This window comes from Thiorhodococcus fuscus (assembly GCF_042682685.1).
In the GTDB taxonomy this organism is placed as follows: Bacteria; Pseudomonadota; Gammaproteobacteria; order Chromatiales; family Chromatiaceae; genus Imhoffiella; species Imhoffiella fuscus.
Genome location: NZ_JBHUHX010000024.1, coordinates 1 through 56,494 on the forward strand (window position 1 = coordinate 1; position 56,494 = coordinate 56,494).

The 56,494-nt window shown below is 62.1% G+C and carries 54 protein-coding genes (1 of these 54 cut by a window edge); 30 read left to right on the forward strand and 24 right to left on the reverse strand.

Annotation, left to right across the window (positions count from 1 at the left end; genetic code table 11):
• Positions 1-119 precede the first annotated feature (119 nt).
• Entirely contained in the window at positions 120-1,322 is a 1,203-nt protein-coding gene (gene tyrS, locus ACFSJC_RS10590) for a tyrosine--tRNA ligase (protein WP_386026438.1), read from the reverse strand.
• A gap of 208 nt (positions 1,323-1,530) precedes the next feature.
• Here tyrS and ACFSJC_RS10595 point away from each other — a divergent pair, with 208 nt between their 5' ends.
• Positions 1,531-1,791, forward strand: coding sequence for a hypothetical protein (locus tag ACFSJC_RS10595; protein ID WP_386026440.1), 261 nt, complete (start codon positions 1,531-1,533; stop codon positions 1,789-1,791).
• A gap of 93 nt (positions 1,792-1,884) precedes the next feature.
• Here ACFSJC_RS10595 and erpA read toward each other — a convergent pair whose 3' ends face one another.
• From erpA to ACFSJC_RS10625, 6 genes are all read right to left on the reverse strand, one after another.
• Positions 1,885-2,235, reverse strand: a complete 351-nt coding sequence (gene erpA / locus ACFSJC_RS10600) for an iron-sulfur cluster insertion protein ErpA (protein WP_386026442.1) — start codon at positions 2,233-2,235, stop codon at positions 1,885-1,887.
• 80 nt (positions 2,236-2,315) lie between these two features.
• On the reverse strand, positions 2,316-3,032 hold the full coding sequence (locus ACFSJC_RS10605) for a DUF6776 family protein (protein WP_386026444.1): 717 nt from the start codon (positions 3,030-3,032) through the stop codon (positions 2,316-2,318).
• A gap of 9 nt (positions 3,033-3,041) precedes the next feature.
• Positions 3,042-4,070, reverse strand: coding sequence for an N-acetyl-gamma-glutamyl-phosphate reductase (gene argC, locus ACFSJC_RS10610; protein WP_386026445.1), 1,029 nt, complete (start codon positions 4,068-4,070; stop codon positions 3,042-3,044).
• Between the two features lie 249 nt (positions 4,071-4,319).
• A complete protein-coding gene (locus ACFSJC_RS10615; protein WP_386026447.1) occupies positions 4,320-4,691 on the reverse strand; it encodes a HesB/IscA family protein in 372 nt (123 codons plus the stop codon).
• Between the two features lie 89 nt (positions 4,692-4,780).
• Positions 4,781-5,239, reverse strand: coding sequence for a DUF5063 domain-containing protein (locus ACFSJC_RS10620; RefSeq protein ID WP_386026448.1), 459 nt, complete (start codon positions 5,237-5,239; stop codon positions 4,781-4,783).
• Positions 5,240-5,370: 131 nt separating this feature from the next.
• On the reverse strand, positions 5,371-5,535 hold the full coding sequence (locus ACFSJC_RS10625) for a rubredoxin (RefSeq protein ID WP_386026450.1): 165 nt from the start codon (positions 5,533-5,535) through the stop codon (positions 5,371-5,373).
• A gap of 246 nt (positions 5,536-5,781) precedes the next feature.
• On the opposite strand from ACFSJC_RS10625, the gene thiD reads away from it, so the two are divergent.
• The 10 genes from thiD to ACFSJC_RS10675 all read left to right on the forward strand — a co-directional run bounded on the left by thiD (position 5,782) and on the right by ACFSJC_RS10675 (position 19,097).
• Entirely contained in the window at positions 5,782-6,588 is an 807-nt protein-coding gene (gene thiD, locus ACFSJC_RS10630) for a bifunctional hydroxymethylpyrimidine kinase/phosphomethylpyrimidine kinase (RefSeq protein ID WP_386026452.1), read from the forward strand.
• On the forward strand, positions 6,585-7,220 hold the full coding sequence (gene thiE, locus ACFSJC_RS10635; protein ID WP_386026454.1) for a thiamine phosphate synthase: 636 nt from the start codon (positions 6,585-6,587) through the stop codon (positions 7,218-7,220). The genes thiD and thiE overlap by 4 nt, the downstream gene beginning before the upstream one ends.
• Positions 7,220-8,503: a glutamate-1-semialdehyde 2,1-aminomutase gene (hemL, locus tag ACFSJC_RS10640; protein WP_386026456.1), complete on the forward strand. Its 1,284-nt coding sequence runs from the start codon at positions 7,220-7,222 to the stop codon at positions 8,501-8,503. The genes thiE and hemL overlap by 1 nt, the downstream gene beginning before the upstream one ends.
• 253 nt (positions 8,504-8,756) lie before the next feature.
• Positions 8,757-10,652, forward strand: a complete 1,896-nt coding sequence (locus tag ACFSJC_RS10645; protein WP_386026458.1) for a propionyl-CoA synthetase — start codon at positions 8,757-8,759, stop codon at positions 10,650-10,652.
• Between the two features lie 115 nt (positions 10,653-10,767).
• The gene (locus ACFSJC_RS10650) at positions 10,768-11,226 is read left to right on the forward strand and encodes an acyl-CoA thioesterase (protein ID WP_386026460.1); all 459 of its coding nucleotides are present in this window, start codon (positions 10,768-10,770) and stop codon (positions 11,224-11,226) included.
• A 118-nt stretch (positions 11,227-11,344) separates the two neighbouring features.
• Positions 11,345-14,125 carry a type I restriction endonuclease subunit R gene (locus ACFSJC_RS10655; protein WP_386026462.1) on the forward strand — a complete coding sequence of 927 codons (2,781 nt, stop codon included), beginning with the start codon at positions 11,345-11,347 and terminating at the stop codon, positions 14,123-14,125.
• Positions 14,122-15,648: a restriction endonuclease subunit S gene (locus ACFSJC_RS10660; RefSeq protein WP_386026463.1), complete on the forward strand. Its 1,527-nt coding sequence runs from the start codon at positions 14,122-14,124 to the stop codon at positions 15,646-15,648. Before ACFSJC_RS10655 ends, ACFSJC_RS10660 begins: the two co-directional genes overlap by 4 nt.
• A gap of 220 nt (positions 15,649-15,868) precedes the next feature.
• Entirely contained in the window at positions 15,869-17,062 is a 1,194-nt protein-coding gene (locus tag ACFSJC_RS10665; protein ID WP_386026465.1) for an AAA family ATPase, read from the forward strand.
• Positions 17,059-17,640: a DUF4276 family protein gene (locus tag ACFSJC_RS10670; RefSeq protein ID WP_386026467.1), complete on the forward strand. Its 582-nt coding sequence runs from the start codon at positions 17,059-17,061 to the stop codon at positions 17,638-17,640. The genes ACFSJC_RS10665 and ACFSJC_RS10670 overlap by 4 nt, the downstream gene beginning before the upstream one ends.
• A complete protein-coding gene (locus tag ACFSJC_RS10675; RefSeq protein ID WP_386026469.1) occupies positions 17,637-19,097 on the forward strand; it encodes a class I SAM-dependent DNA methyltransferase in 1,461 nt (486 codons plus the stop codon). The genes ACFSJC_RS10670 and ACFSJC_RS10675 overlap by 4 nt, the downstream gene beginning before the upstream one ends.
• 171 nt (positions 19,098-19,268) lie before the next feature.
• Here ACFSJC_RS10675 and ACFSJC_RS10680 read toward each other — a convergent pair whose 3' ends face one another.
• A complete protein-coding gene (locus ACFSJC_RS10680) occupies positions 19,269-19,565 on the reverse strand; it encodes a DUF3096 domain-containing protein (RefSeq protein ID WP_386026471.1) in 297 nt (98 codons plus the stop codon).
• Between the two features lie 230 nt (positions 19,566-19,795).
• Here ACFSJC_RS10680 and ACFSJC_RS10685 point away from each other — a divergent pair, with 230 nt between their 5' ends.
• The 5 genes from ACFSJC_RS10685 to ACFSJC_RS10705 all read left to right on the forward strand — a co-directional run bounded on the left by ACFSJC_RS10685 (position 19,796) and on the right by ACFSJC_RS10705 (position 25,933).
• Positions 19,796-20,482 carry a GntR family transcriptional regulator gene (locus ACFSJC_RS10685; RefSeq protein ID WP_386026473.1) on the forward strand — a complete coding sequence of 229 codons (687 nt, stop codon included), beginning with the start codon at positions 19,796-19,798 and terminating at the stop codon, positions 20,480-20,482.
• 73 nt (positions 20,483-20,555) lie between these two features.
• Positions 20,556-21,446, forward strand: a complete 891-nt coding sequence (gene prpB / locus ACFSJC_RS10690) for a methylisocitrate lyase (protein WP_386026475.1) — start codon at positions 20,556-20,558, stop codon at positions 21,444-21,446.
• Positions 21,447-21,575: 129 nt separating this feature from the next.
• Entirely contained in the window at positions 21,576-22,730 is a 1,155-nt protein-coding gene (prpC, locus tag ACFSJC_RS10695; RefSeq protein ID WP_007038958.1) for a bifunctional 2-methylcitrate synthase/citrate synthase, read from the forward strand.
• 106 nt (positions 22,731-22,836) lie between these two features.
• On the forward strand, positions 22,837-24,285 hold the full coding sequence (locus ACFSJC_RS10700; RefSeq protein ID WP_386026477.1) for a bifunctional 2-methylcitrate dehydratase/aconitate hydratase: 1,449 nt from the start codon (positions 22,837-22,839) through the stop codon (positions 24,283-24,285).
• 178 nt (positions 24,286-24,463) lie between these two features.
• Positions 24,464-25,933 carry a sensor domain-containing diguanylate cyclase gene (locus tag ACFSJC_RS10705; RefSeq protein ID WP_386026479.1) on the forward strand — a complete coding sequence of 490 codons (1,470 nt, stop codon included), beginning with the start codon at positions 24,464-24,466 and terminating at the stop codon, positions 25,931-25,933.
• Between the two features lie 270 nt (positions 25,934-26,203).
• Here the strand turns inward: ACFSJC_RS10705 and ACFSJC_RS10710 are convergent, their stop codons facing one another.
• Positions 26,204-26,974, reverse strand: a complete 771-nt coding sequence (locus ACFSJC_RS10710) for a spermidine synthase (RefSeq protein WP_386026481.1) — start codon at positions 26,972-26,974, stop codon at positions 26,204-26,206.
• A gap of 153 nt (positions 26,975-27,127) precedes the next feature.
• Here ACFSJC_RS10710 and ACFSJC_RS10715 point away from each other — a divergent pair, with 153 nt between their 5' ends.
• Together ACFSJC_RS10715 and ACFSJC_RS10720 are read left to right on the forward strand one after the other, a co-directional pair.
• The gene (locus ACFSJC_RS10715; RefSeq protein ID WP_386026482.1) at positions 27,128-28,045 is read left to right on the forward strand and encodes a hypothetical protein; all 918 of its coding nucleotides are present in this window, start codon (positions 27,128-27,130) and stop codon (positions 28,043-28,045) included.
• Positions 28,046-28,091: 46 nt separating this feature from the next.
• On the forward strand, positions 28,092-28,685 hold the full coding sequence (locus ACFSJC_RS10720) for a YqiA/YcfP family alpha/beta fold hydrolase (protein ID WP_386026484.1): 594 nt from the start codon (positions 28,092-28,094) through the stop codon (positions 28,683-28,685).
• Here the strand turns inward: ACFSJC_RS10720 and ACFSJC_RS10725 are convergent, their stop codons facing one another.
• Positions 28,686-29,888, reverse strand: a complete 1,203-nt coding sequence (locus ACFSJC_RS10725; RefSeq protein WP_386026486.1) for a TraB/GumN family protein — start codon at positions 29,886-29,888, stop codon at positions 28,686-28,688.
• A gap of 225 nt (positions 29,889-30,113) precedes the next feature.
• Between ACFSJC_RS10725 and ACFSJC_RS10730 the strand changes: the two genes are divergently transcribed.
• Positions 30,114-30,584 (forward strand): hypothetical protein, encoded by a 471-nt coding sequence (locus ACFSJC_RS10730; RefSeq protein ID WP_386026488.1) that lies wholly within the window; start codon positions 30,114-30,116, stop codon positions 30,582-30,584.
• Positions 30,585-30,609: 25 nt separating this feature from the next.
• Here the strand turns inward: ACFSJC_RS10730 and ACFSJC_RS10735 are convergent, their stop codons facing one another.
• Entirely contained in the window at positions 30,610-30,933 is a 324-nt protein-coding gene (locus ACFSJC_RS10735; RefSeq protein ID WP_386026489.1) for a hypothetical protein, read from the reverse strand.
• Between the two features lie 23 nt (positions 30,934-30,956).
• Here ACFSJC_RS10735 and ACFSJC_RS10740 point away from each other — a divergent pair, with 23 nt between their 5' ends.
• Positions 30,957-31,271 carry a DUF3301 domain-containing protein gene (locus ACFSJC_RS10740; RefSeq protein ID WP_386026491.1) on the forward strand — a complete coding sequence of 105 codons (315 nt, stop codon included), beginning with the start codon at positions 30,957-30,959 and terminating at the stop codon, positions 31,269-31,271.
• 29 nt (positions 31,272-31,300) lie between these two features.
• Here ACFSJC_RS10740 and ACFSJC_RS10745 read toward each other — a convergent pair whose 3' ends face one another.
• From ACFSJC_RS10745 to ACFSJC_RS10785, 9 genes are all read right to left on the reverse strand, one after another.
• Entirely contained in the window at positions 31,301-31,795 is a 495-nt protein-coding gene (locus ACFSJC_RS10745) for a ClpXP protease specificity-enhancing factor (RefSeq protein ID WP_386026493.1), read from the reverse strand.
• A gap of 11 nt (positions 31,796-31,806) precedes the next feature.
• Positions 31,807-32,430 (reverse strand): glutathione S-transferase N-terminal domain-containing protein, encoded by a 624-nt coding sequence (locus ACFSJC_RS10750; RefSeq protein ID WP_386026495.1) that lies wholly within the window; start codon positions 32,428-32,430, stop codon positions 31,807-31,809.
• Positions 32,431-32,753: 323 nt separating this feature from the next.
• A complete protein-coding gene (locus tag ACFSJC_RS10755) occupies positions 32,754-33,485 on the reverse strand; it encodes a cytochrome c1 (RefSeq protein WP_386026496.1) in 732 nt (243 codons plus the stop codon).
• Positions 33,482-34,726 (reverse strand): cytochrome b, encoded by a 1,245-nt coding sequence (locus ACFSJC_RS10760; protein ID WP_386026498.1) that lies wholly within the window; start codon positions 34,724-34,726, stop codon positions 33,482-33,484. The genes ACFSJC_RS10755 and ACFSJC_RS10760 overlap by 4 nt, the downstream gene beginning before the upstream one ends.
• Positions 34,726-35,319 carry a ubiquinol-cytochrome c reductase iron-sulfur subunit gene (gene petA / locus ACFSJC_RS10765; RefSeq protein ID WP_386026499.1) on the reverse strand — a complete coding sequence of 198 codons (594 nt, stop codon included), beginning with the start codon at positions 35,317-35,319 and terminating at the stop codon, positions 34,726-34,728. The genes ACFSJC_RS10760 and petA overlap by 1 nt, the downstream gene beginning before the upstream one ends.
• Positions 35,320-35,526: 207 nt before the next feature.
• Positions 35,527-36,279 (reverse strand): Nif3-like dinuclear metal center hexameric protein, encoded by a 753-nt coding sequence (locus ACFSJC_RS10770; protein WP_386026501.1) that lies wholly within the window; start codon positions 36,277-36,279, stop codon positions 35,527-35,529.
• A gap of 142 nt (positions 36,280-36,421) precedes the next feature.
• Entirely contained in the window at positions 36,422-37,162 is a 741-nt protein-coding gene (gene phbB, locus ACFSJC_RS10775) for a beta-ketoacyl-ACP reductase (protein ID WP_386026503.1), read from the reverse strand.
• A gap of 163 nt (positions 37,163-37,325) precedes the next feature.
• A complete protein-coding gene (locus ACFSJC_RS10780) occupies positions 37,326-37,694 on the reverse strand; it encodes a phasin family protein (RefSeq protein WP_386026505.1) in 369 nt (122 codons plus the stop codon).
• A 277-nt stretch (positions 37,695-37,971) separates the two neighbouring features.
• Positions 37,972-38,604: a 3'-5' exonuclease gene (locus ACFSJC_RS10785; protein ID WP_386026507.1), complete on the reverse strand. Its 633-nt coding sequence runs from the start codon at positions 38,602-38,604 to the stop codon at positions 37,972-37,974.
• A gap of 336 nt (positions 38,605-38,940) precedes the next feature.
• Between ACFSJC_RS10785 and ACFSJC_RS10790 the strand changes: the two genes are divergently transcribed.
• The 4 genes from ACFSJC_RS10790 to ACFSJC_RS10805 all read left to right on the forward strand — a co-directional run bounded on the left by ACFSJC_RS10790 (position 38,941) and on the right by ACFSJC_RS10805 (position 43,883).
• Positions 38,941-39,210: an STAS domain-containing protein gene (locus tag ACFSJC_RS10790; protein ID WP_386026508.1), complete on the forward strand. Its 270-nt coding sequence runs from the start codon at positions 38,941-38,943 to the stop codon at positions 39,208-39,210.
• On the forward strand, positions 39,207-41,309 hold the full coding sequence (locus ACFSJC_RS10795; protein ID WP_386026510.1) for a chemotaxis protein CheA: 2,103 nt from the start codon (positions 39,207-39,209) through the stop codon (positions 41,307-41,309). The genes ACFSJC_RS10790 and ACFSJC_RS10795 overlap by 4 nt, the downstream gene beginning before the upstream one ends.
• 153 nt (positions 41,310-41,462) lie before the next feature.
• Positions 41,463-43,361: a methyl-accepting chemotaxis protein gene (locus ACFSJC_RS10800; protein WP_386026512.1), complete on the forward strand. Its 1,899-nt coding sequence runs from the start codon at positions 41,463-41,465 to the stop codon at positions 43,359-43,361.
• A 9-nt stretch (positions 43,362-43,370) separates the two neighbouring features.
• Positions 43,371-43,883 carry a chemotaxis protein CheW gene (locus ACFSJC_RS10805; RefSeq protein WP_386026514.1) on the forward strand — a complete coding sequence of 171 codons (513 nt, stop codon included), beginning with the start codon at positions 43,371-43,373 and terminating at the stop codon, positions 43,881-43,883.
• A gap of 111 nt (positions 43,884-43,994) precedes the next feature.
• Here the strand turns inward: ACFSJC_RS10805 and phaR are convergent, their stop codons facing one another.
• Together phaR and ACFSJC_RS10815 are read right to left on the reverse strand one after the other, a co-directional pair.
• Complete coding sequence (gene phaR / locus ACFSJC_RS10810) at positions 43,995-44,471, reverse strand: polyhydroxyalkanoate synthesis repressor PhaR (protein WP_386026631.1); 477 nt, start codon at positions 44,469-44,471, stop codon at positions 43,995-43,997.
• A 104-nt stretch (positions 44,472-44,575) separates the two neighbouring features.
• Entirely contained in the window at positions 44,576-45,760 is a 1,185-nt protein-coding gene (locus ACFSJC_RS10815) for an acetyl-CoA C-acetyltransferase (RefSeq protein WP_386026516.1), read from the reverse strand.
• Positions 45,761-45,903: 143 nt separating this feature from the next.
• Here ACFSJC_RS10815 and phaE point away from each other — a divergent pair, with 143 nt between their 5' ends.
• Positions 45,904-46,989: a class III poly(R)-hydroxyalkanoic acid synthase subunit PhaE gene (gene phaE, locus ACFSJC_RS10820; RefSeq protein WP_386026518.1), complete on the forward strand. Its 1,086-nt coding sequence runs from the start codon at positions 45,904-45,906 to the stop codon at positions 46,987-46,989.
• A gap of 56 nt (positions 46,990-47,045) precedes the next feature.
• The gene (locus ACFSJC_RS10825; protein ID WP_386026520.1) at positions 47,046-48,113 is read left to right on the forward strand and encodes a class III poly(R)-hydroxyalkanoic acid synthase subunit PhaC; all 1,068 of its coding nucleotides are present in this window, start codon (positions 47,046-47,048) and stop codon (positions 48,111-48,113) included.
• 95 nt (positions 48,114-48,208) lie between these two features.
• Here ACFSJC_RS10825 and ACFSJC_RS10830 read toward each other — a convergent pair whose 3' ends face one another.
• Positions 48,209-48,799 carry a hypothetical protein gene (locus tag ACFSJC_RS10830; RefSeq protein ID WP_386026522.1) on the reverse strand — a complete coding sequence of 197 codons (591 nt, stop codon included), beginning with the start codon at positions 48,797-48,799 and terminating at the stop codon, positions 48,209-48,211.
• 23 nt (positions 48,800-48,822) lie between these two features.
• A complete protein-coding gene (locus ACFSJC_RS10835) occupies positions 48,823-50,940 on the reverse strand; it encodes an EAL domain-containing protein (RefSeq protein WP_386026524.1) in 2,118 nt (705 codons plus the stop codon).
• A gap of 472 nt (positions 50,941-51,412) precedes the next feature.
• On the opposite strand from ACFSJC_RS10835, the gene thiC reads away from it, so the two are divergent.
• The 4 genes from thiC to hypE all read left to right on the forward strand — a co-directional run.
• The gene (thiC, locus tag ACFSJC_RS10840) at positions 51,413-53,305 is read left to right on the forward strand and encodes a phosphomethylpyrimidine synthase ThiC (protein ID WP_386026526.1); all 1,893 of its coding nucleotides are present in this window, start codon (positions 51,413-51,415) and stop codon (positions 53,303-53,305) included.
• Positions 53,306-53,670: 365 nt separating this feature from the next.
• Entirely contained in the window at positions 53,671-54,810 is a 1,140-nt protein-coding gene (locus ACFSJC_RS10845; RefSeq protein ID WP_386026528.1) for a cobalamin B12-binding domain-containing protein, read from the forward strand.
• Entirely contained in the window at positions 54,807-55,760 is a 954-nt protein-coding gene (locus ACFSJC_RS10850; protein WP_386026530.1) for a GGDEF domain-containing protein, read from the forward strand. Before ACFSJC_RS10845 ends, ACFSJC_RS10850 begins: the two co-directional genes overlap by 4 nt.
• Before the next feature lie 184 nt (positions 55,761-55,944).
• A protein-coding gene (hypE, locus tag ACFSJC_RS10855; protein ID WP_386026532.1) for a hydrogenase expression/formation protein HypE crosses the window boundary here: on the forward strand, positions 55,945-56,494 show its 5' portion. The gene runs 494 nt beyond the window's last position; the window shows 550 of its 1,044 coding nt (coding positions 1-550); its start codon is at positions 55,945-55,947; the stop codon falls past the right edge of the window.

Below are 56,494 nucleotides of genomic sequence, written 5' to 3' on the forward strand. Positions count from 1 at the left end.
GTCTGCAGCACCTCCTGTACCGCCCGATTCCGTTCCCGCTTTCCCGCCGCTCCCTCAGCAGAGCGGCGCATTCTAGCGATTCTAGATAGACTGTCAAGCCCTATGCGGCACTTTTCGATTCAGTCCAACCGCACGCGGGCGAACCTGCGTTTTCCAACCTGAAAAACATGTGCTGATCCGGCGGGACAGCAAAGATGCGCATCCTCGACGCGCTCGCCGTCGATCCGCACCGCCCCCTGGCCAACCATCCGAATGGCCTCGGACGTACTTTTCACGAGTCCGGCGTCTTTCAATAAATTTGCAATCGGCAACTGACCCGATTCGGGGCACGTTAACCGAACCTCGGGGAGGTCGTCAGGCAGGGCGCCCTTCTGGAAGCGCGCGACGAACGCATCGCGTGCCTTCTTCGCCTGGTCAGCACTGTGAAAGCGGCCGACCAGTTCCATCCCCAGCTCGAACTTGATGTCACGCGGATTCGCCCCTTCCGCGACCGCCGCTCTCCATGCCTCAATCTCCGACATCTCGCGAAAGCTCAGCAACTCGAAATAGCGCCACATGAGCTCGTCCGACACTGACATGATCTTGCCGAACATCTCGTCCGGCGCGTCCGTGATGCCGATGTAATTGCCGAGCGACTTCGACATCTTCTGAACCCCGTCCAGCCCCTCAAGGATCGGTAGGGTGATGACGACTTGAGGATCCTGCCCATAAGCCTCCTGCAACTGACGACCGACCAGCAGGTTGAATTTCTGATCGGTGCCGCCGAGCTCCACGTCGGCCTTCAAGGCGACGGAGTCGTACCCCTGAATCAGAGGATAAAGGAACTCATGGATTGCGATCGGCTGACCCGATTTGTAGCGCTTCGAGAAATCGTCCCGCTCAAGCATGCGCGCAACCGTATGCTGCGCGGCAAGTTGGATCAGACCCGCAGCCCCAAGCTCGTTGAGCCATGATGAGTTGAAGACGACCCGAGTCTTCTCTGGGTCAAGGATGCGGAACACCTGATCCTGATAGGTCAACGCATTCTGCTGCACCTGCTCGGGCGTCAGCGGCTTACGGGTCGCGCTCTTGCCGGTTGGATCGCCGATCATCCCGGTGAAGTCACCGATCAGAAACTGGATCTCGTGCCCCAGTTCTTGGAACTGCCGAAGCTTGTTGATCAGGACGGTGTGCCCCAGGTGCAGGTCGGGGGCTGTGGGATCGAACCCTGCTTTGACGCGAAGAGGGCGCCCCGAGGCAAGTTTCTTGCGCAGAGCGTCTTCCACTAGGATTTCTTGGGTACCACGCTTGATCAGCGTGAGCGCACGTTCAAGTGACTCCATCTTCTAGACTGCCGTAATCGAAAGGTTGGCCTGAGGGCAACACAAAGCGATGCAGACTACGATGCTGCTCGATGAGACACAAGAGCCATGCCGGATTACGCCTAGCGGACCCAGGCAAACGCCTTGGGCGCCTTGTTCCTGTGCGGGGTTTGCGACTACACTAGTTGACGCAAAAAAACCCGTATTTACTTGATATTGCGATTATTTAATGATGCGCGACTATAAAATCAAACAAACCGAATGGCCGATTCACAAGAAACGCAAGGGTGCTCGGAAGATGCTTCTCAGGACCCTACTGGCTCTCATAGTAATCGCCGCAGGCTACACGGCCTATGAATGGATTCCAGCAGCCAGCACGGAACAGCTTGCCGAAGCCCCGACAGACCCGAACATCATCCCGCTCCAGCTCCCACCCACACCGGCAACGGCTGAAGAGATACCCGCAAGCAAGGACGCCTCGAACCCCTAACCGCGTATCGACGCTGTCCCCGGAAGCTCCCGCAGGAATCGACGCGATTCGAACCAAATCTCAATTCGATAGAGCCACGCACATGCCCTCGAATCAGGAGGAAAACGATGACCCACAACCACAGGTTGTCGTGGCGTTCGGATTCCTGATGACGAACTGGGCACCGTGAAGCCCTTCCGTATAGTCGATTTCCGCACCGGTCAGATATTGCATGCTCATGGGATCGACGAGCAGGGTTACGCCGTCGGTCACGACCTCAGTGTCGCCGTCCTGAACCTCTTCGTCGAAGGTGAAGCCGTACTGAAAACCGGAGCAGCCGCCGCCCTGAATATAGACGCGCAGCATCAAGGCAGGATTCCCCTCTTCCTTGATCAAGTCCGCAACCTTGGAGGCTGCGGAAGAGGAGAACTGAATCGGGGCATCGAGAACAGCTTCAGCAGACATGACTAACTCATCCTCATGATTGGGTGGACGCAATGGAGATGCGTCTGATTCGCCCTTAGTTCAAGCTCACCCAGCAATCCTTAAGGCGAATCCACCGACCAGGGAAACACCGCCGAGGTCGAAATCAACTGCTTGGTTGAAGGTTCGACGTCGACGACGATCGAATCAGGCTCGAAGCCCGCCGGCAGTTCGAACTCTCCGGTCAGATTCTGCATATGGTCGAAGTCCATCTTCAGCTCGGCGGGATCAGCGAACGGCAGGTCTTCCAAACTCAACGAAGCGGCCTCTCCTGCCTGTCGTCCGTCCAGGCGTAGCCGGATAGCACCTTGCGAGCGGCCAAACTCAGAAAGAATCTGCGCGGCTGAAAAGGAATAACGAAAGACGCGCTCCTTAGCAGTCGGGACAAGACGAAACCCAGACACCTGAACGGCGCCTTTACCTCCTTTTTGAATCAAGCGCTTGAGGTAAGACAGCTCCCTGGAGAGCGACAGATTGTCACCCAGCGCCCGCCTCAGCTGCTCCTTAAGAACTCGACTCGACTCAACGTCGATCTGCTGGGCGCGCTCCAGAACGAGGCGCTGACGCTCCGAATCCTCCAGTCTCGCCTTGACCTCGTCCAATTCGCGACTCAGATCGCGTCGCTGCAGACTTAGATTCGCAACCTGCATGCCGACTGTTGTGGAGACGCCCCCACCCCGCCCGAGGTCGTATCCGAGCCCAAAGAGAATGGCGAGCAGGAGGCTGACCGTGCCGAAAAGCAGCAATCGCCGCGAGAAACAGCGTGCGGAATTGGGCATTGTCCGCGATCAGGGCAGCAGGGCCACAGACTCCAACCCCATCGACTCAGGCATCCCGAACATGAGGTTCATGTTCTGAACGGCCTGCCCGGCAGCCCCCTTCACCAGATTGTCGATCACCGACTGCACGACGACGACGTCGCCCGCCCCTGGCCGGGCAACCGCGATCCGACAATGATTCGCACCACGCACCGAGCGCGTATCCGGGTGACCACCCGGCATCAGGTCGATGAAATGCTCATGCGCGTACCGCTCGGCATAGAGCTGGTCGAGATCGACGCCCGGATCGGTCAGCCGGGCATAAAGCGTCGCCTCGATACCACGAATCATCGGCAGCAGGTGGGGAACGAACGTCAGATTCACCTCGACCCCAGCGAAATGGGCCAGATTCTGAGTGATCTCGGGCGAATGCCGATGCCCCATCACGGAATAGGCCTTGAAGCTCTCGCCGACCTCGGCCATCAGTAGCCCAGTGCTCGCCTTACGCCCGGCCCCACTAACACCCGATTTGGCATCCGCGATCACCCAGGCCGGGTCCACCACACCCGCCGCGAGCAGAGGCAGCAGGCCGAGGGTCACGGCGGTGGGATAGCAGCCCGGATTGGCGATCAAGCGCGCATCGCGAATGGCCGCGCGATTCAGCTCGGGCAACCCGTAGACCGCCTCGGCCAGGAGTTCGGGGCATTGATGCGGCATGCCATACCAACGTTCCCAAAGGGCGGGATCCTTGAGCCGGAAGTCCGCAGCCAGGTCGATGACCCGCGTTCCCAGATTCAGCAGATCCGGCACCGCCTGCATCGCGGTCCCGTTCGGCGTGGCGAAGAAGACTAGGTCGCAATCGCCGAGCACAGAGGTATCCGGCTCGGTGAAACACAGATCCACCTGTCCCCGCAGATGAGGAAAGAGATCGTCGACACGCTGGCCGGCCTCGCTTCGCGAGGTGATCGCACGCAAGGAAACCTCAGGGTGGCGAACCAGGATGCGCAGCAGTTCCGCCCCAGTGTACCCCGTTCCTCCAACGATCCCGACCCTAAGCATCTCGCCCCCTCACCCACGTTGACGGACTCACCGAGTCCACCGAAAAAGATAGATCGCCGAGACAGAGATTCGCCTCAACGCACATGAAAAACAAAGGCCACGCAAAAAACGAAAGCGGCCTAAGCCGCTTTTGGATGACTCACCGACCGATCCCTGTTTGCGCCTGCCGACAGCCAGCCGCCACTCGGTCGAGAATCGCTGGTCGAACGCCAGGCTCGACCAAGAATCAACGCCATGCCCGACGCCAGATCAGGAGCAGCCGCCACCCGACGAAGAGCTGGAACCGCAGCCGCTGCATCCGCCGCCCATCTGAGGCAGGTTATTGAACACGAAGGTGGCGTTACCGTCCTCGTTGTCGACGAAGTCGATCTCGACACCGCGCAAGTGCTCCAGCGTCGCATCGTCGACGACGACCTTAAAGCCCTCGAAGGGGAGCACGCCATCGTCATCGTTGATCACATCGGTAAAGGTCATACCGAAGCTGATCCCGCTGCATCCGCCTGCCGTCGCGAAAACGCGGACACCCTGAACACTGTCGTCGACCTGCTTGAACAGATCCTGCATTTTCACCTGAGCCGGCGAAGTCAGCGTCAGATCCATCTCATTCAGCACTGCGGACATGTCGAAAACCTCTGAAAAACGTAAAATCTGCCTTCAATCGCAGAAGGCTAGCAGAAACCGATCAAGCCATTCTAGCGCAAAAAACGGGGTTAAGAGCCGAGCTGAAATTGGACGCTCAGAGACGCCAGGTGGCGCTCGGCGTCGATCAGATGCCGCCCCCAATGCCGATCGTAACCGATCGACCAAGCGGCAACGGCGTCCTCAGGATCCTGACCGAACAGGCTAAGCCCTTGCTGCAGCTCGTAATAGATATCCGTCAAATCGTCGGCGAGACTACCGGTCATCGCTTCCGCGCCCTCGCTGAAGCCATCGAACTCGAGCCAATAACTATCGCGATCGGCCAAAAGGCTGCGAAGTCTAACGAAAAGATCGAAGCGGACGTCGAGATCCACGACCTCGGGCCGCTCGAAAGAGCGCCCCGGCGCACTGATGGAGGCGATGGCCGCATGCAAACGCGGCAGGAGTTCGGCGACCTGCATCAACCAGGCATCGCGATCACCGGAACAGGCATCGATCAGGTCACAATAGCGGCGTGCGAGCACTGCCACTTCGCGATGCTCGTGGTGAGCAGCGAAATCGAGGAGCCGAGCGGTCTGAGTGATTGCGTTCATGCATGAGAGTGTAGCCGAGAACGAACGAATTGAGCGACAGCTTGGCGTTCACTGCGTCACAAGATCGACTAGATCTCGACCATGTCGAACTCTTCCTTACCGACACCACACTCCGGGCACTTCCAGTCGGCAGGAACATCGTCCCAGCGCGTTCCAGGGGCGATGCCATCCTCGGGCCAGCCCTTGGCCTCGTCGTAGATCCAACCGCAAACGATGCATTGATAGGTCTTCATACTGCCACTGCTCCAGACCGGGGAACGGGGACGCGCGGACTCGTCGAACGCCATGATCGACAAGCGCAACGACGCCGGGTTTAAATTGGCCTCAAGAATCGGGGATCGGCAACCGGATTTCAACACGGCGGCCAACCGCTGGACCGCCCCCATCGGACCATCGCGTCCACCCAGGAATTGCGCCCCTCAGCTCGCCCAGCAGAAGCTGACCCGCCAAACCCAGGCTCCCACGAGGACTGAAGCAGTATGAAAGACAGCGTCGAGCGCCCAGTGGTGCTCTGCATCGGTGGTCACGACCCAAGCGGCGGGGCCGGCATTCTGGCCGACGCCGAAGCGATCCAGGCCGCCAAGGCCTTCGCGGTTACGGTGATCACCGCATTGACGGACCAGGACACCTGCGGACTGCGGCGTATCTTCCCCCAACGGCCGGAGCAGATCGCCGACCAATGCCGCCACCTCATCGCCGACAGCGCGCCTCGGGCCATCAAGATCGGCCTGATCGGCAACTCGAATATCATTCGAACGCTCAACGAGGTGATCGATAAGAATCCCAAGCTCCCGGTGGTGCTCGACCCCGTGCTGGCCAGCGGCACCGGCCAGACCCTCGTCGACGCGGCCCTGCTCAACCAGCTGCGCTATCACCTCATCCATCGCTGCCGCCTGATCACGCCCAACCTGCCGGAGGCGCGGACACTCACCGACGCCCATACACCGGAAGACTGCGCCAAGCGTCTGCAGACCTATGGGGCGCGCTGGGTGCTGATCACGGGCACGCACGACGAGACTCAAGAGGTCGTCAACCGTCTCTACGGACCCGATGGATTCCAGCAGGAATGGAGCTGGCCCCGGCTGCCGGACACCTATCACGGCTCCGGCTGCACGCTGGCGAGCGCGATCGCCGCACGACTCGCCTGGGGCATGGAGATGGTCGAGGCGGTCGCGTCGGGGCAGTTCTACACCTGGCAGAGCCTCCAGCACGCCTTCCGCTCTGGACGCTGCCAGCTGACACCGAACCGGTTCCACGACTTACATCCATCCGACACGGCCCGATGAACCAGACGCTCGACGGCCTCTATGCCATCACGCCGGACGCCTCAGCCAGCCCCGAGGCCTTGACCACGCTGGTCGCCCAAGCGATCGAGGGCGGGGCCAAAGTCGTCCAGTACCGCGACAAGCACTCAGACCACGCGGGGAGGAAGGCCCGCGCCAGCGCACTCCTGGCGCTGTGCCGAGCATCGGGCGTTGCGCTGATCGTCAACGACGACCTGGAACTGGCGCGGAGCCTGGGCGCGGACGGCGTGCATCTGGGCCGCGACGACCCCGATCCAAGAGAGGCACGCGCCCTGCTCGGCCGCCAAGCCATCATCGGGGTCTCCTGCTACGACGACTTCTCCCGAGCCGAGGCGGCGGCCGAGGCCGGCGCCAGCTATGTCGCCTTCGGCAGCTTTTTCCCCTCGACGACCAAACCGAACGCCGTGGCGGCCGACCCCGGCCTTCTCACCCTGGCCCGAGAGCGCCTGCCGATACCACCAGTTGCGATCGGCGGGATCACGCCACAAAATGGCGGGCTATTGATCTCGGCGGGCGCCCGGATGCTCGCGGTCGTCAGCGGCGTCTTCGCGCAGCCCGACATCGCCTCCGCCGCCCGCGCTTACACCACCCTGTTTCCGAAGGAGACCTCCTGATGAGCCGATCCCACGACCTCTTCGAAGCCGCCCAGCGCCATATCCCTGGCGGCGTCAATTCGCCAGTGCGCGCGTTTCGCGGGGTCGGGGGCGACCCGGTCTTCTTCGAGAGCGCATCCGGCCCCTATGCCTTCGACGCCGACGGCAAGCGCTACATCGACTATGTCGGCTCCTGGGGGCCGATGATCCTGGGCCATGCCCATCCCGAAGTCCTGGCCGCCGTGCGCGAGCGTCTCGACAAGGGCCTCTCGTTCGGCGCCCCGACCGAGCTCGAAACCGTCATCGCCGACAAGGTCTGCGATCTGCTGCCGAGCGTGGACATGGTGCGCATGGTCAGCTCCGGCACCGAGGCGACCATGAGCGCGCTGCGTCTGGCGCGCGGCTACACCGGACGCGACAAGATCGTGAAGTTCGAGGGCTGCTACCACGGCCACGCCGACTCGCTGCTGGTCAAGGCCGGCTCGGGCGCGCTCACCTTCGGCGAGCCCAACTCCCCCGGCGTCCCGGCGGCCCTGGCCGAACTCACCATCACCCTGCGCTACAACGACATCGAGCAGGTGCGCGAGACCTTCGCCCAGATCGGCTCCGAGATCGCCTGCATCATCGTCGAACCGGTCGCCGGCAACATGAACTGCATCCCGCCGGTCCCCGGCTTCCTCGAAGGGCTGCGCGAGGTCTGCGACCAGTACGGCTCGGTCCTCATCTTCGACGAGGTCATGACCGGCTTCCGCGTGGCGCTCGGCTGCGCCCAAGGCAAGTTCGGCATCACGCCCGACCTGACCGCGCTCGGCAAGGTCATCGGCGGCGGCATGCCGGTCGGCGCCTTCGGCGGCAAGAAGGAGATCATGTCGCACCTCTCGCCGATCGGTCCCGTCTACCAGGCCGGCACCCTCTCCGGCAACCCGATCGCCATGGCCGCCGGCCTCAAGACCCTGGAACTGATCTCCGAGCCGGGCTTCTACGACCGTCTCTCGGCCAAGGTCGAAACCCTATTGAAAGGGCTCCAGGAGCGCGCCGATGCGGCGGGCGTGCCCTTCAGCACCAACCAGGCCGGCGGCATGTTCGGGCTCTTCTTCACCGCCGACAAGGTGACGAACTACGAACAGGCAACCCAGTGCAACCAAGAGCACTTCAAGGCCTTCTTCCACGGCATGCTGGAGCGCGGTGTCTACCTGGCCCCCTCGGCGTTCGAGGCCGGCTTCGTCTCCATCATGCACGAGGACGCGCACATCCAGGCGACGCTGGACGCGGCCGCCGAGACCTTCAAAGCGATCGCGGGCTGACGGATCCGACTCCACACGGAAGAGACGGACGACACGGATGGACGACCGTCTCGCTGAACTTGGTTGATTGAAGGCAAGGGTTGATTGAAGACAGGCCGGTCGCCGCCTCGTTTCGGGACGCTCCCGCAGGCGGCGACCGACCTGTTCTTACGTTGTAGAACTCGCACTATCAAACGATCGCCCTCTCAGGGCGACGATCGAGGAACCTTCGGGTATACCGAAGGCTAGGGTCCTATATTCGGAGGAGCAAGCCATGGACTACCAAACCGTTTACGATCGCTCAATGAGCGATCCGGCCACATTCTGGGCCGAGGCGGCGCAGTTGATCGACTGGGAAACACCCTGGGAACAGGTGCTCGATAGCAGCAACCCACCCTTCTACCGCTGGTTCAGCGGAGCCACGCTCAACACCTGCTACAACGCCGTCGATCGGCACGTCGCCGCCGGACGCGGCGCTCAGGCGGCGATCATCCACGACAGTCCGGTCACCGACTCCAAAACGGTCATCACCTACGCCGAACTCCAGGACCAGGTCGCACGCTGCGCCGGTGCGCTGAAAGCGCTCGGCGTCACCAAAGGCGACCGCGTCATCGTCTACATGCCCATGGTGCCCGAAGCGCTCGTGGCCATGCTCGGCTGCGCCCGAATCGGGGCCATCCACTCGGTCGTCTTCGGCGGCTTTTCGGCGCGCGAACTCGCAACCCGTATCGACGACGCCAAGCCAAAGGTCATCATCGGCGGTTCCTGCGGCATCGAGCCCAACCGGGTCGTTCACTACAAGCCGCTGCTGGACTCGGCGATCGAACTGTCCGAGCACAAGCCGACCAACTGCCTCATCCTGCAACGTCCTCAGGAGCCGGGCGAGCTCATCCCGGGTCGCGATCTAAGCTGGACCGAGGCACTGGCGAGTGCCGAACCCGCCGATTGCGTACCCGTCGCCGCCACCGACCCGCTCTACATCCTCTACACCTCGGGCACCACCGGTCAGCCCAAGGGCGTGGTCCGGGACAACGGCGGTCACGCCGTCGCCATGGCCTGGAGCATGAAGAACATCTACAACATCGATCCGGGCGAGGTGTTCTGGGCCGCCTCCGACGTCGGCTGGGTCGTCGGACACTCCTATATCGTCTACGCCCCGCTCCTGATCGGCGGCACGACCATCGTTTACGAAGGCAAACCGGTCGGCACCCCCGATCCCGGCGCCTTCTGGCGCGTCATCGAGGAACACAAGGTCTCGACGCTCTTCACCGCACCGACCGCCTTCCGCGCCATCAAGCGCGAAGACCCCAATGCCGAACACCTCGCACGCTACGATCTGAGCGGACTGCGCGCCCTCTTCCTCGCCGGCGAGCGCTGCGACCCGGACACCCTCAACTGGGCCGAAAAGATCCTCGGCGTCCCCGTGATCGACCATTGGTGGCAGACCGAAACCGGTTGGGCGATCGCGGCCAACTGTCTCGGCATCGAGCAACTCCCGGTTAAGGCCGGCTCCCCGACCTGCGCCGTCCCCGGCTACAACGTCCAGGTGCTGGACGACGAGGGCGACCCGGTCAAGCCCGGGGACATCGGCCGCATCATGATCAAGCTGCCCATGCCGCCCGGATGCCTCACCACGCTCTGGGGCAACGACGCCCGCTTCGTTCAGTCCTACATGTCGACCCAGCCCGGCTACTACCTGACCGGTGACGCCGGCTATATCGACGAAGACGGCTACATCTACGTCATGAGCCGGATCGACGACATCATCAACGTCGCCGGACACCGCCTCTCCACCGGCGGCATGGAAGCGGTCCTGGCCTCTCACCCCGACGTTGCCGAGGGCGCAGTGATCGGCGCCGCCGATCAGCTCAAGGGCGAACTGCCGGTCGGGCTGGTCGTGCTCAAATCCAAGGTCGAACGGGACAAGGCACTCATCATCAAGGAACTGGTGAATCTCGTGCGCGAGCAAATCGGCCCGGTCGCCGCCTTCAAGACCGTGGTCATCGTGGATCGTCTGCCCAAAACCCGCTCTGGAAAGATCCTGCGCGGCACCATGAAGGCGATCGCCGACGGCAAGGACTACCGCCCACCGGCCACCATCGACGATCCGGCCATCCTCGACGAGATCACCTCCGCGCTAAGCGCCATCGGCTACGCCAAGCACGGCTGATCCGCCGCATCGGACCGGCGCGGGCGCGCCTCTGTGGTAGCGCGCGCGCCGGCCCTTCCCGCACTCCGACCTCCGCGTCAAAAGCGGAGGCAGTCCCCGACGAGCCCGCCGCACCATGCACCGCCTCTTCACCCAACCCATCCGCATCACCGACGAGGTCATCGACACCAACGGCCACACCAACAACCTGGCCTATCTCGCCTGGATGCAGGAGATCGCCATGGCGCATGCAGCCGCCTGCGGCTGGACGCTGGAACGCCACGCTCAGGAAGGAACCAGCTGGTTCATCCGCTCGCACTTCATCGAATACCTGCGCCCCGCCATGGCCGGAGACGACCTCGTCCTCGCCACCTGGGTCGCCGGATTCGCCGCGCGCTCCTCCCCGCGACGCTACCTCTTCTGGCGACCGCACGACCAGCGCGTCATCGCCAAGGCCGAAACCCTATGGGTCTACGTGCAAGCCGCCACCGGACGCCCGCTGCGCGTCCCCGCCAGCGTCCAGAACGCCTTCGAGGTGATCGAGGACGAGGAAGAGGTCATGCAAACGCTCGTGGTCGAATTCTCCCAGCCCTGAGGACGGATCCGTCGTCGGTCGGCAACCCGTCAAGCGTCCCGGAAGTCCGATCTGGGATAGACTCCCGACGTATCCACAGCGGACACATGCCAGTCCGCCCGCCAACCAGCCGATACCCATGACACCGGAAGCCAAGGCGCGTCAGCACATCGACCACAAGCTCGAACAGGCGGGCTGGGTCGTTCAGGACATGAAACGGCTCGACCTCTCGGCCAGCATCGGCGTGGCCGTGCGCGAGTTTCCCACCGACTCTGGCCCCGCCGACTACCTGCTGTTCGTCAATCGCATCCCTGTGGGGGTAATCGAGGCAAAGCGGGACAGCGCCGGTGCAAACCTCACCGTCACCGAAAGCCAAACCGAGCGCTACGCCACAGCCAATCTCAAATGGCGCAAGGACGACACCCCGCTGCGCTTCCTGCTCGAGGCCACCGGCCAGATCATCCGCTTCACCGACAGCGCCGACCCGACGCCGCGCTCGCGCGAGATCTTCCACTTCTTCAGACCCGAAACCCTGGCCGCCTGGCTGGCCCAGCCAGACACCCTGCGCCGCCGGCTCGTCGAGCAGATGCCGGAGCTGCCAGAACAGAACCTGCGCGATTGCCAGATCGGCGCCGTCACCGGGCTGGAACGATCGCTGGCGCAGAACAAACCGCGCGCCCTCATCCACATGGCCACCGGCGCGGGCAAGACCTTCACCGCCATCACCTCGGTCTACCGTCTGCTCAAGTTCGGCGGGGCAAAGCGCATCCTGTTCCTGGTCGACACCCGCAACCTGGGCCGACAGGCGCATCAGGAGTTCATGGCCTACTCGCCGCCCGATGACGCGCGCAAGTTCACCGAGCTGTACAACGTCCAGCGCCTGGCCTCACCCAGCATCGACCCGCATGCGCAGGTCTGCATCAGCACCATCCAGCGCATGTACTCGATCCTGTCCGGCGAGCCCATTGATGACTCGGCCGAGGATCTTTCGCTCAGCGAGGTGCGGCAAACCGCCCAGCAGGAAAAGCTGGTCCGCTACAACCCGGCCGTGCCGGTGGAGACCTTCGATTTCATCGTCATCGACGAGTGTCACCGCAGCATCTACAACCTCTGGAAGCAGGTGCTCGACTACTTCGACGCCTTTCTGATCGGACTCACCGCCACCCCCGACAAGCGCACCTTCGGCTTCTTCAACGAGAACATCGTCGCCGAATACAGCTACGAGCAATCGGTCGCCGATGGCGTCAACGTCGGCTACGACGTCTACGCGATCGAAACCGAAATCACCCAGAAAGGCGCCGAGCTCAAGGCCAAGGAGTGGGTCGACCACCGCGACCGCCAGACCCGCAGGAAGCGCTGGGCCGAAACCGAGGACGACGCCCTCTATACCGGCAAGGAGCTGGACCGCTCCGTGGTCAACCCCAGCCAGATCCGGCAGGTGATCCTGGCTATGAAGACCGCCGTCGAGACACGCATCTTCCCGACACGCCAGGAGACGCCCAAAACGCTCATCTTCGCCAAGACCGACAGCCACGCCGACGACATCATCCAGACCGTGCGCGAGGTCTACGGCCAGGGCAACGCCTTCTGCAAGAAGGTCACCTACCGCGCCGAGGAAGACGCCGACAGCCTCCTCGCCAGCTTCCGCAACGACTACAACCCGCGCATCGCCGTCACCGTGGACATGATCGCCACCGGTACCGATGTGAAGCCGCTGGAGGTGCTGCTCTTCATGCGTGACGTGCGCTCGCGCGGCTATTACGAGCAGATGAAGGGCCGGGGCGTGCGCAGCCTGGATGGCGACAGCCTCAAGCGCGTCAGCAACAGCGCCGACGGCGCCAAGACCCGCTTCGTGCTCATCGACGCCGTGGGCGTCGAGCAATCGCTCAAGACCGAGAGCCGCCCGCTGGAGCGCAAGCCCGGCCTGGCGCTGCAAGACCTGCTGCAAGGCGTCGCCCTGGGTCATCGCGACGACGACACCCTCCTCTCGCTCGCCAACCGTCTGCTGCGTCTGGCCAAGCAGCTCGACGACAAGGCCCAGGCGCGCATCGGCAAGGTCTCGGGCGGCATCCCGGTCGCCGCCCTGGGCAAGTCGCTCATCAACGCGCTCGACCCCGATGCCATCGTCGCCGACGCGCTCGCCACCGCCCGGACCAAAGGCATCACGCGCTCGGAAGACACCCTGCTGCCGGACGAACTCGAAACCGCCCGCGCCGAGCGCGTGGCCATCGCCTGCGCGCCCTTCGACAAACCCGAGCTGCGCGACGCCATCGACGGCGCCCGCCGCGAGCGCGAGCAGCTCATCGACCACATCAACCTGGACCAGGTCACCTTCTCCGGCTTCGGCGAGCAGGCCGACGGCGAGGCCAAGGCCGTGATCCAGCGCTTCGCCGACTACATCGCCGAGCACAAGGACGAGATCGCCGCCCTGAGCTTCTTCTACCAGCAGCCCTACCAGCGCCGGCAGCTCACCTTCGACATGATCGAGGAACTGCACGAACACCTGGCCAAACCACCGCTGATGATCACCACCGAACGCCTCTGGGGCGCCTATGCCCGCGTGCAGGCCGGCCAGGTCAAGGGCCAGACCAGCCGCCGCCAGCTCACCGACCTGGTCTCGCTGGTCCGCTTCGCCCTCGGGCTGGACGCCGAGCTGAAGCCCTTCAGCGAGCAGGTCGACAAACGCTTCCAGGACTGGATCTTCCGCCACAACGCCCAGCGCGGCACCGCCTTCACGCCCGAGCAGACCGAGTGGCTACGGCTGATGAAGGACCACATCGCCAGCTCCTGCAGCATCGGCCGCAACGACTTCGATTACGCTGAATTGGCCGACAAGGGTGGATTGCAGAAAGCCTGGATGCTGTTCGGGAAGGAGCTGGATGGGTTGATGGAGGAGATGAATGAGGAGTTGGCGGCGTGAATCAGTATCCAAGAATTCGTCTTGGTGACCTATGCGAAAAAATCACGGATGGAACTCACCATTCTCCGGCCAATTTTCCTCAAGGGGCTTTTAAGTACATCACCGCAAAGAATATCAAACCATGGGGGCTCGACCTTACCGACCTGACATACGTCGATGAAGAAACGCATCGTGAAATATTCGCGAGATGCGATGTCAAGAGAGGCGACATTCTTTACATAAAAGATGGCGCGACCACAGGCGTCGCAGCGATAAACCCATTAGATGAAGAATTTTCATTGCTGTCGAGCGTCGGCGTTCTTCGTCCTGGGAAAGCTGTACGATCCAAGTATTTGCTCTATGCGCTTCAGGACCCCGAGACAAAAGCAAAAATGTTGGATGGGGTGGCAGGAGTAGCCATCACACGATTGACACTACGCAAGCTCAACGACGCAGAGGTGCCTGTCGCGCCACTAGCCGTACAAGATCGCATCGTTTCAAAACTCGATGAACTGCTCTCCGATCTCGATGCCGGCGTTGCCGAGCTAGAAGCCGCACAGAAGAAGCTCGCGCACTACCGCCAGTCCCTGCTGAAAGCCGCCGTGGAAGGCGTACTGACCGCCGAGTGGCGGGCTGAGAACACTCCTCGCGAAACCGGCGCGGACCTGCTGCAACGCATCCTCACCGAACGCCGCGCCCGCTGGGAAGCCAGGCAACTGGCCAAGTTCCAGGAGCAAGGCAAGCCCCCGCCCAAGGACTGGCAGAAGAAATACCCCGAGCCGGTGCAGCCGGATACGAGCGGATTGCCGGAATTGCCGGAGGGGTGGGTATGGGCGAGTCTTGACGCGCTCATAGACGAGGGTCCACAGAACGGGCTATATCTGCCAGGAGATCGTTACGGCTGCGGGATACCAATTCTTCGCATTGACGACTACCAAATTGGCTGGCATCGCATGCGCTCAGAATTGAATTTGGTCGATGCCGACGCTTCTACTATCGCGCTATATGCCCTTCAGCCTGGAGATATGGTGATCAACCGCGTCAACAGCATGACGCACCTGGGGAAGTCGCTGAGCATCACAGTCACCTTGGATGGTGTGCTGTTCGAGTCGAACATGATGCGGCTGCGCTTTTCGAGCGAGGTCTCATTGGACTACGTCTCGTTCTATTTGGGCTCACACATTGGGCGGGCGAGGCTCACTAAAGACGCTAAGTGGGCCGTCAATCAAGCCAGCATCAACCAGAAAGATGTGCGACGTACACCGATTCCGCTACCGCCTATATCGGAGCAGGTCACAATTGCGACGATGTTGCAGGCTCAGCACGGGGCAGTTACCTCGCAGGCCACCGCCATCAAACACGCCCTCCAACAATCCGCCGCCCAACGCCAGAACATCCTCCGCGCCGCCTTCTCCGGCCAACTGGTCCCGCAAGACCCCGACGACGAGCCAGCCAACGTCCTGCTGGAGCGCATCCGCGCCGAGCGCGAAGCGCGGGGCGCAGTGAAGAAGCCGCGCGGCCGCAAGGCAAAAGAGCCGGCATGAGTGAAAGGGTCTTCGACCTGGTGGCTGATCGGACAACGGCCTCTCCAGAACTGTGCTCCATACCCCCAGAGCTTCGCCCCATACCTCCAGAGCTGGCCGGGTAAGCTCTGGAGGTACCGGTTTATTTGTCTACCCTGCCGACTGGCCTCGTAATCAGAGTCCGCTGGCCAGAGCCCCGACAGTCGGCAACCGAGCGAACCAACACGGACTGAATCGGCCAATGAAAATCGAATCCATCCGCCTGAAAAACTTCAAGGCGTTCCGCGATGTGCACCTGAAGGACATTCCGTCTTTTCTGGTGGTCGTGGGTGCCAATGGCTCCGGGAAGTCAACGCTGTTTGATGTGTTCGGATTTCTCCACGATTGCCTGAAAAGCAACGTGCGGCATGCGCTGGACAAGCGTGGACGTCTTCCGGAGGTGCTGAGCCGAGGCTGCGATCCCAAGCAGGATTCCATTCTGATCGAATTGCAGTACCGCATGGAAATCACCGGCGTGGAGCGCTTGGTGACCTACTCACTGGAAATCGGCGAGCGCAGCGGCTCGCCCGTGGTCCTCAAGGAGTTGCTACGTTACAAACGCGGCCGTTATGGCAGTCCATTTCACTTCCTCAGTTTCGTGAATGGCGAAGGTTACGCGATCACGAACGAGGAAGATTTCAACAAGGCCGATGAAGCACTTGATCGCGAAACGCAGAAGGTGGCGCCGGATACGCTGGCCATCAAAGGGCTGGGGCAATTCGAACGATTCAAGGCGGCCAGTGCCTTCCGGCGTCTGATCGAAAACTGGCACGTTTCCGATTTTCACATCAGCGCGGCACGCGGACGCAAGGATGCGGCGGGGGAATCGGAACATCTGTCAGAGTCCGGTGACAACCTGCCACTGGTCGCGCGCTATCTGCACGAACAACACCCGAAGATCTTCCAGAACATCCTGAGAACGATCGCCAAGCGCGTTCCCGGCGTGTCCTCCGTGGAGCCCAAGCTCATGGAGGATGGCTACCTCACGCTGCGCTTTCAGGATGGCTCGTTCAAGACGCCGTTTCTGGACCGCTATGTATCCGATGGCACCATCAAGATGTTCGCCTATCTGGTGCTGTTGCACGACCCAAAACCCCACCCGTTGCTGTGCGTGGAAGAGCCGGAGAACCAGCTATACCCGCAACTCATGGCGGAGTTGGCCGAGGAATTTCGCCGTTATGCCAACCGGGGAGGACAGGTGTTCGTCACCACACACTCACCCGATTTTCTGAATGCGCTGCAGCTGGAAGAGGTGTGCTGGCTGGTCAAGCAGCAGGGCTGCACGGAAATCCATCGCGCCAGGGACAACGCGCAGATTGCCGCCTATGTTGGGGAAGGCGACCAACTCGGTTACCTGTGGAAACAGGGTTTCTTTGACGGGGCTGACCCGCAATGAGGGAGCTGGTCTTCTTGCTCGAAGAGCCGTCCGCAAAGGCGATGCTGGAATCCTTGCTGCCACGGATGCTGAACGAGAATACGCGTTTCCGTTGTATTCCTTTCGAGGGCAAGCAAGACCTCGAAAAACAATTGGCACGGAGAATTCGAGGCTATCAAAACGATCGGGCGCGCTTCATTGTGCTGCGCGATCAGGATAGTCACCCGGATTGCATGGCGGTCAAAGGCAAGCTGCTCGCCTTGTGCGACGAATCCGGCAAGGCGGCCCGATGCCTGGTTCGCATTGCGTGCAGGGAGCTGGAGGCGTTCTATTTGGCCGATCTGCAGGCGGTGGAACACGCGCTGGAGATCAATGGTCTTGCAAGAAAGCAGCAAACCAGAAAGTTTCGGACCCCGGATCAGTTGGGCAGTCCCAGCAAGGAGCTGAAGACCTTGACCAATCAACGCTACGAAAAAGTAGCCGGTTCACGCGCCATCGGGATGCACTTGGACCTCGATAACAATAGATCGCCAGGTTTTCGCAATCTGATCGCGGCAATCCGACGCATGGAAAATGAACTCCTCCAGGAGGAGGCATGAACGCATCCACCCTCGTCCAAAAAGTCTGGAACTTCTGCCACACCCTGCGCGACGACGGCGTGGGCTATGGTGACTATCTGGAGCAGCTCACCTATCTGCTGTTCCTCAAGCTGGCGCACGAGTACGCGCAGGAGCCCTACAACCGCGACACACGCATCCCCAGGGGCTATGACTGGGCCAGTCTCAGGTCCAAGGTCGGCGAACCGCTGGAGGCACATTACCTCGTCACCCTGCACCGGCTGGGCCAGGAGCCCGGCATGCTGGGCGCCATCTTCTTCAAGGCACAGAACAAGATCCAGGACCCGGCCAAGCTCGCGCGCCTGGTGCAGATGATCGACGCCGAGCGCTGGATCAGCCTGGACGCCGACACCAAGGGCGATCTCTACGAGGGTCTGCTGCAGAAGAACGCGGAAGACACTAAGAGCGGCGCCGGACAGTACTTCACCCCGCGCCCGCTGATTGAGGCCATGGTGGCCTGCGTGCGACCCGAGCCGCTGAAGACCATCGCCGATCCGGCCTGCGGCACCGGCGGTTTCTTCCTGGGTGCCTACAACTGGCTGACGCGGCCGGGTGCCGGACTGGACAGACGCCAGAAGGAATTCCTGCGCGACCGCACCTTCCACGGCAACGAGATCGTGCCCAATACCCGCCGCATGTGCCTGATGAATCTGTTTCTGCACAACATCGGCGAGCTGGACGGCGAACCGTCGGTCGAGCGCTCGGACGCCCTGATCGCCGAACCGGCACGCAAGGTGGACTACGTGCTGGCCAATCCGCCCTTCGGCAAGAAGAGCAGCATGACCATCACCAACGAGGAGGGCGAGGAAGACCGGGGGGCGCTGACCTACGAGCGGCAAGATTTCTGGGAGACCACCTCGAACAAGCAGCTCAACTTCCTGCAGCACATCGTCAACCTGCTTAAGGTGACCGGCAAGGCCGCCGTGGTGCTGCCGGACAACGTGCTGTTCGAGGGAGGCGCCGGCGAGAAGATCCGCCGCAAGCTGCTGGAGACCTGCGACCTACACACCATCCTGCGCCTGCCCACCGGCATCTTCTACGCCCAGGGCGTGAAGGCCAACGTGATCTTCTTCGATGCCCGGCCCAAGGACGGCCAGGTCCACACCAAAGGAGTCTGGTTCTACGACCTGCGCACCAACAAGCGCTTCACGCTGAAGACACGAACGCTCAAGCTGGACGACCTGCAAGACTTCATCGCCTGCTATAACCCGGACAACCGGCACGAGCGCCGCGAGACCGAGCGCTTCAGGTACTACAGCTACGCAGAACTGGTCGCCCGCGACAAGGCCAGTCTGGACATTTTCTGGCTGAAGGACGACAGCCTGGAAAACCTCAATGACCTACCTCCACCCGAGGTGCTGCAGCAGGAGATCATCGAGCACCTGGAAGCGGCGCTGGCCTCGTTCAGGGATGTAGCTGCTGGTCTGAAACGGGATTGATACAGGCGTCGAGCCGCCCACTCAACGGAATGATTCCGGCGGCCGTCATGGGCCGCGACTTAATCTCGCCCTTCCCTCGCTGCACCCTCGCGGCTACCGAAACGCTACGTTCCACGACAATAACGGTGGCGCAGGTGCAGCCCGTCTGTTCGCGCGATGCGATACGGACGATCAAAACCTCAAGATCCCCGCCTGCAGCAACCCGGTCAGAATCAGATAGAACCCCACGACATAGTTGAGGATCGCAGGCTTGATGAGGATGAGGGCGCCGGCGACGATCGAGATCACGGCCATGGGGGACATCGGCTGGCCGTGGAAGTAGTGCATGAGGCCGAGCGCGCCGATGAGGAGCAGATAGGCGGCGACGGCGTAGTTGAGCACGCGCGGCACCAGCAGAATGACGACTCCGGCGATGATGGCGAACACCGCCTCCATCGGCCATTGCTGCAGCATGGCTGAAATATCCATTGAGAGATGTCCTTGATGACGAGGGAGATCGAGATCCTATCCGCGCGCGGCGCGAGGAAACGCCAGCGCGCGCCCAGCGCATTATAGACGGCCTTTCCGCCCGCTCCGCCATCCGACCTTTCGAACACGTCCGCCGGCTTCGCAAAAAATATTGTCGACAATCTAAGCTTGACTTACGCGTCAAAGGCGCTAATTTATGGCCAACGAAGCCAAATGTGTCGACAGTCTCCATGCCTGTTCCAGCTGAAGCGCTTTCCGAAGCCAACGGGACGATCGCCGATCGCGTGTTCGATCAGATCCGCCACGCCATCGTGGTCGGTGAGATCGCGCCCGGCAGCAAGATCAGCGAACCGGCCCTGGCCGCGCGCTATGGCATCAGTCGCGGTCCGCTGCGCGAGGCGATGCGCCGACTGGAGTCGAGCAGCCTGGTGGAGCGCAAGCCGAACATCGGCGCGCGCGTGATCACCCTCACCAGCGAGCAGTTGCTTGAGATCTATGTGATCCGCGAGGCGTTGGAGGGGATGGCGGCGCGCCTAGCCGCCGAGCAGATGTCCGATGCGGCCATCGCGGATCTGAAGCGCCTGCTCGATCAGCACCGCAACGAGGTCGCTCAGGAGGCCTGGCAGGCCTATTTCCAGGAGGAAGGGGATCTGGACTTCCATTTCCGCATCGTCCAGGGCAGCGGAAACGGGCGGCTCAACAACATCCTCTGCAACGATCTCTACCATCTGGCGCGCATGTACCGCTGCCAGTTCGGCATGAAGAGCGACCGCGCACGCGACGCGCTCAAGGAGCACGAACTGATCGTCGATGCCATCGCGGAGCACGACGGCGAATTGGCGGAATGGCTGATGCGCCGCCACATCCGCACCTCGCGCCGGGCGACCGAGCGCCGGCTCGCCGCCATGAAGGACTGATCGACCCACACCGAGTTTCAAACAGAGCGAACCCTCGCCGCAAGGTGTCGGGTTCCATAGACGAGGCAACACCATGACCGACACCATGACCCCCGGCGCCAAGCTGCGCCTTGCCGTTCAGGAAGAACATCCCTTGCAGGTGGTGGGCGCGATCAACGCCTATCACGCCAGAATGGCCGAGCGCACCGGTTATCGCGCGCTCTATCTGTCCGGCGGTGGCGTTGCGGCGGGTTCCTACGGGATTCCCGATCTGGGCATGACCAGCCTGGATAACGTGCTGGAGGACGTGAGCCGGATCACCTACGCGAGCGATCTGCCGCTGCTGGTCGACGCCGACACCGGCTGGGGCAGCGCCTTCAACATCTCGCGCACCGTCAAGCAGCTGATCCGCAACGGCGCGGCCGGCTGCCACATCGAGGACCAGGTCGCCGCCAAGCGCTGCGGCCATCGCCCGAACAAGGCGGTGGTCTCCAAGGAGGAGATGGTCGATCGCATCAAGGCCGCCGTGGACGCGCGCACAAACGATTTCGTCATCATGGCCCGCACCGACGCGCTCGCCGTCGAGGGCATGGACGCGGCGATCGAGCGCGCCATCGCCTGCGTCGAGGCCGGCGCCGACATGATCTTCCCCGAGGCCATGACCGAGCTGGCTCAGTACGAGCAGTTCACCGCTGCGGTGAAGGTGCCGGTGCTCGCCAACATCACCGAGTTCGGCGCCACGCCGCTGTTCAAGACCGACGAACTGGCGGATGTCGGCGTCTCGCTGGTGCTCTATCCGCTGTCGGCCTTCCGCGCCATGAACCAGGCCGCGCTTAACGTCTACCAAGCCATCCGCCGCGACGGCACTCAGGCCAACGTGCTGGATACCATGCAGACCCGCATGGATCTCTACGACTACCTCGACTATCACAGCTTCGAGCAGAAGCTCGACGCGCTGTTCGCCCAGGAAAAGTCCGAGAGCTAAAGTCGAACGCGCCTGCCCCGATCCGCGCCGCCAAACGCACGGATCACGGGCTCTGACGCACCCTATCGATCGGTCACTGCCGAGGCCAGATTCCTCGACATCCACTCGAGCATGAGGAGAGAACATCCGATGGCTGAGAATCAAGCAAGCCAACTGCCCAAGCCGAAGAAATCCGTTGCCCTGTCGGGCACCGCCGCCGGCAACACCGCCATCTGCACCGTCGGGCGCACCGGCAACGACCTGCACTATCGCGGTTACGACATTCTCGACTTCGCCGACCAGGCCGAATTCGAGGAGATCGCCTTCCTGCTGATCCACGAGCGGCTGCCGAGCCACAGCGAACTGGTCGCCTACAAGCACAAGCTCAAGTCGCTGCGGGGCCTTCCGGCCGCGCTCAAGACGGCTCTGGAGCAGTTGCCGCCCTCGGCCCACCCGATGGACGTGATGCGCACCGGCTGCTCCGTTCTCGGCGCACTGGAGCCCGAGAAGGACAGCATGCCGGTTGCGGCGGCGCGTGACATCGGCGATCGGCTGATCGCCAGTTTCGGCTCCATGCTGCTCTATTGGTATCACTACGCGCACAACGGACGGCGCATCGATGTCGAGACCGACGACGACTCGATCGGCGGACACCTGCTGCACCTGCTGCACGGCCACACGCCCCGCCCGGAATGGGTGCGCGCCATGCACACCTCGCTGATCCTCTACGCCGAGCACGAATTCAACGCCTCGACCTTCACCTCGCGCGTGATCGCGGGCACCAACTCGGACATGTACTCGGCCATCACCGGCGCGATCGGCGCGCTGCGCGGTCCCAAACACGGCGGCGCCAACGAGGTGGCCTGCGAGATCCAGCAGCGCTACGCCAACGCCGACGAGGCCGAGGCCGACATCACCGAACGCGTCGGCCGCAAGGAGATCATCATCGGCTTCGGGCATCCGGTCTACACCATCGCCGACCCACGCAACGAGGTCATCAAAGCGGTCGCCAAGCGGCTGTCCGAGGCCAACGCCAACATGACGATGTTCGAGGTCGCCGACCGACTGGAAACCGTCATGTGGGGCCTCAAGAAGATGTTCCCGAACCTGGACTGGTTCTCCTCGGTGTCCTACGCCCAGATGGGCGTTCCGACGGCCCTCTTCACGCCCATTTTCGTCATCGCGCGCACCTCCGGCTGGGTGGCCCACGTCATCGAGCAGCGCAAGGACGGCAAGATCATCCGCCCGAGCGCGAACTATGTCGGCGTCGAAAACCTCAAGTGGACGCCGATCGAAAAGCGATAGGCAGCGATCAGCTTCCAGCCCCCCGGCTGCCAGCGAAAAGCTCTCCGCTGGAGGCTGACCGCTGGAAGCTGAAGGCATCCTCTAACCACCAAACGAGATCCGAACCATGAGCGCACATATCGCCGACGCCAACATGCGTCCCGAACCGGACCAGGAACTGGTCGCACTCGCCGACTACGTCTGTGATTACGAAATCACCTCCCAGGAGGCGATCACCACCGCCCGTCACTGTCTGATGGACTCGCTGAGCTGCGCCATGCTGGCGCTTCAGTACCCGGAGTGCACCAAGCACCTCGGCCCCATCGTTCCGGGAACCAGCGTGCCGAACGGCGCGCGCGTGCCCGGCACCCAGCACAGCCTCGACCCGGTCAAGGCCGCCTGGGACATCGGCGCCATGGTGCGCTGGCTCGACTTCAACGACACCTGGCTGGCCGCCGAGTGGGGTCATCCGTCCGACAACCTGGGTGCCATCCTGGGCTTGGGCGACTATCTCTCGCGCAAGGCCGTCGCCGACGGCGCCGCGCCCCTGACCGTGGGCGACGTGCTCCACTACATGGTCAAGGCGCACGAGATCCAAGGCGTGCTGGCGCTGGAGAACAGCTTCAACCGGGTCGGACTCGACCACGTGCTGCTGGTCAAGGTCGCCTCGGCCGGCGTCTCTGCCCTCATGCTCGGCGCCGACAAGGATCAGGTGATCGACACCCTGTCCCAGGCCTGGGTCGACGGTCAGTCGCTGCGCACCTACCGCCACGCCCCCAACACCGGCTCGCGCAAGTCCTGGGCGGCGGGCGACGCCAGCTCGCGCGCCGTGCGTCTGGCGATGATGGTCCAGAAGGGCGAGATGGGTCTGCCCTCGGTCCTGACCGCGCCGCGCTGGGGCTTCTACGACGTGCTCTTCAAGGGCGAGAAGTTCGCCTTCCAGCGCGACTACGGCAGCTACGTGATGGAGAACATCCTGTTCAAGATCAGCTTCCCGGCCGAGTTCCACGCCCAGACCGCCGCCGAGTGCGCCATGACCCTGCATGCGCAGGTCAAGGACCGCATCGACGAGATCGAGCGCATCGAGCTGACCACCCAGGAATCCGCCATCCGCATCATCAGCAAGGACGGCCCGCTCTACAACCCGGCCGACCGCGACCACTGTCTGCAGTACATGGTCGCCGTGCCGCTGATCTTCGGCCGTCTCACCGCCGACGACTACGAGGACTCGGTCGCCCAGGATCCGCGCATCGACGCGCTGCGCGAGAAGATGACCGTCACCGAGGATCCGCGCTACACCCAGGAATACCTGGATCCGGACAAGCGCTCCATCGCCAACGCGGTGCAGGTCTACTTCAAGGACGGCTCCAAAACCGAAAAGGTCGAGGTCGAGTATCCGATCGGCCATCGCCGCCGTCGCGCCGAGGGCATCCCGGTCCTGGAGGCCAAGTTCATCGACGCGCTCAAGACCCGCTTCCCCAAAGGCCAGGCACAGCGCATCTACGACCTCTGCCAGGATGAGCAGAAACTGATGGCCACCCCGCTCAACCAGTTCATGGATCTCTTCATGATCTGATCCCGCATCGGAAACCGCTCCATCCTTCACGCAACCGGGGCCTCGTCCGAGACGAGTGCCCCTGGATGCGTGAACCAGGTCGCCGCGCGCGATCGATCCGCCAGTCGCTCGACTCGCTTGGTGTATGCTCTTAGAAGCCGTAACGGCTGACAGCAGACCCACCAGTGAGCGCTTCTCGATGACCCATTCAGCCGACGCGTTCGAACGACTGGTCGCGACCAACGCGGCCCTTCAGCAGCGCATCGACGAACTGGAAGCATGCACCGCGCAGCGCGCCCCTCAGATCGCCCCGCCCCCGGAGCTGTCGCCGCACATCGGGCGCCTGCTCGACAACCTTCCCGGAATGGTCTATCGCTGCCGCAACGATCCAAGCTGGAGCATGGACTACGTCAGTGCGGGTGCCGAAGGGCTCACCGGCTACGATCCCGACGACCTCAGACACCAGCGGCTCTCCTATGCCGACCTCATCCTGGAGGAGGATCGCGCACGGGTGTGGAAGCACGTCCAAGCGGCACTGGATATCGATCGCTGCTTCGAGTTCGTCTACCGCATCCGCACACGCCAAGGGGCCATCAAATGGGTCTGGGAGCGTGGCTGGGGCATCTACTCGGATGCCGGCGAGATCCTCATGCTTGAGGGATTCATCACCGACATCTCTGCACTCAAGACCACCGAGCAGGCACTGCGCGACAGCGAACAGCGTTACAGACACATCGTCGAGAGCAGCCATGAAGGGATCTGGATGGTCGATGCAGACGGCCATACCACGTTCGTCAATTCGCGCATGGCCGCGATGCTCGGTTACGACGTCGGGGAGATGCTGGGCCGCTGCCTCTACGACTTCGTACCCGAAGAATGGCGAAAAACGACCTGGGACAGTTTTGGACAGGGCCCGCAAGACGCAGCCGAGCAGCGCGACGTATGTCTGCTGCGCAAGGATGGAACGCAAATCTGGACGCTGCTCTCCATCAAGAGATTGACCGATGGAAACGATCGTCCCAGTGGCCTGCTCGCGATGGCTGCCGATATCACCGACCGCAAGCGCATGGAGGACGCCCTACAGAACCTGGCGATCTCGGATCCGTTGACCGGACTGCTCAACCGGCGTCATTTCTATCAGTTGGCCGAGGGGGAATTGGAACGCGTCCGTCGCTATCGGTATCCGGTCGCCGCCATCATGGTGGATCTGGATCAGTTCAAGCGGATCAACGACACCTTCGGTCATCTGGCAGGCGATGCGGTGCTGCAAACCTCCGCCAAGGTCATGCAAGACCAGTTGCGCAGCTCGGATATCCTCTGCCGATACGGCGGCGAGGAATTCGCCGTCCTACTGCCTGAGACGGATCCGATTACGGCCAAGAGCACGGCAGAACGATTGAGGCGCAGCCTGGCTGCACAAGCCGTCGAGACCGAGCAGGGCTCCACCATCGCCATGACGGCCAGCTTCGGCGTCGCGGCGCTGTCCCCCGAGAGCATGCTGAGTCTCGAAAGCCTGCTCGACTATGCCGACCGCATGCTGTATGTCGCGAAAAAGAATGGACGAAACCGGGTCGAGGTCTGGGACGCGGCGCATTCGGCAAGTCCGCCAGCGCCCTCCTCCGTCCCGCCCGAGGCGCTGGACGATGGGGGACTGGCGGAACCCGGCTAAGGGCCGGACTTGCTGGCCGTCGAGCGGATGAAATTCACGAAACGCCTCTGAATGTCTCGCGCCCACTCGGGCTGTGGCCAGTTCCAACCAATCAGGACTCCAATGACGAGTCCAAGCAGCAATGCGAGCATGTGCCTTACCTCCAGTTGGAGTTGATGAAAAACGTATCCAGCGATCTTCTGCGCGGCGACCGCCGCCACCATTATCCTAAAAACACGAGTCGACGGTAGGGTTTTTACAGGTTCCAGAGTCGAAGATCTCACGCCTGGATCAGGGGTGTTCCTCGATATGGAAGCCGAAGAGTTCGAGCAGAATACCGGTCACGGCGCCGCCGAGCAGACCGCCGAGCAAACCCGGAGGAATGTCGTGCACCACATTCCCGATGATTCCGTGCGCGTTCCCATCCGACATGACGGCCGTGGTTCCACCGACGATCCAAATGCTCGCCCCGACGACCGAGGCGATAAGCCCGGCAACCACGGGGGCCGAGAGCACGCCCGGAAGCCAACCGGCGCTGCGCGTCACCAGCCAGCGCTCGGAGATCTGAAAGAAGGTCCCGACCAGGGCGACAACACCTGCGGCCAATACGAACATACCGACCGAGTGACCGGTGAACGATAGAATCAAGGACAGCGAGCCACCCGCCAGCAAACCGGCGACCAACCCGGTCAGGGTTTCGGCCAGCGGGCGCCCCCCACCCTTGACGATCCAGGCGTAGAATCCACCGGCGATCACGCCCAGTGCACCCGCGATGGAGACGATCATCGTCAATTCGACTTCTTGACCCGAGGCAATCAAATAGCCGATAGACGCCAGCACACCCGCCATGGCGCCTACCAGAGCGACCGGCATCGCGCTATAAAACGCCGATGTCGTCATGGCCGCAGCTGCGGCCGCGATGATGAGCGGCTGCCACCCCGATAGCCCGAGCACCCCAAGCACTTGATACAGACCGGCGAAAAGGGCTCCAAACAGGGCACCCGCGAACCCCCAGATGAAGACGGTCATCACGATCGTGGCGAACTGATCCTTAGTCAACATGCGCATCTTCCAACGGCTCGGTGGTCAATGGCTCATAGTCTAACCTGTCCGCGATCAGCCGCATCCATGCCATCGGGCTCGGTGGGCACAAGAGGCCTCGGACCCATCGGCCTCTTGCCACATTCAATCGCGTTCGCGACTTCGATGTAACCTATGCACCAACCCCCAAGCAACGGCACCAAACGCGTCTTCGATGGTGTCGCTCAGATCTACTATGACGGCTACTGGATCAACTATTACGACCCGCCTCAGGACTCCTTCGAGGTCCGACGTCAACTGATCCAGGCCCTGACGATACGGCTGTTCAACCACGTCGAGCACGGAATCAACATCCCAGGATCCCGTCTCAAGGAGGCCCGAGCCGCCTATGCAGCCGAGACGGATACCGAACGCAAGCGGGTCAACGGCGCCATGCTGGCCGGTGCGCTCTTCAACCACGCCGCCGACCTCTTCCGTTGTCTGGTGGATCTGCAGACAGCCGGTGTCGAGGTGACGCCGGAGCACCCGCTCATGCGTGAGTGCGGTCATTGTCTAATGGAGGCGCTGGAACTGGGCAAGATGGTGCGTCACCGAGGCGGCGACGAGGGAATCGACGAGCTCTGGGGCGAGCCTTTCAAAGCATTCTCCATGCCGATCGAGGATTTCTACGCCAGCCGCTATCTGAAGATCGCCATGACCATGCGAGACGTCGACCGCATCGCATCGGCACTGAAGGTCACCTTCGCCGACAGCACCCAGATCGTCGGCCTCGACGCACGTATCGACGAACTTACGAACGCCGCAAAACGCAAGTGCGAGATCCTACGAACCGACCCGGCCGTGTTTGACGTCTGGCCGGCCTATGTGGTTGCGAGCGAGCGGCTCCGCAACCTCAAGCCCATCCTTCCCGCCAACCACGGAACGGAGGACATTCGCGAAGCGGTCGAGGGCACGCGCCTGCTGGGCGAGGGCACGGATCTGGTCAGCTTCATCGTCCGCGCGCGCGTCCCCATGCCCAAGAGCACACGGGAATTCATCGACCGCTGCGAGCAGTTTCACCGCACCTTCCTTGCGAATCCCAGTAAACCGTAAGCATCTGGCCGACGTCCATTTCAGAAACCCGTTCGGGAGTACCGGCATGCTCGTCTATCTTCACGGCCTCAACAGTTCGAGCCGGTCCGTCAAGGCCGGCCTATTGAGGGAACATCTCGCCCCGTTCGAGGTTCTGGCGGTGGACTACGCGCCGCACCGACCCGACGAGGCCATCGCACGGCTGTCGCGCTTCTTTGAGGATCTGCAGCCGCAGCGGCCCGCAGTCATCGGCAGTTCCATGGGCGGCTTCTATGGACAGTATCTGGCGCGCCAGTTCCCGTTCTCCCATCTGTTCATGATCAATCCCGCGCTCACGCCCTGGACCTTCGTCGGCGAGCGCATCGGGGAGACCCAAACCACCGCGAACGGCGAACAGTATGTGTTCACGCCCGCCCTCGCCGAACGCCTTCGCCAGTACGCGATCGAGAGCCCCTGCGACGGCACGCCGACGACCCTCTTCCTCGACCGGGGCGACGAGGTGATCGACTACCGCATCGCCGAGCGGCTCTATGCGGACTGCGGACGATTGCTGATCTGGGACGGCGGCGATCATGCCTTCCAGCACATGGACCCGGCCATGGAGATCCTCCGCGACCACTTGAATTCCATGACGACCGCGCAGGGCGACGACTCGAAATAATCAGGATCCGGAGTGCAGCAGCTGCCCGGCGACGTGAAAGCCCGCGACATAGGTCCCGATCGCGGCGCCGAGCGTGCTCAACAGAAAGACGAGCAGGACGCGCGAAACCCGATTGCGCCACCAGCCGCGCCAAGAGGACACGTCGGCACGCAGACGGCTGAAGTCGCCGACGCTCGGCTTGCGCAGATAGAGTTCCACCGCCCCGGTGACCATTCCCGCACCCAGTGTCGGATTCAGGGTGGTCAGAGGCGCCGCCAGAAAGGCGGAGACGATGGTCAGCGGATGTCCCGCCGCCAGCAGGGTCCCAAGGGCCGACAGACCGCCGGTGATCAGCGCCCAGGAGACCAGGAGGTCGAATCCGAAGGAGGGGCTGATGGCGAAACCGTAGGCGAATCCGGCCATGATCAGCGCGAGCAGGCCCCAGGCCAGCACCTGAGGCCAGCGGCTTGGCGGAGGAATCTCCTCCAGCCGCTCTAGGACGACCGCAGGATCCGAGCGCTCCGACTCCAGAGACTCGGCGATCCCCTTCATGTGACCGACGCCGACCACCGCCAGCACCCGGTGGGCGCCGATCCGGGCCGCCTCGCGCCGCAGCTTCGCCGCCATGTATTGATCCCGCTCCTCGATCAGGGGCACATAGAGATCGCGGCGATCGCTCGCGAACTCGGCGAAGGTGGTCTCCAGGACGTCGCCCTCCTTCAGCCGCTCGACCTCGTCCTCCGTGACCTCTTCCGAAGTCACCATAGCGCTGACCAAACCAGCAAAGAGCCCGTACCGCTTCCACCATCCGAGGCTGGCCGAGATACGCTTGAGCGTGATACCGATCTCGCGGTCGATCAGCATGACCGGCAGATCACGCTCCTTGGCGAGGCGCAGCGCCGTGCGTTGCTCCGATCCGGGCTCGATGCCGAATTGGTCGGCAAGCCGCTGCTGGTAGGCCGACAGCGCCAGATTGGCCACCACCATGTAGACCCGGTTCTGGCGAATGACCGAGAAGAGATCCATCTGAGAGAGGGACTTGGGATCCATCAGCGCATTGAAGCGACTGCGACAGAGTTCGACCGCGATGGCGTCGAAGTTCTCGGTCTGGACCAGCTTTTTTACCTGATCGGCACTGACGCGGGACACATGGGCGGTCCCGAGCAGGGTCAAATGGACGTCGTCGAGGACGATTTCACGCCGCGGTTCGATTGACTCAGCCATGAAAATCCTGTCGTTTGGCATCCCCGATGCGGGGATTGGAACACAAAGGGCGGCATCATACCCCACGGATCGAACGGTTGAGCGAGAGGACATCTCGATCGATCGCCCTGACGAGACCGAACGAAGGCAGCCCGCCTCCCGCATTGGTGCCCCGGCGAGGATGCCGTATCATCGCGCGGCATGCTGTTTCAGCTTGACGCCACGCATACCTGTAAAGAGGTCTCGATGAAAGGAGCCACACCCAAATCGACGCGCCTACGCCGTCACGCCCTGACCGCCGGCGGTTATGCGCTGGTGATCCTGCTGATGACAACCGGCTGCGGGAGCATCAAAAAGGACAAGATGGCGATCACGCTCCAGACGGCCACCCACGGCTATCAGTCGGCATTGCGTTGGGGCTATTTCGAAAGCGCCTATGCCTTCGTCGACCCGGATCAGCGCAAGAACACCCCGATGCCGCCCAGCTTGACCGGATTGCGTCTCACCGGCTACGACGTCGTCCAGCCGCCAGGCGTCCAGAAAAAGGACAAGGAAGACGAAGACGAGGACTCAGCCATCGCCACCCAGATCGTGCACATCGAGTATCTGTACGAGGATCGACAAGTGGTCAAATCACTCACCGACCGTCAGATCTGGCGCTGGGACGCGGAGAAGAAGACCTGGTGGCTCACATCTGGACTCCCCGCCTTCGAGTGACGCGGATAGGATCCAGCCAAGGGGCTCAGTCAGCGCCAGGAATGCCCCTGATTTCCTTCTCTGTGGAGAGCATGACCGAGACACGCTCCAATTCGGCCCGCTGGTCCTCGGACAACATGCTGGCGCGACGCTCAAGCGCGTTCAGAAGCCCCTCCGCACGCACGAAACGCTCCTCAGCGATGGCGTCCTTGATGGCACGGATATCGGAGTTCGCCTCGCCGCCCAACGCGTTGGACGAAGACAGGACCGAGGCCGGCGAAGACGTCGGCTCCGCCTTATCGCCCTGGTCGCAAGCCGAAATGGCAAAGGCAATGAAAAGCCGCAACAAACCACGCCTGGTTCGACTCATTCGACCCCCTCAATGCTGCCGATATGGATAACCTGCTCGCGATTCTTCTGCTGCTTCTGATCGGCTGGTTCTGGCTGGACAGTCTGCGGGCGCGAGAAATCGCAGTGGGAATCTGCCAGACGGCCTGCGCGCGACACGAGGTGCAGCTACTCGACCAGACCATCGCACTGCGTCATCTGGGTCTATCCTGGAGATCCGAGGGACTGCGGCTACGCCGCGTCTACCGCTTCGACTTCAGCGAGGAGGGAACCGGCCGGCGCAACGGCTATCTGGTGATGCGCGGCCTGCAACTGGAGGATTTGAGCTTCGGGCTGCCGACCCGGATCGGCGACGCCTGATCGCATGCGATCCGGTCCCTGTCGGCGAATTACTTGACCAGCTTGAGCGTCGGACCGCCCTTGCCTTTCCCCTTGCCACCGTCGTCATCCGGACCGCCCTTGGGCTCCACGCTGGTGGATGCCTCGACCGGCCTGAGCGTTGGCCCAGTGCTTTGGGGGGCATCAGTCGCAGCGCCCTCGCCCTCTGCGGGATAGTGCGGATCGGGAAACACCATCCCCTGACCATTCTCACGGGTGAAGATCCCGACCACGGCCTCGCAGGGAACCATGATCTCGCGGGCGACGCCGTTGAAGCGCGCGTTGAACTGGATCCAATCGTTACCGATCACGAGACCGCGAACCGCGCCAGGGGAGATATTCAGCACGATACGCCCGCCATCCACGAACTCCAGGGGTACGCAGGTGTCCGGATAGTTGGCATCCACCACCAGATGGGGCGTCATCTGGTTATCGAGGATCCATTCATGGATCGCTCGGATCAGATAAGGCTTGCTGGAGGTCATGCTATCGGTATCGTCAATCATCAATCCGGACCCTAAACCATCTCCTTTTCCGCCTCGGTCAAACTCTGACGGAAGGCGTCCCAGGAAAAGATCCGCTTCATATAGACCCGCACTGCATCCGCTTGAGGCGGCAATTCGATGCCAAGCAAAGGAAGCCGCCACAGGAGGGGGGCCACACAACAATCGACTAGCGAGAATTCGTCGCTCATGAAGAAGGAATGAGCGGTGAAAATGGGGGCCGTCACGGTCAGGCTCTCACGGAGCTCCTTACGAGCCTGAGCCGCCTCCTCGTCGCTGCCAGTGCGGATGCGTCCCATCAGGGAGTACCAATCGCGATCGACGCGGTACATGAAAAGCCGCGCGTTGGCGCGCGAGACCGGATCGACCGGCAGCAGCGGGGGATGAGGGAAACGCTCGTCAAGATATTCCATGATGATCCGCGACTCGTAGAGACGCAGATCCCGGTCCACAAAGGTCGGAACCGTGCCATAGGGATTGAAGTCCATGACTTCGTCAGGCAGTGCGTGCGCATCGACATCCACGACTTCGACGGCAATTCCCTTCTCGGCAAGCACCATCCTGACCCGATGGCAATAGGGACAAACGGGATCAGAAAATAAGGTCATCACAGCTCGTCTGCTTGCAGCCACTGCCATTCGTCCCTTCTCCAGCACTGAGGCTGAGCCCGGCAGGGCTCGATTGGATTGCTGATGCCGATCAATCCCTGTCGGCCTTCGAAAAAGTCGCCGCTCGGTACGGCGATACAAAATGTCCGAGGATCCTTAATCCGACACGGATCAGTCAACTCGACCAGGCTACTCGGAGCTGGAGGATATACCCTCCAAGACGAGAGCGCATAAAGAATTTTACGGGCGATCCGCATAGAGATGCGACGACACCCGGATCGAACGCCGAAAAAAGGTCGGCACAAAAACAACGGCCCTTGCCGAAACAAGGGCCGCGCCGGACGCTCATCCAATCAATGGACGTCTCTCCAAAACTCTTTCTTCAGGAGATACGCCGGGATGAAGAGCAGACCGAGGAACAGCAGGACATAGAACCCCAGACGCTGGCGCTCGAGCTGGATCGGCTCTCCCGCATAGGTCAGGAAGGCGGCGATGTCCCGCACCATGGAGTCATACTCCTCGGGCGAAAGCGAACCCTGTTCGATCAGCTTGACGCCGGTCACCATGGGCTCGCCACCCGGCTCGTGCGGCGGAGTCATGACGGCCTCCTGCTTGCCCTGGAGGTCGCCCAGCACATTGGGCATGCCGACCAACGGGAAGAGAACGTTGTTCACGCCGTACGGACGGGTATCGTCCAAGTAGAAGCTCTTCAGATAGGTGTAGACCCAATCCGGAGAGCGCCAGCGGGTGACCAGAGTCAGATCTGGCGGAACCACGCCGAACCACTTGAGGGCGTCCTCGTCGCGCATCGACTTGGTCATGAGATCGCCCGGCTTGGCGTCGCCGAAGATCAGATTCTCGCGCAGCGAGACCGCGTCGATACCCAAATCCTCTGCCAGACGGTTGTAGCGCATGTACTGCAGCGAATGGCAGCCCAAGCAGTAGTTGACGAAATACTTCGCGCCACGCTGCAACGAGGCCTGATCGCGCAGATCGATGTGGGCATTCTCGAGGTGAGCGGTCTCTGAAGCCAGCAACAAGCCCGGAGCCAAGAGCAACAGGGCGGCGATGATCACTTTTCTCATGAGGTCACCCTCTCTGGGACGGGCTTGGTCTTATCGATCGAGCTATAGATCGGCATCAACAGGAAGAAGGCGAAATACAGCCCGGTGAAGATCTGCGAAAGCAGGGTATAGAAGTCCGATGCGGGCTGCATACCCAACCACGCCAATACCACGAAGGACACGGCGAAGATGGCCAGCGCACCCTTGAACAGGGGTCCCTTGTAGCGCATCGATTTCACTGGGCTGCGATCGAGCCAAGGCAGGGCGAACATGATAAGAATCGCCGAGAACATGACGACGACGCCAGGGAACTGGGAGTTCCACATCGGCGGAATCGCACGCAGCATGGCGTAGAAGGGCGTGAAGTACCAGACCGGCGCAATGTGCGGCGGAGTCTGCATCGGGTTGGCGGGCTGGAAGTTCGGGGCTTCGAGGAAGATGCCGCCGAAGGTTGGCATGAAGAACATGACCAGGGCGAACAGCGCCAGGAAGACCACGACGCCCATCAGATCCTTGACGGTGTAGTAGGGATGGAAGGGAATGCCATCGGCCGGGGCCTTGTCGCTCCAGCGGTTGCCTTTCGGACCTTGCTTGATCTCGATACCGTCGGGGTTGTTCGAGCCGACGTGGTGCAGCGCAACGATGTGCAGGAACACCAGACCGACGAGCACGAAGGGCAGCAGGAAGTGGAACGCGAAGAAGCGATTCAGGGTCGCGTCGGAGATCACGTAGTCGCCACGCACCCAGACCGAGAGGTCGTCACCGATCACCGGCACCGCCGCAAAGAGGTTGACGATAACCTGCGCACCCCAGTAGGACATCTGCCCCCAGGGAAGCAGATAGCCGAAGAAGGCGGTTGCCATCATCGCCAGATAGATGACCACACCGATCATCCACAAGAGCTCGCGCGGCTTGCGGTAGGAGCCCCACAGCAAGGCACGGAACATGTGCATGTAGATGACGATGAAGAAGGCCGAGGCACCGGTGGAGTGCATGTAGCGGATCAGCCAGCCCCAGTCGACATCGCGCATGATGTATTCGACCGATGCGAAGGCGAGGGTCGCATCCGGCTTGTAGTTCATGGCCAGCCAGATACCGGTGACGATCTGCATGACGAGCGTCAGGATGGCCAGGGAGCCGAAGAAGGACCAGAAGTTGAGGTTCTTCGGGGCGAAATATTCGGAGAGGTGGGCGCGCCAGGTCTCCGTGAGTGGGAATCGCTTGTCGATCCAACTGAGGTTTTCGGTCTTTTCAGCACTCATCAGGCCGTTCCTCGATCTTCACCAATCAGGATGGTGGTATCGTTGAGATAGACGTGCTTCGGAATCCAGAGGTTGGTCGGTGCCGGCACGTTCTTGAACACGCGAGCCGCCAGATCGAAACGCGAGCCATGGCAGGGGCAGTGGAAGCCGCCCTTCCATTCGGGTCCGAGATCATCCGGCGCGAACTCGGGACGATACGTCGGCGAACAGCCCAAATGGGTACAGATACCGATGGCCACCAGATATTCCGGCTTGATCGAGCGCGTGGGGTTCTTGCAATAGGACGGCTGGTGATCTACTTCGGAAGTGGGGTCGACCAGTCTGGGGTCGTTGCTCGGCAGCGCCTCGATCATCTCGGGCGTGCGGTGCACCACCCAGACCGGCTTGCCGCGCCATTTGACGCGCAGCAGCGCTCCCGGCTCCAGCTTACTGATGTCCGCCTCGACCGGCGCACCGGCTGCCCGAGCACGGGCGCTCGGGTTCATTGATGCGACGAACGGTACGAGCGCGTAACCGGCACCCACGGCACCGACCACGCTGGTCGCGGCGACGAGCACTCGTCGCCTACTTGTATTCACGCCTTGCGCGCTCATAGGCCAATATCCCCCGGCTGATGCGAGCACTGCCCAAGGCATCCCAGGCAAGCACCCCACGCAGCTTGGATGAAACGTTCAGGTGGAAAGGGTTGAGAATATGACGATTGACTATAAAATCGACCGCGCATTCTCTTCGATTCCAGCAGGATAGGTCAAGGAATAAAGCCTAAAACCTGTAGGTCTATAAGCCATGACCTTAGCCGATCAAGCTGGATTATCGATCTCGATGTAATGATGTCGCAGACCAAAGTGCTCGGCCAGATGTGTACCGAGCGCCTGAACACCATAACGCTCTGTGGCGTGATGACCGGCGGCGAGATAGCAGACATCCGACTCCCGCGCCACATGCGCGGTCTGCTCGGAGAGTTCGCCGCTCAAGAAGACGTCAGCCCCCAACGCGACCGCCTGCTCCAGATATCCCTGCCCCCCGCCGGAACACCATGCGATTCGCTCGAGTTGCCCCAAGCGTCGACCGACCATCACAGGCTCCCGCCCCAACCGTTGCGTCACTTCGTTGGCGAACGACTCAGCGGTCATAGGAGCAGATAGCCGACCGACCCACACTAGACCGTTGCCAATCCCCGTTGGTTCCGCGTTACGGATGTCGAGCTCGACCGCGAGCCGCGCATTGTTGCCAAGCTCGGCATGGGCATCGAGCGGAAGATGGTAGGCCAGCAGAGCGATCCCCGCCTCCAGGATGGCGCGCGCGCGCCGCCCCTTGATTCCAGTCAAGCAGGGATTCTCATTCTTCCAGAACCAACCATGATGCACCAGGATGGCATCCGCGCCTTCCTGGATAGCGGCATCGATGAGTGCGGCGCTCGCGGTCACGCCAGTCACGAGAGAGCGTATCGGACGATCCCCCTCGACCTGCAGACCATTGGGGGCGTAGTCGGAGAAACGTCCGGCGTCGAGCAGACGGTCGCAATAGGCGACCAAATCACGGGATTCGATCATCTTCGGAATCTCGGGCAAAACGAAAGCAAAAAAAAGCCCGGCGGGGAGCCGGGCTGGAAACGTCTCATGATGAGAGAGACGAGGAGGACTCGAAAAAAACGTTCTGTTGGTGGCTAGACTCAGGGACTAGCCGACCGGCAAATCAGTGCATGAAGAGGCCGCCGTTGACAGGCAGGTTCGCACCCGTCACATAAGCTGCATCATCGCTCACCAGGAAGGCGATCGCGGCCGCAATCTCGCTCGGCTGAGCCATGCGGCGCATCGGAATGCCTCCGATGATGCTGTTACGGACATTATCGTCCATCGCCAAGGTCATGGCCGTCTCGGTGTAGCCCGGAGAGACGGTATTCACCGTGATGCCCTTGGCCGCGCCTTCTTGAGCGAGGGCCATGGTAAAGCCATGCATACCCGCCTTGGCTGCGGAGTAGTTGGCCTGACCGAACTGACCACGCTGCCCATTGACGGAGGAGATGTTAATGATACGCCCAAAACCGCGCTCCAACATCCCTTCCCAAACCGGACGTGTGACGTTGAACACACTGCTGAGGTTGACGTTGATCACAGCCTGCCAATGCGCCAATTCCATCTTTTTGAAGGTCTTGTCGCGCGTGATTCCAGCGCAGTTCACCAGGATGTCGACCGGCCCCTGCTGCTCGCCGATCTCTTGGATCATGCGGACGCAATCCTCGTAGGAGGAAACGTCGGCGGCGATGGTCGCAATGTCGACGCCCTCGGCAGCCCGCTCTTTCTTCCAAGCTTCGGCGGCCTCGGCCTCCGACGGATGATGGTTCGCCACGACAGTGCAGCCATCCTTCGCGAGGCGTGTGCAAATCGCGGTACCAAGACCGCCGATGCCACCAGTGACGAGAGCGATGCGAGCCATGCAATTCCTCCAGAAGATACCGTTTGCGATTGAAACGACGAGAGCTGTACCTTACTACCACCCCCAACACGGGGTGAAGCCCCTCATCCATTTGCAATGATTCCTGTCAACAGGAGTCATTGCAAATGGTAGTCCGTCCCTGGACTTCGATACGATGACTCGCTTAAGCGTTCGCCGGAACGCTCTTCTGCAGGTCGGAGCTGACCTCGGCCAGGTTCTTCTCGAACCAAGCGCGATAGTCGTCACGAGCCTCGTTGGCCAATTGCATGGTGGTCTTGCCTTCGGCCATCACACGCTCGCTCAGTTCCTTGGTCGCTTCGACCTGGCCCTTGAAGAAATCGTTGTAGCCCTTGGACTCGGTAGCCAGGTTCATGATGCGCATGGAATGATCCATGTACAGGCTCACGACATCCATCTGGCGGCTAGCCATCTTCTCGAAGATGCGCACGTTCAGTTCGCCCAGGCTGGTCAAGCGCTCAACGGTCTTGTTGGTCAAATCGTTCATGGTCTTGATGCTATCGTTGGTGCTCATCGCAATCTCTCCGTGGTTTGTGCAGTGCAGCAATGTTGCGTTGCACAATATTCGTCTAGACCAGCCGAGTCAACAGTGATTTCGCAATTTTTTTCATTGAGCCAGCAAAATATAAAGATCCGAATCAAGACATTCCCTCACGCACAGACGCACCCGTAGCAATCATCGCCAACTTCACCATGATGAAAACGGCTATCGCTCAGTAAAGACGCCCGACTGTCTCGACCACGGAGACCTTGAATCGGCGTCATCCTTCATGGCGCACCCCGCCCGATCGCTAAAGCCCTGCGCGAATCGGCAACCCCTTGCCCCCTCCGGCCAAACGGGTCTGCAACTGACTCTTGGGCATGCGCTGGATCCGTCTCAGCAAATCGTGCGTTACCGAAACGCACTGCAACCGCTCGATCAGTTCCTGCTCCAGGCGGAGCGTCAGATGGCAGGCCATTTCCGCATCGGCCAGCGCCCGGTGAGCGGGCTCAGCAGTGGGCAAACCGAAAGAGGCGAGGAGTGCGCCGAGCTTGTAACTCGGCGCCCGAGGCAGAACCCGCCGCGCCACCAGCAGGGTACAGACGAATGACTGGCTGCGCTGACGGCCGAGCCGGCTCAGCTCGGCATCCCAGAAGGCGCTGTCGAATGCCGCATTGTGCGCGATGAGCGGAACCGTTCCGACAAAATCGGCCACCTCAGCCATCACCTGCTCGACCGGTGGCGCACGACGCAACATGGCGGTCGAAATGCCGGTCAGACGCTCGATGAAGGGCGGCACCGGAAGCCCCGCATTCATGAGACTTTGGTAGCGGTCGACGATCCGTCCCTCCGCCACCAGAACCGCCGCGATCTCGGTCGGTCGATCACCCCGCGCCGGCGACAGTCCAGTGGTCTCGAAATCGATCACGGCAACGGTATCCACGCCCAACTCCCCCAGTCGAACAGACCTTTTGCGTCCGACGATTATGACCCGCCATGGCCTGCTCCACCAACAGACGTCTTGATTGCCCGACTGACCAGACACCACATTCGGCCAAATGCGATCACCATCGCGATTTCGGCGCACACCCAATTTCCACCCACAATGAGCGATCACGAATCGTGACTAGAATCACAGATAGATCGACGACTGGAAATACACTCTGCCCCAGCAAACAGCCGACACGCCACGCCCCAGGTCTCGGATCGCACATCAGCGACCAGGCCGGAAGATCGCATTCTTCCCAGGCGAATTGAGGCCACCTTAAAAGGAAAAGCGATGAGCATCCTAGAAGACGACGAACACCATCGGCTGTGTCTAAGCGGACCGCTGACCATCTACGAGGTGGACGAGATCAAGGAACGCCTGCTGGCCCAGCCCGGAGCCACAGTCGATCTCTCAGGCGTCACGGAATGCGACGGATCTGGCCTACAGCTTCTAATGCTCTCCCATCGCGACGCCGGCACCCGCCTGACCGCCCCGAGCGAGGCGGTCACCGAAATTCTGGACCTCTGCGGCCTGTCACATCTGACCGAGGAGCTGCCATGACCCTGGACCTGACCGCAGCCCTGCAAACCTACACCGTCGAGAGCCAAGAACTTCTGGAGGAAATGGAGCGCGCCTTGCTGGCGCTCGAGGCAGGACGAGAAGACCCCGACCTGATCGACGCGATCTTTCGCAGCGCCCATACCATCAAGGGCTCGAGCGGCATGTTCGGGCTGGACACAGTGGTCGCCTTCGCCCACGAGGTAGAGACCCTGCTCGAAGCGGTGCGCTCAGGTCAACAACCGATCGACGCCACACTGGTGCCCTTGCTGCTGCGATGCCACGACCATATCGCCGCCTTGGTGCAAAGCACGCCGGACGAGGATGCACCTGCCGATCTTATGGCCCAAGGAGACGCCCTCACCGCGCAATTGCATGCGTGGCTCGGCGGCGCTCCTGGCGACACCCGCGCCAGCGACGATGCCTGGCACATCTCGCTGCGCTGCGGCCAAGAACTCTTCCGCGACGGCATGGACCCATTATCCATCCTGCGCTACCTCGGCACGCTCGGCGAGCTGATCAGCGTCACCACGCTCGATGACGCACTTCCACACGCCGAACGGATGGATCCAACGAGCTGCTACCTGGGATTCGAGATCGACCTCAAGACCGAGGCGGACAAGCAGGCGATCGACGCCGCCTTCGAGTTCATTCGCGAGAGCAGCCAGGTCCACCTGATCCCACCCGGCAGCAAGCCGGCGCAATGGGCCGAACTGATTCAGGCGCTGCCCGAGGGCCACGACAAGCTCGGCGAGATCCTGGTGAGCACCGGGGTGCTGACCCGCCACGAACTGGCCGCCGCCATGGGGATCCAGGTGATCGACTCGCCGGCCAAGCCGCTCGGTGAAATTCTGGTCGAACAAGGACTCGCCCCGCGCGAGGCGGTGAATGCCGCGCTGGGCCGACAGATGCACGCCGGTCGAACCGGCGGAGAGCGCTACGTGCGGGTGGAGGCCGACAAGTTGGACCGCCTGGTCGATCTGGTGGGCGAGCTGGTGATCTCAAGCACCGTGACCACGCTCAGGGCCAGCCACTCCAACGATCGCGCCCTACAGGAGGCGGTCGCCACCAGCTCCCGCTTCATCGAAGAGGTGCGGGATGCCGCGCTCGGTCTGCGTATGGTACCGATCGGCGGCACCTTCAGCCGCTTCCAGCGGGTGGTCCATGACCTGTCGCAAGAGCTTGGCAAGCAAATCGAACTGGTGATCAGCGGTGGCGAGACGGAACTCGACAAGACCGTGGTCGACCGCATCGGCGATCCGCTCACCCATCTGGTGCGCAACGCCATCGATCACGCCATCGAGACCCCAGAGGAGCGCCAGGCAGCAGGGAAGAATCCACTGGGACGCCTGCAGCTCAACGCCCATCACGAAAACGGCTGCATTCTCATCGAACTCTCGGACGACGGACGCGGCCTCGACCGACAACGCATTGCGAACAAGGCGATCGAGCGCGGACTCATCGACAGCGTCGAGGGGCTCCCGGATCAGGATGTCTTCCAGCTGATCTTCGCTCCAGGATTCTCCACCGCCGAGCAGGTTTCCAACCTCTCCGGGCGTGGCGTGGGCATGGACGTGGTCAAGCGCACCATTGAGGACCTGCGTGGAACGGTCGAGCTCGAAAACCGGCCCGGACAGGGTGCGACGGTACGTCTGCGCATGCCGCTCACCCTGGCCATCATCGACGGTTTCCTGGTGTCCGTGGGCGATGCACGCTACGTCGTGCCTCTGGATACGGTGGAGGAGTGCATGGAACTCAGCGAAGTGGGGCGGCGGGACTATCTCGACCTACGTGGCGAGGTTCTGCCGTTTCTGCGCCTGCGAGACCTGCTGCACGACGCATCGGAGAGGCCCGCACGCCAGAGCGTCGTGGTCGTGAGCTACGCGGGCAAGAAGGCCGGCCTGGTGGTCGACAGACTGTTGGGCGAATTGCAGACCGTGATCAAGCCGCTGGGAGAGGTGTTCTCCGCGCTCAAGTGGATCAGTGGCTGCACCGTCTTGGATGTCGGACAGGTCGGACTGATTCTGGATGTACCCGTCCTGGTCGATCAGGCGGAGCGCAGGGAAGCGGCGAGCGGGCATCTCACGACCGCTTCGAGGTGATGAAGTAACGACGACGCGCGTCGAAACGTAAACAGGCTGACGGGACAGCGAACACCTGATCTAGCCCGCAGCAAAACAAGAACGGGACCACGAACAGAGTCCAAAAACACGCTTTGATTCAGCGCCTTTTCTTTTAGAGGAATGGAAAGCCCCATGTTCAAGACGATGAAACTACGCACCAAACTCGCCATTGGCTTTGGCCTGCTCATTCTGCTGGCGGCCGCCACGGGGGGGTTTGCCATCCTCCAGATGGGTAAGGTCAATCAAGCCTCTACCGAAATCACCGTCAACTGGATGCCCAGCATCCGCTACGTCCAGTCGATGAACACCAAGACCTCGGATTTCCGCATCGCCGAGCTGCAGCACGTCCTCTCCGAGGATCCGGCCCAGATCGCCAGCCTCGAAAAACAGATGGACAGCATCAAGGCATCGCTGTTCAAGGCCCGTGACGCCTATGTCAAACTCATCTCGTCCGAGGAGGAGCGAGCACTCTATGAGGCGTTCGCAAAACAGTTCGACGCCTACATGGATGCCGACTCGCGCATGATTCCTCTATCACGCGCAATGCGCACCGACGAGGCGATGGCCATCATGAACGGCGAATCCCAATCGCTGTTCGACGCCTATTCGGCCAACCTGGAAAAGCTGGTTGACCTGAACATCGCCGGCGGCAATGCCGCCAGCGAGAACGGCGACGTCATGTACGCTCAGGCTAGAAACTGGATCATAGGCGCCATCCTGATCGCAGCCCTGCTCGGCATCATCACCGGCGTCGTCATCGTGCGCAGCCTGATGCGGCAACTCGGCGCCGATCCGTCGGAGGCCGCAGCAGTCGCCCAGCGCTTCGCGGTGGGCGATCTGTCACAGGAGCTGAAGACGCGGGAGAATGACGACTCCAGTCTGTTGGCGGCACTAAAGACGGTGCAGGGCAGCCTGCGCGCCATGATCGCCGACGCCAGGCTGCTGAACCAAGCCGTGACCGAGGGGCGCTTGAGCGCGCGTGCGGACGCCGAGGTGCATCAAGGCGACTTCCGCGCCATGGTTCAAGGCATCAACGAGACCATGGAATCGTTCGTGGTTCCGATCACGGAAATTCAGCGCGTGCTGGGGGCGATGGCGGAGGGCGATCTGAGCCAGACCATCAAAACGAGCTACCAGGGCGACTTCGAGCAGCTCAAAAACGCGCTCAACACCACTGTGAACAAACTGGGCGACACCATCGGTCAGGTCCGCTCCTCGGCCGACGCCCTCAACAACGCTGCGGGGCAGGTATCCGCAACCTCGCAGAGCCTCTCGCAAGGGGCGTCCGAGCAGGCCGCCAGCATGGAAGAAACTTCAGCGTCGGTCGAACAGATGTCGGCCTCGATCGCCCAGAACACCGAAAACGCCCAGATCACCAACGGCATCGCGACCCAGGCCGCGCGGGAGGCGGAGGAAGGCGGCACGGCGGTGCGCGATACCGTACAGGCGATGCGCGAGATCGCGGTCAAGATCAAGATCATCGACGACATCGCCTACAAAACCAATCTGCTGGCCTTCAACGCGGCCATCGAGGCGGCCCGCGCGGGCGAGCACGGCAAGGGATTCGCGGTGGTCGCAGCGGAGGTGCGCAACCTGGCCGAGCGTTCCCAGAGCGCGGCCCAGGAGATCGGGGATCTGGCCGGCAGCAGCGTGGACCGTGCCGAGCGCGCCGGAAAGCTATTGGATGAGATGGTTCCCTCCATCATCAAGACTGCCGACCTGGTCCAGGAAATCGCGGCGGCCAGCAATGAGCAGACGACTGGGGTGTCCCAAATCAACAGCGCGGTGAGTCAGGTCAATCAGGCCACCCAGAGCACGGCCTCCGGGAGCGAGGAACTCGCCGCAACGGCCGAAGAGATGACCGGTCAGGCCCAGCAACTGCAGGAGCTGATGGCCTTCTTCCGGGTCGCGGGCACGCACGCGATGGTGACGAATCCAGCTCCCACAAAGGCTTCGGCCGCATCTGCCCCCGCGTTGCGCGTCGGAGCGGAAGAGCGCAAATCGGGCAATGATGAATTCATCCCTTTCTGAGAGGCGCTCATGACACGTGAAACCTCAACCGAGAGCGGACAGGAGAAGGCTCAGTACCTCATCTTCAATCTGCGCGGAGAACCATTCGCCATCCCCCTGCTGGGGGTCAAGGAGATCATCGAGTACGGTAGCGTGACCCCGATCCCTGGCATGCCGGAATTCATTCGCGGCGTCATCAACCTGCGAGGAAGGGTCGTGCCGGTGATCGATCTGGCCGCGCGCTTCGGCGAGCCCTCCACCGTCATCGGCGAGCGCACCTGCGTGGTCATCGTCGAACTGCATGAGGAGGCGGGCGTGCAGGACATGGGCATCGTGGTCGATGGTGTCAACGCCGTCAGCGACATCCCGGCGAGCGACCTGGAACCACCGCCGAGGTTCGGCGCCAAGATCCGGGTCGATTTCATCCAGGGCATGTGGAAGTCCCAAGACCGCTTCGTGATCGTGCTCGACCAGGCGCGCGTGCTATCGATTCAGGAAATCAACAAGCTCGCCGCAATGATCGAGGACACGCCGCCGAGCTGAAGGAAAGAACGGGGCCAACCCCGCACGGGCAGCCGAGGGGCGAAACCGAGCGCGGATCGCGTCTTCGGCTGAACCGGATCGAAGCGTAACGGGCGCCTCGAAGCGCTCGGATCAGGACGGATCCTCGCCCTTCTTCTTGCGCTCGCCTGAAAGGCCGAATCCGGCGGCCCGCAGGAGATCGTCCTGGAGCTCGGCCCAGATCTCAACGTTCTTCTGGGTCAGACGCGTCACGGTGTCGAACGGGGTGTCGGTCCAGGCCTGGGTCACCTCTTGCTGCTGCTTGGCGAAGAGATTGAGCGAGGTTTCGAGATAGCGAGCGAAGATCCCCTGTAGCGTGCCGCCGTAAAAACGGATGATCTGCGCCAGCATGGGGGCACTGAACAGAGGCGCGCCGCCGGCCTCCTCCTCCAACATGATCTGCAGCAAAATCGAGCGGGTGATGTCGTTGTCGTTAGCGGTATCGACCACCTTGAAGCTGACACGACCCATGACGAGCTCGCGCACGTCGGACAGTGTGATGTAACGGCTGACCTCGGTGTCATAGAGACGGCGGTTCGGATACTTCTTGATGATGCGCTCGCTGTTCATGGGCACCTGATCTGCGTGGGCGAGTGAATGATGCAAGTGTACTCCACTCGCGAAGGCGCCTCGTCGGCGGTCGCCGACGAGGCGNNNNCCCCCCACCACTGCGGTCAGAGACGCTCGACGGCGAGGGCGACGCCCTGACCACCACCGATACACAGGGTCGCGAGACCCTTCTTGGCATCGCGGCGCTGCATCTCGTGGAGCAGGGTCACGAGCACGCGAGCGCCGGAGGCACCGATCGGGTGGCCGAGCGAGATGGCGCCGCCATTGACGTTCACCTTACTCAGATCCCAACCCATCTCCTTGTTGACCGACATGGCCTGAGCGGCGAAGGCTTCGTTGGCCTCGATCAGGTCCAGATCGGCCGGCGTCCAGCCTGCCTTCTCCAGGCACTTGGTGGAAGCCGGGATGGGACCGGTGCCCATGACGGCCGGATCCACACCTGCGCTGGCGAACGCAACGATGCGCGCCATCGGCTTGAGACCCAGTTCCTTCGCCTTGGACTCCTTCATCACCACCACCATGGCGGCGCCGTCGTTGATGCCGGAGGCGTTGCCGGCAGTCACGGTACCCTCCTTATCGAAGGCCGGACGCAGCTTGCCCAACCCCTCGGCCGTGGTCCCGGCGCGCGGGAATTCGTCGGTGTCGAACACCAACGGATCGCCTTTGCGCTGCGGAATGGAGACGGGAACGATCTCGTCCTTGAAGCGACCGGCCTTGATCGCCGCCTCGGCCTTCTGCTGTGACTCGGCGGCGAAGGTGTCCTGAGCCTCGCGAGTGAAGCAGAACTGCTTGGCGATGTTCTCAGCCGTAACACCCATGTGATACTGATTGAAGGCATCCCAGAGGCCGTCGACGATCATGGTGTCCACCAGCTTCCAGTCACCCATGCGCTGACCGTCGCGCGAGCGAGGCAGGACGTGGCTGGACTGGCTCATGCACTCCTGGCCGCCGGCGATGACGATGTCGGCATCCCCACAGGCGACCGCCTGCATGGCCAGGTGAACGGCCTTGAGACCGCTGCCGCAGACCTTGTTGATGGTCATGGCCGGAACGGAGTGCGGCAAACCGGCCTTGAGGGTCGTCTGCCGAGCGGGATTCTGACCGACACCTGCAGTCAACACCTGGCCGAGGATGACCTCGTCGATCTGGTCGGGGGCGATTCCGGTACGCGCCAACAGCGCCTTGAGCACAGTGGTACCCAGCTCGGTCGCGGGAAGGGACGACAAGGAACCTCCGAAGGTCCCGATTGCGGTGCGTCCAGCATCGACGATGACGATGTTCTCGCTCATGTTAAGCATGTCCTCTCTGCATCATTGGGGAGTGGTCGAGTATAGATCGAAGTCTATTTGGACAGGATTCTACGCACCTTTGTTGCAGTGCACAAATCGGCATGCTAACTTCTGCACAATACCAACCCGAGGAGGGCAAACGCATGAGCAATGAAAGCTTTTTCAACAACGACTGGATGGATCTCCAGCGCAAATATTGGGACAGTTGGTCCGACATGAGCCGCAAAGCGATGGGGCTCGACGGCGAAGCCAAAATGACCGCACCCTGGGAGGGCGCGCTCGACCATTGGTGGAAGGCCTTCGCTCCCGCAGCCCCCGATATCTCCAAGTCGTTCATGGAGAAAATGATGGAGCAAGGCAAGACGTTCTTCCGCATGGCGGAGACCTTCTCGACCCAATCCAACGACGGCTCCGCCACCAACGGTATGACCTTCTGGACCAAGGCCCTGGAAGACATGCAACAGCGTTTCTCGGGCAATCTGAACGACGGCGATCACACGCTGCAGCGCATGATGTCCTTCTGGGAGATGCCGCTCGACAACTGGCAGCGCATGATGTCCTCCATGTCGCCGATGCCTGGCGACATGCTGCGCAACATGCCGCACGAGAGCTTCAAGGGCAATCTGGACCGCGCGCTCTCCGCGCCGGGACTCGGCTACACCCGCGAAGAGCAGAGCCAATATCAAGAGCTGATGCGTAGCTCCATGGAGTATCAATCCGCGCTCCAGGAATACAGCGCCTTCTACTCCAAGCTCGGCATGAAATCGGTCGAGCGCATGGGCGACTACATCCAAGGTGTCGTCGATAGCGGCAAGACCATCGACTCGGCCCGCGCGCTCTATGACAACTGGGTGACCTGCTGCGAATCCGTCTACGCCGACGAGGTCGCAACCCCGGAGTACGCCCGGATCCACGGACGCCTGGTCAATGCTCAGATGGCCCTCAAGAAGCGCCTCGCGCTCATCGTCGATGAAAATTTGGGCGCCATGAACATGCCCACCCGCAGTGAGGTGCGCACCCTCCAGGATCGTCTCCAGGAGACCCGACGCGAAAACAAGCGGTTGTCCCAAGGACTGCGGGCGCTGGAGAAGCAGGTCGACGCACTCGCCGGCAAGACGCCCGCGAAGGTGACGGCCGCGAAGCCGGCCACGGCGCTCAAGAGCACGGCCCCGGCCACCAAGACGACCACGCGCCGCAAGACGACCGCCAAGACGACGCCCAGCGAATAAGCTGAGTGGCGATATCCGGCACAGCAACAGAGACGAACACCGCGAGGACTACAGACATGTTTCCCATCGACATTCGACCGGACAGGCTCGCCCAGGAGATGTTCGACTACAGCCGCAAGCTCGGGCAGGGCATGGAGAACCTGCTGAACGCAGAGGCCATCGACACCGGAGTCAGCCCCAAGCAAGCCGTCTATAGCGAGGACAAGCTGGTCCTCTATCGCTACGAGACCCCCGAAGGCGTCGAAACGCAGGGCACACCCCTGCTGATCATCTATGCGTTGGTCAACCGCCCCTACATGACCGACATCCAGGAGAACCGCTCCACCATCAAGGGGCTGCTCGCCACCGGTCAGGACGTCTATCTGATCGACTGGGGTTATCCGGATCAGGCCGACAGCGCCCTGACCCTGGACGACTACATCAACGGCTATATCGACCGCTGCGTCGACCATCTGCGCGAGACGCACGACGTCGACAAGGTCAACATCCTCGGCATCTGCCAGGGCGGCGCCTTCAGCCTCATGTACACCTCCATGCACCCGGAGAAGGTGAACAACCTGGTGACCATGGTCACGCCGGTGGACTTCAAGACGCCGGACAACCTGCTGTCCGCCTGGGTGCAGAACATCGACGTCGATCTGGCCGTCGACACCATGGGCAACATCCCGGGCGAACTGCTGAACTGGACCTTCCTGTCGCTCAAGCCCTTCAGCCTGACCGGCCAGAAATACGTCAACATGGTCGATCTGCTGGACGACGCGGACAAGGTGAAGAACTTCCTGCGCATGGAAAAGTGGATCTTCGACAGCCCGGATCAGGCCGGCGAAACCTTCCGCCAGTTCACCAAGGATTTCTACCAGAAGAACGGCTTCATCGAAGGCGGCGTCATGCTGGGCGGACAGGAGGTGAACCTCAAGAACATCACCTGCCCAGTGCTCAACATCTACGCCCTGCAGGACCACCTGGTTCCGCCGGATGCCTCCAAACCGCTCAAGTATCTGATCGGCTCCGAGGACTACACCGAACTCGCCTTCCCCGGCGGGCACATCGGCATCTACGTCAGCGGCAAGGCCCAGAAGGAAGTCACCCCCGCGATCGGCAAATGGCTGAACGAACGGGGTTGATGTAGCTACCAGCTACCAGCTACCAGCTACCAGCTACCAGCTACCAGCTACCAGCAAGAGTGTATCGCTGGCGGCTGGCGGCTGGCGGCTGGCGGCTAATCCTGCACATAGAAATGACGCCATCCCATCCCGCTCGCGCGGGTCAGGACGTCGAGCAACGCATGGGTGGGAGTGGCCTCTCCCGGGAACACCTCCTCGATCTGGACGAAGAACCGTCCGAATCCACCTTGCTGCTTCCAATCCCATAACCAAGGCGGACGCGTTTCCCTGCAACTCGGACAGGTCACGCCCGCATGCGAGTGGGACATCCAATGCCTCACATGGTCGCGCCAATCGCCCAATCGATGCCGACACGCATTGCAGCGCGGCGCACGCGTATTGCGTCCGTACAGCAGGCGCGGATGTTCGAAGGCGGACGAGATGCGCACGTGGCAGAAGGGCCTCCGAGCGTCTGGCACATCGCAGATCCGAACCGCGCAGCCGGTAAAGGCCACCAGGCTCAGGAATCCCGGCCCGGTCCGAAAGGCCGCGCTCCCCTCACTGCCCAAGCGTTCACCAATGAAGCCCTCCTCGACCAGCGCCTCGATCAACAGTGGAGGATGAGGACAGACATGCGGGTCGGACGGCGTCAGAATCAGCCGCCCGGTGTGCGCGGCCAAGGCGGCGTCCGTTCCTTTGAAAATCATTGACATATCGATGAAATCAACCCTCAGTCCTCGGCGGTCGCTCGCCTAAAATCGAAATCCAGATCCGAACCCGGCAACTGAATGAAGCCCCCCTGGATGAAGTCCGGGCGACAGGTCCAGACACGCTCCAGACTCTCCTTATCGTCGATACCGGCCACGATGACGATCACCCCACGCTCTTGCAGACCCTGGACGATCCCCATCAGCTCGGATTGATCGACCCGCGCCAGCAGTTGCATTGAGAGCTTGGCATACTTGACCCCGAGCCCTGACAGCAGCGCAAGATCCTCCCGCGAGCCCATGACGTTGGCGACACAGGTCTGGATGCCATAGGTTCCCAGTCGATCCATGAGCGATCTGGCCTCCAAGCGGCTCTGGCGCACATCGGCGAGTTGAAACTGAAGCACTGGATAAAGCTGGACCAGATTGCGCTGCACGATCTGCTCGCGGAACCAGGGAAACCAGTCTGGAGCGACGAGCGTCTCGACCGACTGATGAACCAGAAAGCGCATCCGAGGATGGCTGGCGCGATGCCGGTTCATCGCCTCCAGCGCCTGGGCCAGGACCCAGCGATCGATCCTCGCCATCAGACCACCGCGCTCGGCCGAGGCGAGAAACGCCATGGGCGTCACCAGCTCACCATCCAGGGTCTTGAGGCGCAGCTGGGCCTCGTAGAACTCCTCGCCCCGTTTGGCGACCGGAAGCAGGGGTTGATACAGCAGCAGGAGACCATCGTGATTGAGCGCGGCATTGACCAACCGCCGAATCACTCCGAAGCTGCCAGGCAGCTCGCCCAGCCCTTCGGTGGACGACCACAACCGAAACTGGTTCCCTCCCGCCTCGGCGGCCCATTTCAATGCCTGTTCGGCACGTGAGAGCAAGGTCCCCGCATCATCCAGCGGCGGCGTCGGCAACCCCACCCCGATACTGACGGTCACATCCGTCCGTTTCGAGCCACCGCGAAACCCCAGTCCCTCGGACAGACGCGCGCACAGCTCCAAGGCGAAGCGCTCGATCTCCAAGGACTGCTGACGCGAGACGAGCACGCCGTAACGGTGCTCATCCAGCCGAGCCGCGACCTCATCGGATCCCATGCAGCTGGCGATCATCGCCTCCATCTGCCGCAGCAGGCGCTCGAAGCCGCCGATGCCCAGCCGCTCCAAGGCCCGCGCATGCTGATCGAGTTCCAGAACCAGCAGCCCGACGCCCTCCCGAGCGACCTTTCCCGAGTCGACGAAGCCCTCCAGATAGCGCAAAAAGACATCGCGTGGCAAAAACCCCTTGGCGCTTTCGCGGCGGTTTTCCAGGGTACGCCGATCACGGAACCAGCGAGAGTTGCGCACGCATTGCTCGATCGCAGCAATCAGCTGGTGACGACGCACCGGTTTGGGAATGAAGCCATCGCCACCGGCCCGAAGCGCATCCAACCGTCCCGACAGATCGCGCTCGGTGGAGAGAAAGAGGATGGGCACACCAAAGAACGCGTCATGATCGCGAATGATGGCAGCCAGCTCAGCCCCGGAGACAGCGGGCATGTCCTGACTCAGGAGAACCAGGTTGGGGCGGAATGCCTGGAGCCGATCCAGCGTCTTCATCGGATCCTCGGCCACCAGCACGTCCATGCCCGCACCGGCGATCGTGATGGCGATCTTCTTCGAGTGATCCGGCTGAGGTTCGACAACCAGGATCCGGTATCGGCGGCTATCGAAGACACCACTCAGACGCAAGATGCGGTCGGCCAGTCGACGCGAGGAAGACGGCATCGGCATATAACTGTCGACCCCGGCGCGCAAGGCCGCCAGACGGCGCTCCAAGGTGTCGTCGCCACGGTCGCGGCCGGCGAGACAGAGCACGACCGGGCAAGCCCACTCTTCCGAAGGCAACCCCGAGGTCACGCCGGGAAGCCTCTCGATCCCACCAATGAAAGGAAGGTCGATGACGAGAACGCCCGGCGAGATCCGGGCGCACAGAGCAGCTAGGCCATTTGGATCATCGACGCCCATCAGTCTCAGTCCCTTGGGCTCAAGCATGGGCTTCAGCTCCTCTAGGAGCTGGAAATCGACGCCCAGAAAGAGGATGGGCGTCTCCGGTCGTGCTTGCTCTGGCGGTTTCATATCCTTGGTAACCTGTGTCAGTGTCATGCCACACCCAAACTCATCATGATGTGCACGTTGCCGTTTCGCAAATCACACGCCTCGATTTGCGGTTGAAATCGCCGCTTCCTTTCGCTAGTTTCAAAACTCGTCATACTGCTGGGGGTGTCCGTGTCGACCCGCCATCAGCGGATGGTCGGTGGAGGGAAGTTCCACGCTCACCCGACCCTTTCGCGAGAAGGCGCGCCGATACAGGGCTGAGAGAAGACCCTTCGAACCTGATCCGGGTCATGCTGGCGCAGGAAAGCAGACGGGCGCGCATCCCAGATGACCGGGATCGCGGTGCATGTCGTTGCCGGACCGCACGACATCGTTCCCGCCATCATCGCGCGTTCCGCCCGATCGACTCTCCACCCGCCCGCTCGCCGCGCCTGGCCTCCGCCCCGACATCCGGCAGTTAACGAGCCACCGATGGGCCCCTGGCGCCATGACGCGCCCGATTCGTTATTGAGGAAACCAGATGAGCGCCATTCCGCAAGACTTCGTCCGCAAGACCACCCAGCTCTCAGAGGAGGTCACGCGGCCCTTCCCTAACTCGCGCAAAATCCATGTCACCGGATCCAGACCCGATCTGCGCGTGCCCATGCGCGAGGTTTCCCTGACCCCGACCCACACCAACGAGGGCGAGGAAGAGAACCCACCGGTGTTCGTCTACGATACCTCGGGGCCGTACACGGATCCAAACGCCCGAATCGACCTACTCGCCGGCCTGCCGGATGTCCGTAACGCCTGGATCGAAGAGCGCGGCGACACCGAGCTTCTGACCGGCCCCTCCTCCGCTTTCGGGCACGAGCGCCAGAACGATCCCGAATTGGCCCATCTGCGTTTCGAGCATCTGCGCACGCCGCGCCGCGCCAAATCCGGCCGCAACGTGACCCAGATGCACTATGCCCGCCAGGGCATCATCACGCCCGAGATGGAATACGTCGCCATCCGCGAGAACATGCGCCTGGACGAGCTACGCGCCGATCCGCGCTACGCCAAGGTGCTGCGCCAGCATCCGGGTCAGTCGTTCGGCGCCGCGCTCCCCGAAACCATCACCCCCGAATTCGTGCGCGAGGAGATCGCGCGCGGACGCGCCATCATCCCGGCCAACATCAACCACCCCGAGGTCGAGCCCATGATCATCGGGCGCAACTTCCGGGTGAAGATCAACACCAACATCGGCAACTCGGCCCTGACCTCCTCGATCGAGGAGGAAGTGGAAAAGATGGTCTGGTCGGCGCGTTGGGGCGGCGACACCCTGATGGATCTGTCGACCGGCAAGAACATCCACGAGACGCGCGAGTGGATCCTGCGCAACGCCCCCATGCCGATCGGCACCGTGCCCATCTACCAGGCACTGGAGAAGGTGGACGGCAAGCCGGAGGCGCTGACCTGGGAAATCGTCCGCGACACACTCATCGAGCAGGCCGAACAGGGCGTCGACTATTTCACCATCCATGCCGGGGTGTTGCTGCGCTACGTGCCACTGACCGCAGACCGGCTCACCGGCATCGTTTCGCGCGGCGGCTCCATCCTCGCCAAGTGGTGTCTCGCGCATCACCAGGAAAACTTCCTATACACCCATTTCGCCGAGATCTGCGAGATCATGAAGGCCTACGACGTCGCCTTCAGTCTGGGCGACGGACTGCGTCCCGGCTCGCTGGCCGACGCCAACGACCGCGCTCAGTTCGCCGAACTCGAAACCCTGGGCGAACTGACCAAGGTCGCCTGGGAGCATGACGTTCAGGTCATGATCGAGGGTCCGGGCCACGTCCCGCTGCAGATGGTCCAGGAGAACATGACCAAGGAGCTGAAAGACTGCTTCGAGGCGCCCTTCTACACCCTCGGACCACTGGTCACCGACATCGCGCCGGCCTACGACCACATCACCTCCGGGATCGGCGCCGCCAACATCGGCTGGTACGGAACCGCCATGCTCTGCTACGTCACCCCCAAGGAACATCTGGGACTGCCCGACAAGCAGGACGTGCGCGACGGCATCGTCACCTACAAGATCGCCGCCCACGCCGCCGATCTGGCCAAGGGCCTGCCAGGCGCCCAGATCCAGGACAACGCCCTCTCCAAGGCCCGCTTCGAGTTCCGCTGGGAGGACCAGTTCAACCTCTCGCTCGACCCCGACCGCGCCCGCGAGTACCACGATCAGACCATGCCGCACGTCTCGCACAAGGTCGCCCATTTCTGCTCCATGTGCGGGCCGCACTTCTGTTCCATGAAGATCACCCAGGACGTGCGCGACTATGCGCAGAGCCACCAGATCGAGGACGTCGAGGCGGCGGTGGAAGAGGGGCTGAAGGAGAAGGCGCGAGAGTTCCGGCAGGATGGCGCAGCCATCTACCGGGCCGTCTAGCCACCGAGGATTGGATGCCCCTGGGATCGCCGGCTTGCGTCGGCGCTTTCCAGGCAGCCTCTTAGCGTGGACGACCTCGCATTCCTCAAGCCAGCGGGAAGACGCCGTTGGAACCGAAGGATCGGATCGGCGGTTTTGGCGATCCGATCATGTCGGAGCATAATCGCGGGCTAGAAGTCGCTCACGGCAACGAAACGCTGGAGCCGATCGTAAAAGGATCATGCCGCAGGCCCGGCCGACATCCGGCCTGCGACATCAGGATGCGCCAAGGACGAGAACGGATTTAGCTGCGCAGTGGTCGCGCCGCCGTGACAAGCCACTGGAGGGATCCTTATGAAACCTCATCCGCATGATCCGTGTTTACAATGCCCACGCACACATCGATCGGCACCGATCGGACCAACGCGCTCACCAACAGAATCGCAGCCCTGATTCCGTGTCCTCCGGGCGCCGCGCAGCTTTACGCCGAACGCGCCGATGCCCTGGCATCTCAGGTTTCGAACCGGCTGGCAAACCACCCGCAGATCGCCGCTTTTCTCAACGGCAATCCCTTCCGCCTGCTCGAAGTCAACCACCGCAACCACGCCGCACTCGTTGCGGGAATCCTGCGCACGAACGATTTCGCACTCCTGACCCGAGTCCTGTCCTGGTCCTATCACGCCTACCATGGGCAAGGCGTTCCCTACGAGTATTTCCTCGCCCGGAACCTGGCCTGGAAGGAGGCGATTCAGGCGCAACTGCCCGAGCTGGAGAGGCATTGCCTGCTCAATCTGTACGACTGGATACTCGATGCGCACCAAGACATCATCGATGCCGCCGAGTCCTATCGCATCGAAAGACCGGAGATCCCGCAGGAATTGCATGAGGCCTACGCCGCGATCCTCGAATCCTTGCTCGCAGGCGACCACCTGAGCGCACTGGAGCACGGCCATCGTCTGCTGGACAACGACCTGCCTTTTCCCAAATTGCTCCAATACATCGTCTATCCCGCGATGTTCGAGGTCGGCGAGCGCTGGGAGAACGGCGACGTCTCCGTTGCCATGGAGCATCAGGCGACATCCACAGCCTATCTGATGCTCTCGACCCTCTATTACACCCTACCCTTCCCGGCAGCCCACCGAGGCGAGGCGATCGTCGCCCCCGTCACCAATGAGTTCCATGAACTGGGCGCCTGGATGGTCTCGGCCTGTCTCGAATTGGATGGCTGGAACGTGACCCTGCTGCCAGGCGACACCACGCTGGAGGGCATCACCGAGGCGGCTCGGCGCATCTCACCACGTTTCGTCGCCCTGTCGATCAGCCTGCCCAGCAACGTACCGAGCGCACGCAAGATCATCGAAACCCTGCGCGCATCGCTCCCGGCGGAATCCGATACCCGCATCCTGATCGGGGGTCGCGCCTTGCTCACGGCGCCGTCCCTGGCCGAATGGCTCGGTGCCGATCTCTCCCTCCCGGACTGCGAGTCGGCCGTCGACTGGGCTCGCACCCTGCCCTCCACCGCATGAACCTCGACCCCGCTCACGAGAAGGATCTCTTGTGGGCGCTGAACCGCCATGTCATGAGTTCCGGGCGCCTGCTCGTCATCGAGCTGGACGCAAAAGGCCGGATCCGGGATTCCAATGTCGCCTTTCGCTCACGCTTCGCCGGTTTCACCCGGCCCGACGGCGAATCACTCGCAAGCTTCTTCACCAGCACGAGCGGCGAACCGCCGGATATCGAGGCCGGTCTGGCTCAACGCTCGGCGATCACGCATGTCCTGATCGACCGCAGGTCGGGCGAAATTTTTCTGTTCCATGCCTATCAGGTCGGGGACGGGGCACTGCTCATCGGCGAGCTCGCCAACGCCGAGGACAGCGACATCATCGAGCGGATGGGGCACCTCGCGATCGAGATGTCGAGACTGGTGCGGGATCTGCGCAAGACCAATCAGGAGCTGCTCACGGCCAACGCGCGCGCCGAGAAGCTGGCGCACACCGATCCGCTGACCGGAATCGCCAATCGGCGCTATTTCATGGAACGGCTACGCCAGAGTATCGATCACGCACAGACGCGCAACCGCCAACTGTCGCTGCTGATGATGGATCTCGATTATTTCAAGACCATCAACGACCGGTTCGGACATGCCGGCGGCGACGCGGTCCTGATCGCGGTCGCCGCGCTGCTGGTCTCTCAGGTGCGCAGCGCGGATCTGTCCGGGCGTTTCGGCGGCGAGGAATTCATCCTCTACATGCAGGACGCCCCGCTCCCCGCCGCAACCGACGCCGCCGAACGCCTGCGCAAAAAGATCGGCACACTGAGGCCCTGCGGGGACGAATGCACGATATCGACCAGTATCGGCGTGACCGAACTCGCGCCCAACGACACGGCGGAGTCCCTGATTCAGCGCGCCGACCAACTGCTCTACCGAGCCAAATCCGAAGGACGCAATCGCGTGATCGCCGGCCCGAAAGGCTGAACGAACATCATGGCCCCGACGCACCGGGGCATCATGCCAACGAGCCGCAAACCGCCCCGGCTCGACTTGCACGGACGCCGAGACGCTGGCAGATTGCGATCGCCCCGTAGCGAACACATGCGCTCGACAGGAACGACCAAACCGGCGCGCCTACTTCACCCAGACCACGGCGACACCTCCACCCATGACAGACAGACGCTTTCCTCTCCGACTGGACCTGAAACGGGGCACTGTGGACATGAGTCACGGCTCCGGCGGCCGAGCCACGGCGCAACTCATCGCAGAGGTCTTTCAGGCTGCGCTCGACAACGATCTGCTCGCCCAGGGCAACGATCAGGCGCTTTTCTCTCCGCCCCCCGGAAGACTGGTCATGAGCACTGACGGGCACGTCATCTCTCCCCTCTTCTTTCCCGGCGGCGACATCGGCTGTCTATCCGTGCACGGAACCATCAACGATGTCGCCATGGCCGGTGCTCGACCACTCTATCTGTCCGCCGGTTTCATCATCGAAGAGGGATTCCCCCTGGACGATCTGGTCCGAATCGTCCAGAGCATGGGCGAGGCGGCGCAGTCGGCTGGCGTACCGATCGTCACGGGCGACACCAAGGTGGTCGAACGCGGCAAGGGCGATGGCGTCTTCATCACCACCACCGGCATCGGCGTGGTACCGGACGGTATCCAGATATCCGGCGACTTGGCACGCCCAGGCGACGCCATTCTGGTCAGCGGCAGCA

Excerpts from the sequence above, each read along its gene's own strand:
- ACFSJC_RS10845 (WP_386026528.1), top strand. The coding sequence starts at position 53,671 with ATGCCCACGCACACATCGATCGGCACCGATCGGACCAACGCGCTCACC.
- ACFSJC_RS10835 (WP_386026524.1), bottom strand. The coding sequence starts at position 50,940 with ATGACACTGACACAGGTTACCAAGGATATGAAACCGCCAGAGCAAGCA.
- phaR (WP_386026631.1), bottom strand. The coding sequence starts at position 44,471 with ATGAACAGCGAGCGCATCATCAAGAAGTATCCGAACCGCCGTCTCTAT.
- ACFSJC_RS10760 (WP_386026498.1), bottom strand. The coding sequence starts at position 34,726 with ATGAGTGCTGAAAAGACCGAAAACCTCAGTTGGATCGACAAGCGATTC.
- ACFSJC_RS10790 (WP_386026508.1), top strand. The coding sequence starts at position 38,941 with ATGAGCATCCTAGAAGACGACGAACACCATCGGCTGTGTCTAAGCGGA.
- ACFSJC_RS10825 (WP_386026520.1), top strand. The coding sequence starts at position 47,046 with ATGTTTCCCATCGACATTCGACCGGACAGGCTCGCCCAGGAGATGTTC.
- ACFSJC_RS10645 (WP_386026458.1), top strand. The coding sequence starts at position 8,757 with ATGGACTACCAAACCGTTTACGATCGCTCAATGAGCGATCCGGCCACA.
- petA (WP_386026499.1), bottom strand. The coding sequence starts at position 35,319 with ATGAGCGCGCAAGGCGTGAATACAAGTAGGCGACGAGTGCTCGTCGCC.
- erpA (WP_386026442.1), bottom strand. The coding sequence starts at position 2,235 with ATGTCTGCTGAAGCTGTTCTCGATGCCCCGATTCAGTTCTCCTCTTCC.
- ACFSJC_RS10700 (WP_386026477.1), top strand. The coding sequence starts at position 22,837 with ATGAGCGCACATATCGCCGACGCCAACATGCGTCCCGAACCGGACCAG.
- argC (WP_386026445.1), bottom strand. The coding sequence starts at position 4,070 with ATGCTTAGGGTCGGGATCGTTGGAGGAACGGGGTACACTGGGGCGGAA.
- thiE (WP_386026454.1), top strand. The coding sequence starts at position 6,585 with ATGAACCAGACGCTCGACGGCCTCTATGCCATCACGCCGGACGCCTCA.
- ACFSJC_RS10755 (WP_386026496.1), bottom strand. The coding sequence starts at position 33,485 with ATGAGAAAAGTGATCATCGCCGCCCTGTTGCTCTTGGCTCCGGGCTTG.
- prpC (WP_007038958.1), top strand. The coding sequence starts at position 21,576 with ATGGCTGAGAATCAAGCAAGCCAACTGCCCAAGCCGAAGAAATCCGTT.
- ACFSJC_RS10850 (WP_386026530.1), top strand. The coding sequence starts at position 54,807 with ATGAACCTCGACCCCGCTCACGAGAAGGATCTCTTGTGGGCGCTGAAC.
- ACFSJC_RS10680 (WP_386026471.1), bottom strand. The coding sequence starts at position 19,565 with ATGGATATTTCAGCCATGCTGCAGCAATGGCCGATGGAGGCGGTGTTC.
- ACFSJC_RS10730 (WP_386026488.1), top strand. The coding sequence starts at position 30,114 with ATGAAAGGAGCCACACCCAAATCGACGCGCCTACGCCGTCACGCCCTG.
- ACFSJC_RS10770 (WP_386026501.1), bottom strand. The coding sequence starts at position 36,279 with ATGATCGAATCCCGTGATTTGGTCGCCTATTGCGACCGTCTGCTCGAC.
- ACFSJC_RS10780 (WP_386026505.1), bottom strand. The coding sequence starts at position 37,694 with ATGAGCACCAACGATAGCATCAAGACCATGAACGATTTGACCAACAAG.
- ACFSJC_RS10805 (WP_386026514.1), top strand. The coding sequence starts at position 43,371 with ATGACACGTGAAACCTCAACCGAGAGCGGACAGGAGAAGGCTCAGTAC.
- ACFSJC_RS10615 (WP_386026447.1), bottom strand. The coding sequence starts at position 4,691 with ATGTCCGCAGTGCTGAATGAGATGGATCTGACGCTGACTTCGCCGGCT.
- ACFSJC_RS10740 (WP_386026491.1), top strand. The coding sequence starts at position 30,957 with ATGGATAACCTGCTCGCGATTCTTCTGCTGCTTCTGATCGGCTGGTTC.
- phaE (WP_386026518.1), top strand. The coding sequence starts at position 45,904 with ATGAGCAATGAAAGCTTTTTCAACAACGACTGGATGGATCTCCAGCGC.
- ACFSJC_RS10720 (WP_386026484.1), top strand. The coding sequence starts at position 28,092 with ATGCTCGTCTATCTTCACGGCCTCAACAGTTCGAGCCGGTCCGTCAAG.
- ACFSJC_RS10735 (WP_386026489.1), bottom strand. The coding sequence starts at position 30,933 with ATGAGTCGAACCAGGCGTGGTTTGTTGCGGCTTTTCATTGCCTTTGCC.
- prpB (WP_386026475.1), top strand. The coding sequence starts at position 20,556 with ATGACCGACACCATGACCCCCGGCGCCAAGCTGCGCCTTGCCGTTCAG.
- ACFSJC_RS10830 (WP_386026522.1), bottom strand. The coding sequence starts at position 48,799 with ATGATTTTCAAAGGAACGGACGCCGCCTTGGCCGCGCACACCGGGCGG.
- thiD (WP_386026452.1), top strand. The coding sequence starts at position 5,782 with ATGAAAGACAGCGTCGAGCGCCCAGTGGTGCTCTGCATCGGTGGTCAC.
- ACFSJC_RS10715 (WP_386026482.1), top strand. The coding sequence starts at position 27,128 with ATGCACCAACCCCCAAGCAACGGCACCAAACGCGTCTTCGATGGTGTC.
- ACFSJC_RS10795 (WP_386026510.1), top strand. The coding sequence starts at position 39,207 with ATGACCCTGGACCTGACCGCAGCCCTGCAAACCTACACCGTCGAGAGC.
- ACFSJC_RS10745 (WP_386026493.1), bottom strand. The coding sequence starts at position 31,795 with ATGATTGACGATACCGATAGCATGACCTCCAGCAAGCCTTATCTGATC.
- ACFSJC_RS10665 (WP_386026465.1), top strand. The coding sequence starts at position 15,869 with ATGAAAATCGAATCCATCCGCCTGAAAAACTTCAAGGCGTTCCGCGAT.
- ACFSJC_RS10725 (WP_386026486.1), bottom strand. The coding sequence starts at position 29,888 with ATGGCTGAGTCAATCGAACCGCGGCGTGAAATCGTCCTCGACGACGTC.
- ACFSJC_RS10710 (WP_386026481.1), bottom strand. The coding sequence starts at position 26,974 with ATGTTGACTAAGGATCAGTTCGCCACGATCGTGATGACCGTCTTCATC.
- ACFSJC_RS10685 (WP_386026473.1), top strand. The coding sequence starts at position 19,796 with ATGCCTGTTCCAGCTGAAGCGCTTTCCGAAGCCAACGGGACGATCGCC.
- tyrS (WP_386026438.1), bottom strand. The coding sequence starts at position 1,322 with ATGGAGTCACTTGAACGTGCGCTCACGCTGATCAAGCGTGGTACCCAA.
- ACFSJC_RS10705 (WP_386026479.1), top strand. The coding sequence starts at position 24,464 with ATGACCCATTCAGCCGACGCGTTCGAACGACTGGTCGCGACCAACGCG.
- ACFSJC_RS10675 (WP_386026469.1), top strand. The coding sequence starts at position 17,637 with ATGAACGCATCCACCCTCGTCCAAAAAGTCTGGAACTTCTGCCACACC.
- ACFSJC_RS10750 (WP_386026495.1), bottom strand. The coding sequence starts at position 32,430 with ATGGCAGTGGCTGCAAGCAGACGAGCTGTGATGACCTTATTTTCTGAT.
- ACFSJC_RS10625 (WP_386026450.1), bottom strand. The coding sequence starts at position 5,535 with ATGAAGACCTATCAATGCATCGTTTGCGGTTGGATCTACGACGAGGCC.
- ACFSJC_RS10605 (WP_386026444.1), bottom strand. The coding sequence starts at position 3,032 with ATGCCCAATTCCGCACGCTGTTTCTCGCGGCGATTGCTGCTTTTCGGC.
- ACFSJC_RS10595 (WP_386026440.1), top strand. The coding sequence starts at position 1,531 with ATGATGCGCGACTATAAAATCAAACAAACCGAATGGCCGATTCACAAG.
- ACFSJC_RS10800 (WP_386026512.1), top strand. The coding sequence starts at position 41,463 with ATGTTCAAGACGATGAAACTACGCACCAAACTCGCCATTGGCTTTGGC.
- ACFSJC_RS10815 (WP_386026516.1), bottom strand. The coding sequence starts at position 45,760 with ATGAGCGAGAACATCGTCATCGTCGATGCTGGACGCACCGCAATCGGG.
- phbB (WP_386026503.1), bottom strand. The coding sequence starts at position 37,162 with ATGGCTCGCATCGCTCTCGTCACTGGTGGCATCGGCGGTCTTGGTACC.
- ACFSJC_RS10670 (WP_386026467.1), top strand. The coding sequence starts at position 17,059 with ATGAGGGAGCTGGTCTTCTTGCTCGAAGAGCCGTCCGCAAAGGCGATG.
- hemL (WP_386026456.1), top strand. The coding sequence starts at position 7,220 with ATGAGCCGATCCCACGACCTCTTCGAAGCCGCCCAGCGCCATATCCCT.
- ACFSJC_RS10650 (WP_386026460.1), top strand. The coding sequence starts at position 10,768 with ATGCACCGCCTCTTCACCCAACCCATCCGCATCACCGACGAGGTCATC.
- ACFSJC_RS10655 (WP_386026462.1), top strand. The coding sequence starts at position 11,345 with ATGACACCGGAAGCCAAGGCGCGTCAGCACATCGACCACAAGCTCGAA.
- thiC (WP_386026526.1), top strand. The coding sequence starts at position 51,413 with ATGAGCGCCATTCCGCAAGACTTCGTCCGCAAGACCACCCAGCTCTCA.